A 41,612-nucleotide genomic window follows, 5' to 3' on the forward strand; every position below is an offset into this window, starting at 1 on the left:
TGTTCTGTCGAAAGACGAAGGCGGCCGTCATACGCCATTCTTCAACAACTATCGTCCACAGTTCTACTTCCGCACAACGGACGTGACTGGTTCGATCGAGTTGCCAGCAGACAAAGAAATGGTTATGCCAGGCGATAACGTGTCGATCACCGTCAAGCTGATCAACCCGATCGCGATGGAAGAAGGCCTGCGCTTCGCTATCCGTGAAGGCGGTCGTACCGTCGGCGCTGGTGTTGTTGCAAAAATCCTGGCTTAATTCTTAAGCCTGCATAAAAGAAGACGCGTCGTCGCCCGGCGCCCTTCTTTTTATTCAACTGCCGGGGTTGGCAAGCATTTTGGTGCTATCATGTCGACCCTGACGGTTGTTGCGTCAGAAATTCCAGTATGACCTCATTGCCGTGCAGACCGCGCGGTTCGTTCTTTTAAGGAAATATCATGTCGGCACCAAACCAAAAAATCCGTATCCGCCTGAAGGCTTTCGATTACAAACTGATCGACCAGTCCGCTCTGGAAATCGTTGAAACCGCGAAGCGCACCGGCGCTGTCGTCAAAGGCCCAGTACCACTGCCTACCCGTATTCAACGTTTCGATGTGCTGCGTTCCCCGCACGTCAACAAAACTTCGCGCGATCAGTTCGAGATCCGTACGCACCAACGCCTGATGGACATCGTTGACCCAACGGACAAAACCGTTGACGCGCTGATGAAGCTGGACCTGCCAGCTGGTGTTGATGTTGAAATCAAACTGCAATAAGAGTTTCAAGGGCGGCTGACAATACCGTAGCACCAGGTGTTGACAGCTGTTCCAGGCCGGCGGGGTGTCCCGCTGCCTGATGATGGGGCCGGGCCTGCTCACAATCGTGAGTGCGCCTGGCCCCATTGCTATTGGCCCGCAGTATTAGGTTGGCGCCCTACATCTTTCACTCTCCCTTTCTCTTTCTCCGCTTTACTTTCTTTTTCTATCGCTATCCAAACTGGCGGACCAGGCCGGCACAGGCCAAATTGATCCCGGAAAACAACAAGTTGGCGGATAAAGTTGGAATAAAACAACAATTGTTAATTTTCCCCTTCCTTGCGTGGCCACAATGTGAGAAATTTGTAATATACGGCGAGAATGTATGACTTTTTTACAAAAACGGTCAACGAGACGTATCGATTTACAAAACGAAAATAATATTTGAGGAGTAGTCTTGAAAAGTACGGTAAACAACAATACACCACGGTTAAAGAAAAGTACGCTTGCAATTGCATTGACATTAGCCTTCTCTCAATACGCCACAGCACAAACAGCTGCCGAGCCTGTAGAAAAACTGCAGCGCGTCGAAGTCACCGGTAGTAGTATCAAGCGTACCGAAGCTGAAACAGCTGGCGCGCTGCAGGTTCTGACCCGCGACGACATCGAGCGCACCGGCCAGACCACGGCGCTGGGCATCCTGAATTCCTCCGCCGCCATCAGCACGTCCCTCGACTCGACAAGCACCAGTTCCGGTGGCTTTGCCACGGGTTCCTCGGGCGTGGGCATGCGTGGCCTGGGCAAGGTCGCCACCCTGGTGCTGGTCAATGGCCGCCGCATTGCACAATACGGCCTGGCCGACAATGCACAACAAAACTTCACCAACCTGGATGCGATTCCGGCTGCCGCCATCGAGCGCATCGAGATCCTGAAAGACGGCGCGTCGGCGATCTACGGTTCCGACGCCATCGCCGGCGTGATCAACATCATTCTGCTGAAGAACTTTGAAGGCGCCAAGATCACCGGCAACTACAAGGAAACCGACGGTTTCAAAGACCAGCGCAACCGCAGCGTTTCCGGCATCATCGGTTACGGCGATGTCGACAAGGATGGTTTCAATACCTACCTGACGTACGAAGGCTACAAGAGCGATGGCTACACCGTCGACAGCCTGCGCAGCCACTATCCTGACTGGCACCGCCAGACCCCGTTGCGTTCGACCTGGGACGCGATGAACTCGTACTCGCCAACTGGCAACTACTTCCTGGGGAGCACGAACATCGTTGCCGCGCCAGGCTGCCCGGCTGACAAGCTCGACCCGAAAGACAAGCTGTGCAAGATGGACCTGTTGCCGTACACCGGCCTGGCAACCAATGCCAAGCGTTATGCGCTGGCCAGCAACACGCATTTTAAAATTGGCAAGTCTATCGACGCCAATTTCGAGATCACCAATGCCGGCGCCAGCAACGATTACATCGTCGCGCCATTCGCCCTGAGCGGCACTTCGACGCCGAGCACCTGGTATAACGCGATGGACGGCAAGATGGTCGGTCCGTTCTACTATCCAAAATTGCTGGTCGGCCACGCCAACAACCCTTACGGCGTACCGGTGGAATACCGTGCCCGTCTGATGGACACCGGCGACGGTTTCAACTTCAACCGCACCGAATCCGACCAGACGCGCGTCATGCTGAGCCTGAACGGTGATGTGAGTGGCTTCGACTGGAAATCCGCGGCTGGCTACATGACCTCGAATGCCACCAAGGCCACCCGTGCAGCCAGCGCCGCTGGCTACACCAATGCCATCGTCAATGGCACGTACAAGTTCGGCCAGCAAAACGATGCCGCGCTGCTGGACTCGATGTTCCCGATACGTACCACCAAGGGCAAGTCGAAGATCGCTTTCTTCGATGCGACCGTGTCCGGTGAAGTGGCGCAATTGCCAGCCGGTCCTTTGAATGTGGCATTCGGTACCGATATCCGCCGCGAAAAGTATGAGATGGCCAGCTCGGACAACGTGCTGCGTGGTGACCTGGTCGGCATCGCCGGCCTGCAGGTCAAGGACACCATGGACCACTACGCACTGTTCGCCGAAGCGACCGTTCCGGTGGTCAAGCGTGTTGAACTGAGCGCTGCAGTGCGTGCCGACAAGTCCACCAACAGCGACGTGCACTTTTCGCCGAAACTGGGCCTGCGCGTCAACGCGACCGACACCCTGTTGCTGCGTGCCACCGCTGCGGGCGGCTTCCGCGCGCCTAACATCGTTGAAACTGGTAACGGCCTCGGTCGTAGCTCGTTTGCCACTAAAGTCAGTGATCCTCGCCGCTGCGCAACCGCCAGTGCCTTGAACAAGCTGGTGCAGAGCAATCCAGCCGTCACCAGCGCCGACAAGGCGCAGGGCAACACCTTCCAGTCCAGCGATTGCTCGGGCGGCGTACCGACCTTCGTGTCGGCGAACAAGGACCTGAAACCGGAAACCTCGCGTTCGATCACCGCCGGTTTCGTCTTCGAGCCGGTCAAGAACTGGACCGTGGCACTGGACTACTACCATATCGAACGCAAGGACGAGATCGGTACCCGTGCCGTGGCTGACATTCTGCGCGGCGAAGATAGCTTGCCTGCCGGTCAATTGATCCGTGTTGATAACTCGGCTTCGGATGCGCAATTCCTGGCACTGGTGAAGAAGTATGCACCGGGCAATACCACCAACTTCGGTGGCGTTGGTTCGATCGGCCTGTTGTACAACCCATACGTCAACAGCGGCAAGACCCGTGCTTCGGGCTTCGACTTTGATGCGGGTGGCCGTTTCAACACCAGTATCGGCCAGGTTCGCCTGAAACTGGAAGGTAGCTACCTGTGGAAATACCAGGAGTTCAGCGTGACCGACAATGCTTATGCTCAGAACATGGCCGGCAACTGGGCCCTGGGTTCGCGTCTGAAAACCAAGCTGCGCGCCAGCCTGAAGGCCGGCTCGTTCGACCACGGCATGACCCTCAACTATGCCAGCGGCTATAGTAACAACGACGATACGTCGCCGACCTACTGCGCCACGAATACCGTCTCGGCAGAGAACATGGCAGCATGCTCGCGCGTCGGCAGCAACACGACGGTCGACTACAACCTGTCGTACAGCGGCATCAAGAACACGCGTCTGAGCCTGTACGTGGATAACATGTTCGACAAGGCGGCGCCAATTCAATGGCGTTCCGGCTATGCTGATACGTTCCAGATGCGTCGTATCGGTGTGACCGCCAGCTACACTTTCTTCTGATCGTCGTCAGCTGACAAGCTTTCGCCCGGCATCATTGCCGGGCGTAGCAAAAACCAGGCCTCGTGCCTGGTTTTTTTTTGCCCTGCCATCGATGCATGGGGGGATATCGCTTTACAGTGCTGCGGCTGGACGATAAAGTTGCCGCATGCTTAATGCCCTCGATACCCACCTGTTAAATGCGACTCCACGTCTGCGCTTGCGCGGCTGGCCGCGCTTCCTGACCGAATTCCTGTATTTCGGCATCAAGGAGGCGAGGTCGTGCCTGTTTGTGGGGCTGTTTTTTGCCGCCGTGTTCCTGGTGCCGCGCGCCGGCCTGTTCGGCCTGCCGCGCTATGACGTGCTGCTGCTGGTAGCGCTGGCGATCCAGGGTGCAATGGTGTGGAGCGGGTTGGAAACGTGGGACGAGTTGAAAGCCATCTGCCTGTTTCATGCGGTCGGCTTCGCGCTGGAAGTGTTCAAGGTATCGGGGACGATCCAGTCGTGGAGCTATCCCGACTTCGCCTACACCAAGGTGTTCGGCGTGCCCCTGTTTTCCGGCTTCATGTATGCGGCTGTCGGCAGCTACATCATCCAGACCTGGCGCCTGCTCGACATGCGGATACGCCACCATCCGCCGTACTGGATGGCGGTGCTGATCGCGCTGCTCATCTACGCCAACTTCTTCACCCATCACTACATCGGCGACTACCGCTGGTATCTTGCCGCCTGCGCGCTGGGCTTGTACGCGCGCACCACCGTGGTGTTCCGTCCGCTCGACCGCGACCGCGGCATGCCCTTGCTGCTCGGTTTCGTGCTGGTCGGCTTCTTTATCTGGCTGGCCGAAAACATCAGCACCTTCTGGGGCGTGTGGCGTTATCCGAACCAGCTTGGCGCCTGGTCGGTGGTGCATGTCAGCAAATGGAGTTCATGGTCGCTGCTGGTGGTGATGACGTTCACCATCGTGGCCCACCTCAAGCACATCAAGGCCAGCATTCACGTCGCCCAGCCTTAGGTCGGGCGGCTTTTTGGCCCGCGCACGGCAAGGCGCGCGATTGACGCCGCTTGCCCGCTTCAGGGATACTCCGGACTTGTCCATTAATGTGTGCCGCCGCCATGTCCAAGACTGTCCTGATCGTGGAAGATGAACAGGCGATCGCCGACAGCATCGCCTATGCCTTGCGCACGGACGGCTTTACGCCGCGCCATGTGACCTTGGGTGAGCAGGCGCTTGCCGTGCTGCGCAGTGAGGCCGCACCGCAACTGGTGGTGCTCGATATCGGCTTGCCCGACATGAGCGGGCTGGAAGTGTGTCGCCGGCTGCGCCAGTTTTCCGAGGTGCCGGTGATCTTCCTGACGGCCCGCAGCGATGAAATCGACCGTATCGTCGGCCTGGAAATCGGCGCCGATGATTACGTCACCAAGCCGTTCTCGCCGCGCGAACTGGTGGCGCGCATCCGCGTCATCCTGCGCCGCGCCTGCGCCGCGCCAGCGGCGGCGCGCTTCGAGTTGCGCGCGCTGGAGGCGAAAGTGCTATTTCACGGCCAGCCGCTGGACCTGACCCGTTACGAGTACCTGCTGCTGAAAACCTTGCTGGAACACCCGGGCCACGTGCTGTCGCGCGCGCAGCTGATGGCGCGCGTGTGGAGCGCGGCGCCCGACACGCTCGACCGTACCGTCGATGCGCACGTCAAATCACTGCGTGCCAAGCTGCGCGCCATCGATGCGCAGGCCGACCCCATTCACACCCACCGTGGCCTCGGCTACAGCCTGGCCGGCGCATGAAGATCGGCCTGCGCATCCTGCTCGGCTACTTCCTGATCGTGGGCCTGGCCGCGTGGTTCTTGCTGAACGTCTTCATGGAGCAGGTCAAGCCGGGTGTGCGCTCGACCCTGGAAGACACCTTGGTCGATACCTCGCAACTGCTGGCCAGCCTGGTGGCGCCCGACTTGAAGGCGGGCACGCTGGCGCAGTCGCCCGTGGCCGAGCGCATGCAGGACTATGCGCGCCATGGCGTGGACGTCAATATCAATGGCGTGCGCAAGCAAACCCTCGATTACCGTATCACCATCACGGACCGGCACGGCATCGTGCTGTTCGATTCCAGCGGCCGCGACGTGGGGCGCGACTATTCGCGCTGGAATGACGTGTATCTCACCTTGCAGGGCAAATATGGCGCGCGCAGCACGCGCAGCCGGCCCGACGACGAGATGTCGACGGTGATGCACGTGGCCGCGCCGATTCGCGACGGCAATGCAGTGATCGGCGTGCTGACGGTGGCCAAGCCGAATGCCAGCGTGCAAGCCTTTGTCGAACGCAGCCAGCGCAAGATATTGCAGCGCGGCGCCATCCTGTTGCTGCTGTCGTTGCTGATCGGCCTGGCATTCGCCTGGTGGCTGCACCATGCGCTGGGCAAGCTGATGCATTACATCGGCGACGTGGAAGCAGGGCGCAAGGTGGCGCTGCCAGCGCTGGGCAGGGACGAGATCGGCACCCTGGGGCGGGCGCTGGAGGCGATGCGCACGCGCCTGGAAGGCAAGGAATACGTGGAGCAGCTGATGCACACCCTGGCGCATGAATTGAAAAGCCCGATCGCCGCCATCCAGGCATCGGCCGAGCTGCTGCAGGAAGACATGCCGCCGGCCGAGCGGCGCCAGTTCCTGACCAGTATCCTGGAACAGAATGCGCGCCAGCGGCAACTGATCGACAAGTTGCTGGCCCTGGTGCGCGTGGAAAAACAGCAGCGCCTGGATAACCCCGAGCGCATCGCGCTGGGGCCGCTGCTGACGCTAGTGGCGCAGGACGCGGCCGCCACCCTGGCGGCGCGCGGCGTGCGCCTGCAGGTGCACGCCGACGAGGGGAGCGTGGCGGGCGATGCTCTGCTGCTGCGCCAGGCGCTGGGCAACTTGCTCGACAACGCGGCCGGCTTCGCGCCACCGGGTAGCGGCATCGACCTGACGGCGCAGCGCCACGGCAGCCAGGTGGAAATTGCCGTGCGCGACCGCGGTGAGGGCATCCCCGCGTATGCGCTGGAGCGCGTCTTCGAGCGCTTTTACTCGCTGCCGCGCCCGAGTGCCGGCAAGAGCACGGGCCTGGGCCTGCCCTTCGTGCGCGAGGTCGCTTCCCTGCATGGCGGCACGGCCGAAGTGCTCAATCATCCCGATGGCGGCGCCTGCGCGCGCCTGTGCCTGCCGCTGGCTTAGCTCGCATTTATTTCCAGACTTCACACGCAGCGCATCATCAGCGCATATGATTTTTCTACACTGGCCTCCTTACTTCAAGGATGCGCCATGCAAAAAACTCTCTTCGTCAAAGCGTTGATCGTGTTCGGCCTGATGTTGCTGATCGGCCTGCCTCTGCTGATGATTCAGGAAACGATCAAGGAGCGGATGGAATTCCGCCAGGAAGCCGTCAACAGCATCGCCGCCGATTCGGTGCGCGAACAAACCATCATCGGTCCCATCCTGGTGATCCCCTATACGGAGCAATATGAAGAGCGCGTGGAAGTGGCCAAGGGCGATGACAGGGAAGCGAAGTCGCCCGTGCGCACGGAGTTGCTGCGCCGCACGGTGCAGCGCCGCTTGCTGGTGTACCCGAACTTTTTGCTGCAGGAAGGCACCATCGAGACCGACCGCCGCTACCGTGGTATCCACCAGGTGCTGGTCTACAGCGGCCAGCATGCGTTCAAGGGCGACTTCACGGTGCCGGCCGGCAGCCAGCTGCCGCGCAAGTCGCCGGACTCGCGCGTGACCCTGGGTGCGCCGTTCGTGGCCCTGTCCATCGAGGACGTGCGCGGTATCCGCAACATTCCGAAAATCGACTGGGGCGGCCAGAAGATCGAGTTCGAGCAGGGCACCGACCTGTTTGCCTTCCGCAGCGGCCTGCACGCGCCGCTGGGCGCCATGCCACTGGCGGCGCCGCAACAGGTGAAATTCAGCTTTGACCTGGGGCTGGACGGTATCGAACGCCAGCATTTCGTGCCGGTGGCGAAAAACAGCCAGGTCAGCATCAAGTCGAACTGGCCCCATCCGCAGTTTGGCGGGCGCTTCCTGCCGTCGCCGAAATTTCGCCAAATCAACGCCGATGGCTTTCAGGTCGAGTGGAGCATCTCCTCGCTGGCCACGAATGCGCAAACGCAGCTGAGCACGATCGAGGGGGAATTCAAGGTGCCCGACAGCGCGCCGCTGGGCCAGATCGACCGCTTCAGCGTGGGCTTCATCGAGCCGGTGAATGTGTATTCGCAATCGGACCGGGCCACCAAGTATGGCTTGCTGTTCGTGGCGCTGACCTTTGCCGCCTTCTTCATCTTTGAAATCCTGAAGAGCTTGCCGATTCACCCGGTGCAGTACCTGCTGGTGGGCCTGTCGCTGGTGATCTTCTTCCTGCTGCTGGTGGGCCTGGCCGAGCACATCGCCTTCCTGGCCGCCTACCTGATCGCCAGTGCCGCCTGTATCGTGCTGACCAGCTTTTATCTGGTGCACGTGCTGCACAACGCTTGGCGCGGCATCGGCTTCGGCGTGGGGCTGACCATGCTGTATGGCGCCCTGTATGGCTTGCTGAGCTCGGAAAACAATGCGCTGGTGATGGGCAGCATCCTGTTGTTCGCCGTGCTGGCCGCCATCATGGTGGCGACGCGCAAGGTGGACTGGTATCAGATTGGCAAGGGCGCCCAATAAACTGGCGCGATCGCGTGGCGTATAAAAAACATTGCTGATTTGGTAAATAAGTGGTTCTAAGTTGGTATTGTTTACGGTACTCTTTGGTATTGATTTCCGCAAAACACGGAATTGCGTGCAGTGGCGTACCTGAGTGGTAGGGTGGCGGCAGGAAGGATGGCTTGCCGCTACCGGGCAGTTCCTTTCATCCCAACATAAAATCTGGAGACAGCACCATGATCAAGAAACTGGCTTTTTTTCTCTTCGCTTGCGGACTAAGTGCCGGCTACGCGTATGCTGCAACGAGCGAGGATGTCTCGCAATGCCGTTCGCGCTGCGACAGCAGTTATGTCGGCTGCACCAATTCGCTCGGCGGCAGCCCGATTTGCCGTGATTTGATGCAGCATTGCCTGGAAGGCTGCAACCGCTAGACCAGCAGCTGGCGTGGCGCATGGGCGCGGACAGGGCGACAAGCCCGGTTCGCGCCTTTCTTTTTGTGGCGCCAAGGCGCATGAATGGCCGCTTTGCGTTGGGGAGTGGGTAGTTTTAGGCAACGCTGAACAACTCCCGCAGGGGCGTCGCGCAACACTTTGACATACCTCGTGTTAACTTGTTGCGTCAAGGGTTTTTGTGCTATATACTAGCCGGCTTCGGTATGGATTCGTCTTTTTTGGATCCTACGTTACTTTGTAGTTAAACAAGCCCCGCCCAATCGCAGGTGGGAATGGAGAAAAAATGAGCCTAGGCCTTCTCGGTCGCAAGGTTGGTATGATGCGCATTTTCACGGATGAAGGGGATTCGATCCCGGTCACCGTGTTGGACGTATCGAACAACCGTGTTGCGCAAATCAAAACCCCTGAAACAGATGGCTACTCCGCTGTTCAGGTCGCATTCGGTCAACGTCGCGCTTCCCGCGTGACCAAAGCTGTTGCTGGTCATCACGCTAAAGCTGGCGTTGAAGCCGGTACTCTGTTGAAAGAGTTCCGTGTCGATGCTGCTAAAGCCGCTGAACTGAAAGCTGGCGATGTTGTCGCTGCTTCCCTGTTCGAAGTCGGTCAAAAGATCGACGTGCAAGGCGTTACCATTGGTAAAGGCTATGCAGGCGTTATCAAACGTTATCACTTCTCTTCTGGCCGTGCAACGCACGGTAACTCGCGTTCGCACAACGTTCCAGGTTCCATCGGTATGGCACAAGATCCAGGTCGCGTTTTCCCTGGTAAGCGCATGACCGGTCATCTGGGTGACGTTAACCGTACGATCCAGAACCTCGTGATCGCCCGTATCGATGCCGACCGTCAGCTGTTGCTGGTCAAAGGCGCGATTCCAGGTGCGAAAAATGGCCAGGTAGTTGTCTCGCCAGCCATCAAAACCAAAGCCAAGAAGGGAGCTTAAACGATGGAACTCAAGCTTCTGAATGCGCAAGGTCAAGCCGCCTCGAACGTTGCTGCAGCCGATACGATTTTCGGCCGTGACTACAATGAAGCGCTGATCCACCAAGTCGTCATCGCGTATCAAGCGAATGCACGTAGTGGTAACCGCAAGCAAAAAGACCGTGAAGAAGTTCACCACACGACGAAAAAGCCATGGCGCCAAAAAGGTACCGGCCGCGCTCGTGCTGGTATGTCGTCGTCGCCACTGTGGCGCGGCGGTGGTCGGATTTTCCCGAACTCGCCTGACGAAAACTTCACCCACAAAGTGAACAAAAAGATGTATCGCGCAGGTATCTGCTCGATCTTGTCGCAGCTGGCTCGCGAAGAGCGCCTGATCGTCATCGACGATCTGACGATCGACGCGCCAAAGACCAAGCTGTTGTCGCAAAAATTGAACGGCCTGGGCTTTGATTCGGTTCTGATCATCACCGACGTTCTGAACGAAAACCTGGAACTGGCATCGCGCAACCTGCCTAACGTACTCGTCGTTGAGCCACGTCACGCAGACCCGATGTCCCTGGTGTTCTACAAGAAGATCCTGGTCACCAAAGCTGCATTGGCCAAGATTGAGGAGATGCTGGCATGAGCGCGATTTTGAAACATAGCGAAGAACGCTTGATGAAGGTGCTGTTGGCGCCCGTGATTTCCGAGAAGGCCACCATGGTCGCGGAAAAGAACGAGCAAATTGTATTCCGCGTACTGCCGGATGCAACCAAGCCTGAAATCAAGGCAGCGGTCGAACTGCTGTTCAAGGTTGAAGTTCTGTCCGTGCAAACTGCAAACCGCGAAGGTAAGCAGAAACGCACCGGCAAGTTCAACGGTCGTCGTAACCATACCAAGCGTGCTTTCGTGTGCCTGAAGCCTGGCCAGGAAATCAACTTCTCCGAGGAGGCTGCATAATGGCACTCGTTAAGATGAAACCAACCTCGCCAGGCCGTCGCGGCATGGTAAAGGTGGTGAACCCAGACCTGTACAAAGGTCGTCCGTTCGCTGCCCTGGTTGAAAAGAAATCCAAGACCGCTGGTCGTAACAACAACGGTCACATCACCACCCGTCATATCGGTGGTGGTCATAAGCAACACTATCGCTTGATCGACTTCAAGCGCACCAAAGATGGTATTCCAGCGAAAGTGGAACGTATCGAATACGATCCAAACCGCACCGCGAATATCGCTCTGTTGTGCTACGCCGACGGCGAACGTCACTACATCATCGCAACCAAAGGCATGGCCGTTGGCGACAGCGTGATGAACGGTTCGGAAGCACCGATCAAATCGGGTAACTGCTTGCCAATCCGTAACATCCCAGTCGGTACCGTGATGCATTGCGTCGAAATGCTGCCAGGTAAAGGTGCCCAAATGGCACGTACCGCTGGCGCTGGCGTTGTGCTGATGGCACGTGAAGGTACCTATGCTCAAGTGCGTCTGCGCTCGGGTGAAGTACGTCGCGTGCACATCGAGTGCCGTGCAACGGTTGGTGAAGTCGGCAATGCCGAGCACAGCCTGCGTAAAATCGGTAAAGCTGGCGCGATGCGCTGGCGCGGTGTTCGTCCTACCGTTCGCGGTGTGGTCATGAACCCGGTCGATCACCCGCACGGTGGTGGTGAAGGTAAAACAGCAGCTGGTCGTCATCCAGTTTCGCCATGGGGCCAACAGACCAAGGGTAAGAAAACACGCAGCAACAAGCGTACGACTTCCATGATCGTCTCGCGCCGCGGCAAGAAATAAGGGGTAGCACATGACACGTTCATTGAAAAAAGGGCCGTTCTGTGACGCCCACCTGGTGAAAAAAGTTGAAGCCGCGCAAGCAGCCAAAGACAAAAAGCCAATCAAAACCTGGTCGCGTCGTTCGACAATCATGCCTGACTTTATCGGCCTGACGATCGCGGTTCATAACGGCAAGCTGCACGTGCCGGTTTATGTTTCCGAAAACATGGTTGGTCACAAGCTCGGCGAATTCGCACTGACCCGTACGTTCAAGGGCCATGCAGCTGACAAAAAGGCTAAGAAATAATGGAAACTAAAGCTATCCTCAAAGGTGTGCGCCTGTCGGACCAAAAGGGCCGCCTGGTTGCTGACCTGATCCGTGGCAAGAAAGTTGACGCTGCACTCAACATCTTGCAATTCAGCCCGAAAAAAGGTGCTGCGATCATCAAACGCGTTCTGGAATCCGCTATTGCGAATGCCGAGCACAATGATGGCGCGGACATCGACGAATTGTTCGTGAAAACGATCTACGTCGAAAAGGGCCCGGTCCTGAAGCGCTTCACCGCGCGTGCAAAAGGCCGTGGCGACCGTATTTCGAAACAATCCTGTCACGTTTACGTGACTGTCGGTAACTAAGGAGCCACGATGGGTCAGAAAATTCATCCAACCGGTTTCCGTCTGGCGGTCACCCGTAACTGGGCTTCGCGCTGGTATGCAGGCAACGGTAATTTCGCTGCCATGCTGAACGAAGACTTGAAAGCACGTGCTTACCTGAAAAAGAAACTGAAGAACGCATCCGTTGGTCGCATCGTTATCGAGCGCCCGGCCAAGAACGCGCGCTTCACGATCTACAGCTCGCGTCCAGGCGTGGTCATTGGTAAAAAAGGCGAAGACATCGAAGTACTGAAGTCGGCGCTGACCAAGATCATGGGCGTACCTGTTCACGTGAACATCGAAGAAATTCGCAAGCCAGAAATCGACTCGCAACTGATCGCCGATTCGATCGCTCAGCAGCTGGAAAAACGGATCATGTTCCGCCGCGCCATGAAGCGTGCAATGCAAAATGCAATGCGCCTGGGTGCTCTCGGTATCAAGATCATGTCGTCCGGCCGTCTGAACGGTATCGAAATCGCGCGTAAAGAGTGGTACCGCGAAGGCCGCGTGCCTCTGCATACCCTGCGCGCCGATATCGACTACGGTACCAGCGAAGCGTCGACCACCTACGGCATCATCGGTGTCAAGGTGTGGGTATACAAAGGTGACCGCGCGCCTAACGGCGATGCACCAGTCATCGATACCCCAGCTGACGAGAAGAAAAGCCGCGGCCCACGCCGTGACGATGGCAAGCCAGCTGGCCGTCCACGTCCAGCCGGTGCCGGTGCGAAACCATCCACAGCACCAGGTGCACGTGTGCGTACCGCCGCTAAACCGGCCGCCGCAGCAGCACCAGCTGAGAAAGCAGGAGAATAATCATGCTGCAACCAGCACGCAGAAAGTATCGTAAAGAGCAGAAAGGCCGTAATACCGGTATTTCGCACAGCCGCGGCACCGCCGTGTCGTTTGGCGAATTCGGTCTGAAGGCAGTTGCGCGCGGTCGTATCACTGCGCGTCAAATTGAAGCGGCGCGTCGTGCAATGACGCGTCACATCAAGCGCGGTGGCCGTATCTGGATCCGTATTTTCCCGGACAAACCGATTTCGAACAAACCGGCTGAAGTCCGTATGGGTAACGGTAAAGGTAATCCTGAGTACTACGTCGCTGAAATTCAGCCAGGCAAAGTACTGTACGAAATGGATGGCGTTGATGAAGCGCTGGCACGGGAAGCTTTCCGTCTTGCCGCCTCTAAACTGCCACTGGCGACGACGTTTGTCATCCGCCAAGTCGGCCAATAATTGGAGTTGTATATGAAAGCATCTGAACTCCGCGGCAAAGACCAGCCAGCTCTGCAAAAAGAGCTGAATGACTTGTTGAAGGCACAGTTCGGCCTGCGTATGCAAATCGCTACGCAGCAGCTGAGCAACACTTCGCAGCTCAAGAAGGTACGCCGCGATATCGCGCGTGTGAAGACGGTAATGAATCTGAAGGAAGCCAAATGAACGAACCAGTGAAACAGTCGCTCAAGCGCACGCTGATCGGTAAAGTGGTTTCGGACAAGATGGACAAGACCGTTACCGTTCTGATCGAGCGCCACGTAAAACATCCTTTGTATGGCAAGATCATCATGCGCTCGAACAAGTATCACGCGCATGACGAGACCAACCAAGTCAAGGCCGGTGATACGGTCGAGATCCAGGAAGGTCGCCCGATCTCCAAAACGAAGGCATGGACGGTAACACGTGTGGTTCAAGCCGCACCAACCGTTTAAATAAAATCCACCGTTTCGGCGGTGGCTTTTAATTAGTACTTGCAGGCCCGCAAATTGTATGTAATACTTGCGGGCTTCGTTCATGTAACGCCGCAAAGTGTCTGGCCACAGACAGTAGCATTCGCGGTCAGTTGATGTATGAAGGTCATGCACCCAAACAGTGAAGCCCAGCAGGGCGGCTCTGGCGGGACCAAGACTGACCGTGGGTCTACATTGTGTGGATTCTTCGGCTTAAGTTGGGAAAGAGAATACTATGATTCAAACTGAAAGCCGGCTCGAAGTGGCTGACAATACCGGTGCCAAAGAAGTAATGTGCATCAAGGTATTGGGCGGCTCCAAGCGCCGTTATGCTGGCATTGGCGATGTGATCAAGGTAACCGTTAAGGTTGCTGCGCCACGTGGCCGTGTCAAAAAAGGTGAAATTTATAACGCCGTGGTTGTGCGCACCGCTAAAGGTGTTCGCCGCCAAGACGGTTCCCTGGTGAAGTTCGACGGCAATGCCGCCGTTCTGTTGAACGCCAAGCTGGAACCGATCGGTACCCGTATTTTTGGACCTGTCACACGCGAACTGCGTACTGAGAAGTTCATGAAAATCGTGTCCCTGGCACCGGAAGTCCTGTAAGGAGTCGTAATGGATAAGATTCGTAAAAACGACGAAGTCATCGTTCTGACCGGGAAAGACAAGGGCAAACGTGGTGTGGTACAGCAGCGTATCGATGCTGAACATATCGTGGTTGACGGCATTAACATCGCTAAAAAAGCGACTAAGCCAAACCCGATGACTGGCGTAACTGGTGGTATCGTCGATAAGACCATGCCAATTCACGTGTCCAACGTTGCATTGTTTAATGCAGCGACTGGCAAGGCAGATCGCGTGGGTTTCAAAGAAGTGGACGGCAAGAAAGTTCGCATCTTTAAATCCTCCGGCGAAGTAGTGAAGGCTTAAGAAATCATGGCACGTCTCCAAGAATTCTATAAAGAAAAAGTCGTTGCCGACCTGACCAGCAAGTTTGGTTACAAGTCGGTAATGGAAGTTCCACGCCTGACCAAAATCACCCTGAACATGGGTGTTGGTGAGGCAATCGCGGATAAAAAAGTTCTCGAGCACGCAGTTGCTGACTTGACCAAGATCGCCGGCCAGAAGCCAGTGACCACCAAGTCCCGCAAAGCGATCGCAGGCTTCAAAATCCGTGAAGGTTATCCGATCGGTACGATGGTCACCCTGCGCGGCGCTCGCATGTACGAGTTCCTGGATCGCTTCATTACCGTGGCTCTGCCGCGCGTACGCGATTTCCGTGGTGTGAACGGCCGTGCATTTGATGGTCGTGGTAACTACAACATCGGTGTCAAGGAACAGATCATTTTCCCTGAAATCGAATACGACAAGATTGACGCGTTGCGCGGTATGAATATCAGCATCACGACAACCGCTAAGACCGATGACGAAGCCAAAGCTTTGCTCGCCGCCTTTAAATTCCCTTTCAGGAACTGATCATGGCCAAACTGTCACTGATTAATCGTGAGATCAAGCGTGCTGACCTGGTGGCGAAATTCGCCCCTAAGCGCGAAGCTCTCAAGGCCATCGTCGATGATCAATCGAAATCGGAAGAAGAGCGCTACGAAGCTCGCCTGAAATTGCAGGCGCTGCCACGTAACTCGAACCCGACGCGTCAACGTAATCGTTGCGCCATCACTGGTCGTCCGCGCGGCACATTCCGTAAATTCGGTCTGGGTCGTATCAAGCTCCGTGAATTCGCCATGCGTGGTGAAATTCCGGGTATGACAAAAGCAAGCTGGTAATAGGAGAATATGCAATGAGTATGAGCGATCCTATCGCCGATATGCTGACCCGCATTCGCAATGCACAAGGCGTGCAAAAGACGACCGTGGCCATGCCATCGTCGAAAGTCAAAATTGCGATTGCCAGCGTCCTGAAGGACGAGGGTTACATTGAAGATTTCGCTGTTGCCGAAGCTGGTGGCAAAGCGGAACTGAAAATCGGTTTGAAGTATTATGTTGGCCGTCCCGTCATTGAGCGCTTGGAGCGCGTGTCCCGTCCGGGTCTGCGCGTCTACAAGGGTAAAGACGAGATCCCTGTTGTGATGAATGGCTTGGGTGTGGCGATCGTGTCGACTCCGCAAGGCGTCATGACTGACCGCAAAGCACGCGCTACCGGTGTCGGCGGCGAAGTTATTTGCTACGTGGCTTAAGGAGTTACACATGTCTCGAGTAGCTAAAATGCCTATCGTAGTGCCAGCTGGCGCCGAAGTCGCCATCTCCGCACAAGCGATCACCGTAAAAGGCCCGCTGGGCGTACTTTCCCAGGCCCTCACCGGCCAGGTCAAAGTGGAAAACAATGCAGGAACCCTGAGTTTCGACGTGGCGGACGACAGCCGCGAAGCCAATGCCATGTCCGGCACGCTGCGCGCACTGGTCAACAACATGGTTGTTGGCGTCACCAAGGGTTTCGAGAAAAAGCTGAACCTGGTAGGCGTGGGTTACAAGGCGCAAGCTCAAGGCGACAAGTTGAATCTGTCCCTGGGTTTCTCGCACCCTGTAGTGCATGACATGCCAGCTGGCGTTACCTGCGCAACACCAACCCCGACCGAGATCCTGATTAAAGGTATCGACCGTCAACAGGTTGGCCAGGTAGCCGCTGAAGTTCGTGCTTACCGCGCTCCTGAGCCTTATAAAGGCAAGGGCGTTCGCTATGCGGACGAAGTGGTTAAGCTTAAAGAAACCAAGAAGAAGTAATTAGGGGCTGACGATGGATAAGAAAGAATCACGGCTTCGCCGCGGACGCCAAACCCGCATCAAGATTGCGGAATTGAAAGTAAATCGCTTGTCGGTGCATCGCACCAACCTGCACATTTACGCCAACCTGATCAGCCCGGATGCAAAAATCCTGGTTTCGGCCTCGACGGCTGAAGCGGAAGTTCGCGCTGAACTGGCAGGCCAATCCGGCAAAGGCGGCAATGCCGCTGCTGCAGCCTTGATCGGCAAGCGCGTCGCTGAAAAAGCGTTGAAAGCAGGAATTACCGAAGTTGCGTTCGACCGCTCCGGTTTCCGTTACCACGGCCGTGTGAAAGCGTTGGCAGAAGCCGCACGCGAAGCCGGTCTGAAGTTCTAAGGATCAATCATGGCAAAAATGCAAGCAAAAATGCAAAGCGACAAGCCGGATGATGGCATGCGCGAAAAAATGATCGCGATCAACCGCGTGACCAAAGTGGTCAAGGGTGGTCGTATCATGGGTTTCGCCGCGCTGACCGTAGTTGGTGATGGCGATGGCCGCGTCGGCATGGGCAAGGGCAAATCGAAAGAAGTGCCAGTTGGCGTGCAGAAGGCAATGGAAGAAGCCCGTCGCAACCTGATCAAAGTACCGCTCAAAAACGGTACCTTGCATCACACGGTTGTTGGTCGTCACGGCGCCTCCAAGGTCCTGATGAACCCAGCTAAGCCTGGTACTGGCGTGATCGCTGGTGGCGCCATGCGCGCTATCTTCGAAGTGATGGGCGTGACGGACGTGGTGGCGAAATCCACCGGTTCGAACAACCCATACAACCTGGTACGCGCTACGCTGGACGGCCTGTCGAAAATGAGCACTGCTTCCGATATCGCTGCCAAACGCGGCAAGTCGGTTGAAGACATTCTGGCTTAAGGTGGACAAAATGACAAACACAGTCAAAGTGCAATTGGTCAAGGGCTTGATCGGTACGCGCGAATCGCATCGCGCTACCGTGCGCGGTCTGGGTCTGCGTCGTGTAAATTCGGTTTCCGAATTGCAAGACACCCCATCCGTACGCGGCATGATCAATAAAGTATCGTATCTCGTTAAAGTTGTCGGGTAAGCCTTCGGGCTTACACGAACGGAGCAAATCATGGAATTGAATACTATTGCACCAGCCGAAGGCGCTAAGCACTACAAGCGTCGCGTCGGTCGCGGTATCGGCTCCGGCCTGGGTAAAACCTCGGGTCGTGGTCACAAAGGTCAGAAATCGCGTTCGGGCGGCTTTCATAAAGTCGGTTTCGAAGGCGGTCAGATGCCTCTGCAACGCCGTCTGCCTAAGCGCGGTTTCAAATCGATGCACGCAACCTTCAAAGCTGAAGTGCGCCTGTCCGATCTGAACAACCTGGCTGTTGGCGATGTCGACATTCTGGTCTTGAAGCAAGCTGGCGTTCTGGGCGTGTTGGCCCGTGACGTGCGCGTGATCTTGTCCGGCGAAATCACCAAAGCGGTGAATTTGAAGGGCTTGAAAGTGTCCGCTGGCGCGAAAGCCGCCATCGAAGCAGCCGGCGGCTCGGTAGCCTGAGTTGACCGCTAACAGCTTGATCGGAGCGAAAATTGGCGACTAATCCACAACTTGCTAAAAGTGCAGCGGCCGGTTTCCCTTGGGGACGGCTCTGGTTTTTGCTTGGCGCATTGGTGGTTTATCGTATCGGTGCTCACGTCCCGGTTCCCGGGATTGACCCGACACAATTAGCCTCGCTGTTCAAGGAGCACGAAGGCGGCGTCCTGGGCATGTTCAACATGTTCTCGGGCGGTGCCTTGTCTCGTTTTACAGTGTTTGCGCTGGGTATCATGCCTTATATCTCGGCCTCGATCATCATGCAATTGCTGTCGATCGTGTCACCGCAGATGGAAGCGTTGAAAAAAGAAGGCGAAGCAGGTCGTCGCAAGATCACCCAGTACACCCGGTATTTCACGGTTGCCCTGGCACTGTTCCAAGCGTTAGGCATTGCAGTCGCACTGGAGTCGCAAGCTGGTCTGGTGTTGGAACCTGGTCTTGCATTCCGCTTCGTGACGGTCGTCACTTTGTTGACCGGAACAATGTTTTTGATGTGGTTGGGTGAGCAAATTACCGAGCGTGGCTTGGGGAATGGCATCTCGATCATCATTTTTGCCGGGATTGCAGCAGGTCTGCCGTCGGCGTTGGGTGGCTTGTTCACTCAGGTGTCGAATGGTTCGATCGGCAGCTTCAGCGCGATTTTCATCGTGATCCTGGTAGCACTGGTAACGTACTTCGTCGTATTCGTCGAACGTGGTCAGCGCAAAATATTGGTCAATTACGCGAAGCGCCAGGTAGGCAACAAGATTTATGGCGGTCAAACCAGCCATTTGCCGTTGAAGCTGAACATGGCCGGCGTGATCCCGCCGATCTTTGCTTCTTCGATCATCTTGTTTCCGGCCACTATCGTGGACTGGTTTTCAAAGGGCGCCGACAACGCTAACCCTGCGGTGCGGTTCTTGAAAGATTTGGCAGCATCGATGGGGCCTGGTGAGCCTATCCATGCGCTGTTGTACGCAGTGGCGATCGTGTTTTTCTGTTTCTTCTATACAGCGCTGGTGTTTAACAGCAAGGAAACAGCGGATAACTTGAAGAAAAGCGGTGCGTTCATTCCCGGGATCCGTCCAGGCGAGCAGACAGCCCGTTACATCGACAAGATCCTGACACGCTTGACACTTGCCGGCGCAGTCTACATCACCCTGGTGTGTTTATTGCCGGAATTTATGCAAGCCCAGTGGAAAGTACCATTCTATTTCGGCGGTACTTCTTTATTGATTATTGTAGTTGTCACCATGGATTTCATGGCGCAAGTACAGAACTACGTGATGTCGCAGCAATATGATTCGCTGCTGCGCAAAGCAAATTTCAAGGGCGGAATTCCGACGCGTTAAGCGCGGTAAACATACCGAATGGCAAAAGACGACGTCATACAGATGCAGGGCGAGATTCTTGAGAATCTCCCAAATGCAACATTTCGAGTGAAGCTGGAGAACGGACACGTGGTGCTCGGGCATATTTCAGGTAAAATGCGGATGAACTATATTCGCATTCTCCCTGGAGACAAGGTGACGGTGGAGTTAACGCCGTACGACTTGAGCCGAGCCCGCATTGTGTTCCGTACCAAGTAACACACTGAATCAAACCAAAGAAGCGAAAGAAAGAGCCCAAAAATGAAAGTTCTCGCATCAGTCAAGCGGATCTGCCGCAACTGCAAGATCATCAAGCGCAAAGGCGTAGTCCGCGTAATCTGCGTGGAACCACGTCACAAGCAGCGTCAAGGTTAATCGAGGAATAACAAATGGCACGTATTGCAGGGGTTAATATCCCAAATCATCAGCATACCGTTATCGGCCTGACAGCCATCTACGGTGTGGGCCGTCCACGCGCAGAGAAAATCTGTGCATCGACCGGTGTAGCAACCAACAAAAAGATCAAAGATCTGGATGACAGCGAACTGGAAAAACTGCGCGATGAAGTAGGTAAATTCATCGTCGAAGGCGATCTGCGTCGTGAACTGTCCATGAACATCAAGCGTTTGATGGATCTGGGTTGCTACCGCGGCATGCGTCATCGTAAGGGTCTGCCTTGCCGTGGCCAGCGTACGCGTACGAACGCACGTACCCGCAAGGGACCGCGTAAAGCCGCTCAATCGCTGAAAAAATAATCCGCTAGGGAATAATTATGGCTAAGTCGCAAAATAACGCCGCATCAGCACGCGTGCGTAAAAAGGTTAAAAAGAACGTCGCTGAAGGCATTGCACATGTCCACGCTTCGTTCAATAACACCATCATTACCATCACCGATCGTCAAGGCAATGCCTTGTCGTGGGCTACCTCCGGCGGTGCAGGCTTCAAGGGTTCGCGTAAATCGACCCCGTTCGCAGCGCAGGTCGCCGCGGAAGCCGCTGGTAAAGTGGCTGTTGAGTGTGGCGTCAAGAACCTGGAAGTACGTATCAAGGGCCCAGGTCCTGGTCGTGAATCCGCTGTTCGCGCGCTGAACAACCTGGGCATCAAGATCACCGAGATCCAGGACGTGACGCCGGTACCGCACAACGGTTGCCGTCCACCGAAACGCCGTCGTATCTAAGATAGTGTTGCAGAGGGCGCTTCGGCGCCAGCTGCTTTTCTATCTGTTGTATTAGTACAGTTATGTGAAATTGCTGGAGCAGGGAGCCGGAAACGGTTATACTGCCCGGCTGTTCTTGCCTGTCAAATTCCATTTGGCGGGTTTTTCGTTTTCAGCCACCGTCTGATTGAAGCTGAGTCAGACTAGCGCCTAACCGCAGCAGCGTGTTTGATCATGCATGTGGCTGGGGCGTTATCATTAATAAAAGGAAGCATCGTGGCACGTTATATCGGACCTAAAGCAAAACTCTCCCGCCGTGAAGGTACTGACCTGTTCCTGAAGAGCGCACGTCGCTCGCTCGACAGCAAGTGCAAACTGGACGTCAAACCAGGCCAGCACGGTGTCAAATCCGGCGCCCGCACCTCGGACTACGGTAACCAACTGCGCGAAAAGCAAAAAGTAAAACGCATGTACGGCGTGCTGGAACGTCAATTCCGCCGCTACTTCGCTGAAGCAGACCGTCGTAAAGGCAACACCGGCGAAACGCTGTTGAAGTTGCTGGAAACGCGTCTGGACAACGTTTGCTACCGCATGGGCTTTGGTTCGACCCGCGCTGAAGCGCGTCAATTGGTCAGCCACAAAGCGTTCACCGTGAACGGTATCGTTGTGAACATCGCTTCGTACGCAGTCAAAGTTGGCGACATCGTTGCTGTTCGTGAAAAGTCGAAAAAGCAAGTGCGTATCGTTGAAGCACTGTCGCTGGCTGAACAAGTTGGCATGCCTAGCTGGGTTTCGGTTGATGCCAAGAAAATGGAAGGTACCTTCAAGTCCCTGCCAGAGCGTAACGAAATCGCTAACGACGTCAACGAATCGCTGATCGTCGAGCTGTACTCGCGTTAATAGTAGTCAGTAGCAAGATCTCCGCCCACTTTGCTTTTGTAAAGTGGGCGTTTCACTAATGCCATCAGCCTTATCGGTGTAATGAGCCGAGGGTATTGAAAAGGACATTTCATGCAAAACAGTTTGTTGAAGCCACGTATTATCGATGTTGAAGCTCTCGGTGCAGGTCACGCCAAAGTCGTGATGGAACCGTTCGAGCGCGGCTATGGCCACACATTGGGTAACGCGTTGCGCCGCGTTCTGCTGTCGTCGATGGTGGGCTATGCGCCGACCGAAGTGACGATCGCTGGCGTCGTCCACGAATATTCCTCCCTCGATGGCGTGCAAGAAGACGTCGTCGATCTGTTGCTGAACTTGAAGGGTGTGGTTTTCAAAGTCCACAACCGCGATTCGGTAACCCTGACCCTGAAAAAAGAAGGCGAAGGCGCGATCCTGGCCTCCGACATCGACCTGCCGCATGACGTCGAACTGATCAACCCTGACCACGTGATCGCCCACCTGACCGCTGGTGGCAAGCTGGACATGCAGATCAAGGTTGAAAAAGGCCGCGGCTACGTTCCTGGTAACGTGCGTCGCCTGTCGGAAGACACGAACAAGACCATCGGCCGCATCATCCTGGACGCGTCGTTCTCGCCAGTGCGCCGTGTATCGTACTTCGTTGAATCGGCCCGCGTCGAACAGCGTACCGACCTGGACAAGCTGATCATCAACATCGAAACCAACGGCGTGATCTCGCCGGAAGAAGCGATCCGCCAGTCGGCCCGCGTCCTGGTGGACCAGTTGAATGTGTTCGCTGCCCTGGAAGGCACGGAAGCTGCCGCCGAAGCGCCATCGCGCGCTCCGCTGGTCGATCCTATCCTGTTGCGTCCAGTCGACGACCTGGAGTTGACCGTGCGTTCGGCGAACTGCCTGAAAGCGGAAAACATCTACTACATCGGCGACCTGATCCAACGTTCGGAAAACGAACTGCTGAAAACGCCAAATCTGGGCCGCAAGTCCCTGAACGAAATCAAGGAAGTGCTGGCATCGCGCGGCTTGACCTTGGGCATGAAGCTGGAAAACTGGCCGCCTGCAGGCCTGGAAAAGTAATTCGTAGTTGTAGCAAACTGCCTGGGACAGGTGTCCCAGGCTTTTATTTTGAAGCACCAAACCGGCCCGCGATGTTGCACTAGCTTCATCGATCGAAGAGCTGGAATTTAAACACTCACCGAAAGGATTTATCATGCGTCACGGTCACGGCCTCCGTAAACTGAATCGTACCTCGTCCCACCGTCTGGCAATGCTGCGCAACATGACAGTATCGCTGCTGCGTCACGAAGCGATCAAAACCACCCTGCCAAAAGCAAAAGAACTGCGCCGCGTTGTCGAGCCAATTCTGACCTTGGGCAAAACTGACTGCCTGGCAAACAAGCGTCTGGCCTTCAACCGCCTGCGCGATCGTGAAATGGTCTTGAAGCTGTTCGCTGAACTGGGCCCACGTTACGCTAACCGTAACGGCGGCTACGTGCGCATCCTGAAAATGGGTTTCCGCGTAGGCGATAACGCTCCTATGGCGTTCGTCGAACTGATGGATCGTCCAGACACGACCGAAGCAGTTGAAATCGCTGGCGAGTAATCCCGCCAGTTGTATCTGAGAAAGCCAGGCCTAGCCTGGCTTTTTTGTTTTCTGCTGCAGTCATTCTTACCGCAGTGTACTATTCTCCTTTCGCGCCGGCCCGGCACATGCGCTGCCTGCTCCGCGCGTCCTCTGTCGAATGGTCGAAAAGGTAGTTCATGTCCCGTTTCCTCTCCAGCGCCACCGCGCGCGCCGCGCCACGCCATCCTTTGCTCACCTGGTTTGCTGCCTGTTGCTTCCTGTTGATCGCCGTTTTTGGCGCCGGCCATGCCCGTGCCGACGATGAGTTCCTCGATCCCGAGCTGGCCTTCAAATTTTCCGCCCGCATGCAGGACCCGTCCACCATCGCCGTCACCTATGTGATTGCCGATGGTTACTATATGTACCATGAGCGCTTCAAGTTCGACGCCGTGGGCGCCAAGCTGGGCACGCCCGTGTATCCGGCTGGCAAGGTCAAGTTTGACGATACTTTCCAGAAGAACGTGGAAACGTTCCGCAAGACGCTCACCATCACCATTCCCGTGCAGGCCGCTGGCGCCTTCACCCTGAAGGCGACGGGGCAGGGCTGTTCCGACAAGGGCCTGTGCTATGCGCCGCAGGATGCCACGGCCCAGCTGGTGGGCGGTGGCGGTGGCCAGAGCGTGGCTCCCGGCACTGGCCTGCCGTCGAAATTCACCTTGCCGGCCGCGCCGGCAGTCGACATCGCGGCCGTCAACGGCCCGCAGGCGCAAGCATCGCCTGGCGTATCCGTGCTGAGCATCGCCAATCCCGATATCACGGCCACGCCCGACCCTGTGGCGGCGGTTCCTGTGGCGGCAAGCCCGGCGCCCGCGCAAAACGAGCTGGGCAAGATCGAATCGGCGCTGAAGGGCGGCAAGCTGCTGGTCATCGTGCCCCTGTTCATGCTGCTGGGCCTGGGGCTGGCGTTCACCCCGTGCGTGCTGCCGATGGTGCCGATCTTGTCGTCGATCATCATCGGCGATGGCGCCAAGGTCAGCCGCTCGCGCGGCTTGCTGCTGTCGCTGACCTACGCGCTGGGCATGGCCATCGTCTACACGGCGCTGGGCGTGGCAGCGGGCCTGGCGGGCGAAGGCCTGGCGGCCCAGCTGCAAAACCCGTGGGTGCTGGGCTTTTTCGCCTTGCTGATGGCGGGCCTGGCGCTGTCGATGTTCGGTTTTTATGAGCTGCAAGTGCCGGCTTTCCTGCAAGGCAAGCTGACGTCCGTATCGAATCAGCAATCGTCGGGCCGCCTGGCGGGCGTGTTCGTCATGGGCGCCATTTCCGCCCTGATCGTGGGGCCATGCGTGGCCGCGCCGCTGGCCGGTGCCTTGCTGTATATCAGCCAGACGCGCGACGTCGTCATCGGCGGCAGCGCCCTGTTTGCCATGGCGGTGGGCATGAGCGTGCCTTTGCTGTTGGTCGGCGTCTCGGCCGGCACCTTGCTGCCGCGCGCCGGCGCCTGGATGGATGCCGTCAAGCGCTTCTTTGGCGTACTGCAGCTGGGCGTGGCCTGGTGGCTGGTCTCGCCCGTGCTGCCGGGCGCCGTGCAGATGCTGGGCTGGACGGTGCTGTTCGTCGGCTATGGCATGTATTTGCTGGTGGGCAAGAGCGGCGCGCGGAACGCCTGGATCGCCAAGGCCTTCGGCCTGGTGTTTGCCGTGCTGGGTGCGATGCAACTGGTGGGCGTGGCCAGCGGTGGCCGCGACCCGCTGGCGCCGCTGGCACACCTGGGCGGTGGCCAGGTGCATGCGCAACCTTTTACACGCGTGAAGACCGTGGCGCAGCTCGACGCGGCGCTGGCACAGCTGGGTGGCAAGCCGGCCTTGCTGGACTTTTATGCCGACTGGTGCGTGTCCTGCATCGAGATGGAAAAGCTGACCTTCGTCGATCCCGCCGTGCGCGAGAAGATGGGGCAAGCCGTGCTGCTGCAAGTGGACGTGACGGCCAACGATGCGGACGACAAGGCCATGCTGAAGCGTTTCCAGCTGTTCGGCCCGCCTGGCATCATCATGTTCAACCCGCAAGGGCAGGAAATCGCCCAGTCGCGCGTGATCGGCTTCCAGAATGCATCGACGTTCCTGACTTCCTTGCGCAAGCTCGATGGACAGTAAGCGGCCACTTGTCTGACCAACAAGAAAAAGCCTGCATCGCAGGCTTTTTCTGTTTTTGCACCCGCGAAAACTTAACCGGCTTTGGGATGCTGCTGCATGCCGTCCTGACCGCCATGGTGGCCACCGCGATGGCCGCCGTGCTTGCCGCCAGGCACGCTGTCATCAAACACTTTCTTTTGTTCCGGCGTCAGCACGGCATAAAAGGTTTTCAGCGAGGCCAGACGGCTTTCCTGGCTGGCGATGCGTTCTTTCGACATGGCGATCCATTGTTCCATGCGTTCTGGCGCCGACAGTTTGGCCATCGCTTCGTGCCTGGCCTTCCAGTCGCCCATCGGTTTTTTCGGTGCATTGGCGGCCGTGAATGTGGCCCAGGCAGGTTCCTGCGCGGCTGTCAGCTTCAGCTTGTCGTGCAGACGGGCCTGGTACTTGGCCATGCGTTCGGCCGGGTTGCCACCGCGGTGCTGGCCGCGCTGGCCATCATGTTGCATCTTGGTGCTGGCGGCAGGCGCGCTGGCGGCCGCTTCCTGGGCGTGGACGGTCAGCGATGCCGCACCCATGCCGAGTACGCTCATGGCGATGATCAAATTCTTGCGCAAGGTTGTCATTGAGGCGTTCATCTGGATTCCTTTGTAAAAGATGAGGGATGTACATGTTGCTGCACATGAATCCATGGTGGACGCTCCATGTTTCCCCGAAGTGTCCGCTGTCAGACAGTTTGTATCTATATGTTTCTTCGGGTCTCCTATATACAAGACGATACAAATGCGCTGTGCAAGGGTGGGGGAAGTGGGGATAATTCGTACCATGGAACCCACTTCTACAATTCTCATCGTCGACGATGACCGCGACATCCGCAGCTTGCTGGCGGACTACCTGGAAACGAACGCCTACCGCACCCTGGGCGCGGCGGATGGCACGGCCATGTGGAAAATTCTCGACGAAACGCGGCCCGACCTGATCGTGCTCGATTTGAACCTGCCTGGCGACGATGGCCTGACCTTGTGCCGCAAGCTGCGTGCCCAATCGACGGTGCCGGTGATCATGTTGACGGCGCGTAATGAGCCGCTGGACCGCATCCTGGGCCTGGAAATGGGGGCCGATGATTATTTGCCGAAGCCGTTCGAGCCCCGCGAATTGCTGGCGCGCATACGCAGCGTGTTGCGCCGCAGCCATGCCATGCCGTCGAACGTGCCTTCTGACAAGGCGCAGCAAATCCGCTTTTCCGGCTGGACGCTGGATCTCACGGCGCGCCACCTGCTCAATCCCAGCGGCCTGGTGATCATGCTGTCGGGCGCGGAATTCCGCTTGCTGCGCGTGTTCCTGGAACACCCGAACCGCGTGCTCAACCGCGACCAGTTGCTGAACCTGACGCAGGGGCGCGACGCCGACCCGTTCGACCGCTCGATCGATATCCAGATCAGCCGCTTGCGGCAAAAACTCGGTGAAGATGCCCGTTTGCCGCAAATCATCAAGACCGTGCGCAATGGCGGCTACGTGCTGGCCGGGCAAGTCAACGTGGAGCCGCACGCGTGAAGGCCTTCCTGGGGTCGATGACGGGCAGAGTCTTCATGTTTTTGCTGATCGGCATCGTCGCTTCGGCCGCGCTGACGCAGTGGCTGGCCGTGGGCGAACGCCAGCGTGCCATCGAGCAATACCGCGACTACCATGCCGTCGAGCGGGCCGAGCAGCTGGTGATGGCGGCCGACGTGGTACCGCTGGCCTCGCGCGCCGCCTACCTGAAGGTGGCCAACAAGGGCAGCGTGCGCCTGGAATTGCGTCCCGACACGGAACATGTGCCCGGCGCGCCGACGGAATTTTCCAGCGCCCTGCAAGCCAAGCTGGGCGAGGGTTTCAAGGTCAGCGCGCTGGCCGAACGCCCGGAAGCCTGCGTCAAGCCGCGCCAGTCGCCTGGCATGTTCGGCGCCAAACCATGGGGCGGTACCTGCGAAAATCTCGACGTGCGCATGCAGGACGGTCATGTGCTGCGCCTGATGGTCTTGCCGCCGCGCCAGCAGCCACCGTTCAATGAACATAACGACTGGATGACCCTGCTGCCTTTCCTGATCAGCATCGCCATCCTCGCTTACCTGGTCACGCGCATGACCATGCGTCCGCTGAAGCAGCTGGCGCAGGCGGCGAAAGACCTGGGCAACGACATCAACCATCCGCCGCTGACCCTGTCGGGCGCCAGCGAGATCCGCCAGGCCAGCGCCGCCTTCAATGCCATGCAGGCGCGCATCCGCCAGCATATTTCCCAACGTACACAAATGCTGGCCGCCATCACGCACGACTTGCAGACGCCGCTGACGCGCTTGCGCTTGCGCCTGGAAAAGGTGGCCGATACGGAATTATATGAGCGCCTGGTGGGCGACCTGTCGGCCATGCAGAGCATGGTCAAGGAGGGGCTGGACCTGGCCCGCTCGATGGACAGCACGGAAGCGATGCAGGCGCTCGATCTCGATTCCCTGTTAGATAGCGTCTGCTCGGATGCGGCCGATGCTGGCCAGAACGTGACCCTGGCCGGGCAGGCCAGCATGGCCTTGATGGGCCGGCCCATCGCCATGCGGCGCTGCCTGGTGAACTTGATCGACAATGCCGTCAAATATGGCCAGTACGCGCAGGTGACGGTCGAGCGCATCGCCGGCGCGGCGCGCATCCGCATCCGCGACGGCGGTCCCGGCATTGCGCCAGATCAGCTGGCCAAAGTGTTCGAACCGTTTTATCGTATCGAGACCTCGCGTTCGCGCGAATCGGGCGGCACGGGCCTGGGCCTGACCATCGCGCGCAACATCGCCGAGCAGCATGGCGCCACGGTTTCACTGCTGAATCATGTCGACGGTGGACTGGAAGTCACCCTGATCGTGCCAGAGTATTACGCGGGAAAGTGAGCATTTCCGTGCGACAATATTGTGCTTTACGCCCCCTGGCAACTACATTCAACCTGCAGCCCTGCGCTGCAACAGCGTGACAGAACAATGAAAAAGACTAGCCTGGCAATCCTCGTGGGTGCCGCCCTGTGTATCGGTGGCGGCATCTGGTATTTCAATCATCAGTCGGGCAAAGCGGCCGGTGGGCAGGATGGCAAAGGGGGCAAGGGCGGACAGGGACCGACCACGGTAAGTGTGGTCGCGCCGCTGCGACAGGATGTGCCGATGCTGCTGCAAGCCAATGGCAGCGTGACGCCCATCAGCAGCGTCGACCTGCATCCGCAGACGACCAGTACGATCACCAAGGTGCACATCCGCGAAGGCCAGTTCGTCAAACAGGGCGAACTGATGTTTACGCTGGACGCCCGCAGCGAGCACGCGAATGTCGACAAGGCGCAGGCGCAAGTCTTGCGCGACCGCGCCTCGGTGCTGGACCTCGAACGCCAGCTCAAGCGCAGCCAGGATTTGCTGAGCAAGAACTTCATCGCCCAGGGCGCCGTGGATACCCTGCAAAGCCAGCTCGACGCGGCACGCGCCTTGCTGGCCGCCGACCAGGCCGCCTTACGCGCCGCGCAGGTCGATTCCAGCTACACCGTCCTGCGCGCGCCGCAGGGGGGCAGGGTAGGCGCCATCAATGTGTACGCGGGCAGCCTGGTGCAGCCGGCTACTTCGCTCACCAGCATCACCCAGCTCGACCCGATCGATGTGGTCTTCACCTTGCCGGAAAGCAGTCTGTCGGGCTTGCTGGCGGCGCAGAAGGCGGGCGAGGTGGCGGTCAAGGCGCTGCTGGCCGATGCGGGCGGCAAGCAACTGGAAGGCAAGCTGAGTTTCATCGACAATGCCGTCGATCCCGCCACGGGCGTGATCAAGGTCAAGGCCCGTTTCAACAATGGCGCTACCGACCTGTGGCCTGGCCAGTATGTGAATACGCAGCTGACGGTGCGCACGCTCAAGGATGCGCTGGTCATCCCGCAAAACGCCATCATTACCAATACCACGGGCATCTTCGTGTATTCGATGGAAGCCGATAATACGGCCAAGGTGCGCAAGATTGCCCGCGTGTATGCGTTCGGCCCGAATGCCGTCGTCACCGGATTGACCGGCGACGAAAAAGTCATCGTCGACGGCAAGCAGAACCTGCGTCCTGGTGGCAAGGTGCGCCTGGCGGAAAAACACAAGGCCGCCGATGGCGCTGCCGCACCGCAGGGCAAGCCAGCATGAACCTGTCCGAACTGAGCATCCGCCGCCCCGTCATGGTGGTGCTGCTGTCCCTCTCCATCATCCTGGCCGGCGTGCTGGCGTATGGCCACATTCCCGTGGCAGCCTTGCCGAGCTATAACACGCCCGTCATCAACGTCAGCGCCGACCTGGCCGGCGCCAGCCCCGAGACCATGGCGTCTTCCGTGGCCTTGCCGCTGGAAAAGCAGTTTTCCACGATTGCCGGCCTGAGCCTGATCACCTCCACGAGTACCCTGGGCAATACGTCGCTGACCCTGGAGTTTGACGCCAGCATCAATGTCAACGAGGCCGCCGTCGACGTGCAGGCGGCCCTGCTGCGCGCGCAGCGCCAGTTGCCGACGGAAATGACGGACTTGCCGTCCTACCGCAAAGTCAATCCGGCCGATGCGCCCGTGCTGTTCATCCAGATGACGTCGCCATCGCTGAACTTGTCGGATCTGAATGATTATGCGGAAAACCTGATTGCGCCCAGCCTGTCGACCTTGCCTGGCGTGGCCCAGGTCAGCGTGAACGGCCAGAAACGCTTCGCCGTGCGCGTGCGCGCCCGTGCCGACCTGATGAACGCGCGCAACCTGACGATGGATGAACTGGCCACCGCACTGCGCGCCTCGAACACGAATTCACCGCTGGGCATCCTCGATGGCCCCAGCCAGACGCTGACCATCCAGGGCAACCCGCAGATGATGAAGGCGGCCGATTTTGCCGAACTCATCGTCGCCACGCGCAATGGCCAGCCCGTGCGCCTGAAGGAAGTAGCCGAGGTGGAAGACAGTTTCCAGTCAACCAAGACGGCCGGCAGTTTCAACGGCGAGCGCTCGATCACCTTGCTGGTGCAGCGCCAACCGGATGCGAACACGGTGCAAGTGGTCGATGCCGTGCGCAAACTCTTGCCGGGTTTCAAGGCGCAATTGCCTGCCTCTATCCAGATCAGTCTGGTCAACGACCGTTCCGTCTCGATCCGCGAAGCGATTCACGACGTCAACCTGACCCTGGCCTTGACGGTGATCCTGGTGGTGCTGGTGATCTTTTTGTTCCTGCACCGTGCGGCGGCCACCTTCATTCCGGCTGTCACCATGCCGATTTCCCTGCTCGGTGCGCTGGCCCTGCTGTACTGGCTCGGCTACAGCCTCGACAATATCTCCCTGCTGGGCATCACCCTGGCCGTGGGCCTGGTGGTCGACGATGCCATCGTGGTGCTGGAAAACATCGTGCGCCATATCGAGATGGGCAAGAAACCGATCCAGGCGGCCCTCGTGGGCGCCAAGGAAATGGGTTTCACCATTATTTCGATTTCTGTCTCGCTGGTGGCCGTGTTCATCCCCATCTTCTTCATGCCGGGCGTGATCGGCTTGCTGTTCCATGAGTTTGCCGTCGTCGTCTCGCTGTCCATCCTCGTCTCGGCCATCGTGTCGCTGACCCTGGTGCCGATGCTGGCCAGCCGCTTCCTGCCGGCCGACTCGCGCGAACACAATGACGGCGACCCCACGCATGGCGAAAAGTCCTTCATCGGCCGCCACTTCGAGGCGGGGTTCACGAAGTTGCGCAACGGATATGTGCATCTGCTCGACAAGGCCCTGGCGCACCGCAACGTGGTGCTGTTCATCGCCGTGTGCACGTTCGGCCTGACGGTGCTGCTGTACGCGACCATTCCGAAGGGTTTCTTCCCTGAGGAAGACCTGGGCCAGATCCAGGTGAATACGGAAGCGTCGGAGGATATTTCCTCGGCGGCATTGCAGGACTTGCAAGCGCGCGTGGCGGCCGTGCTCAAGGCCGACCCCAGCGTGCAGGATGTGACCTCGTTCGTCGGTGGCGGCAACACGGGCCGCATGTTCATGGTGCTGAAACCGCGCAGCGAACGGCCGAAAATGCCCGTGGTGCTGGAAAACCTGCGCCGCGCGACGAGTACCGTGCCCGGCATGGCCGTGTATTTCCGTCCCGTGCAAAACTTGCAACTGGGCGGACGCCAGAGCAAGAGCCGCTACCAGTACACCCTGCAAAGCGTCAGCCCCGATGCCTTGAATGACTGGGCGGAAAAGTTTATTGCTGGCATGCGCGCCGATCCCGCGTTCCGCGACGTCACCAGCGATTCGCAGATCAAGGGCTTGCAGGCGTCCCTGCGGATCGACCGCGACAAGGCCAATCTGCTGGGCGTGCAAATGTCCGATATCCGCACGGCCCTGTACAGCACGTTTGGCGAACGGCAAGTGTCGACCATCTATTCGTCGGCAGCGAGCTATTACGTGATCCTGGAAGCGGCCACGGCGGATCGCCAGTATGACGATGCGCTCACGCGCGTGTCCGTGCGCAGCAAGTCGGGCGAACTGGTGAAACTGTCAAGTATTGCCTACGTGGAACGCACGATTGGCCCCACGTCCGTGAATCACCAGGGGCAGTTGCAGGCCGTGACGATCTCCTTCAACCTGGCACCGGACGTGCCGCTGGGTGTCGCCACGGGCAAGATCGACGTGATGGGCAAGGACATGAGCTTGCCGGCCTCCATCATCACGCGCTACGGCGGCGATGCGGCCGTGTTCCAGGATTCGCAGTCCAGCCAGATCATCCTCATCATCGCCGCGCTGGCCGTGATCTATGTGCTGCTCGGCGTGCTGTATGAAAGCTATATCCACCCGCTGACCATTCTGGCCGGCTTGCCGTCGGCGGCCGTGGGGGCGCTGTTGACCTTGCGCCTGTTCGGCATGGACCTGACGATGATCGCCATCATCGGCATTTTGATGCTGATCGGTATCGTCAAGAAAAACGCCATCATGATGATCGACTTTGCCCTGCATGCGCAGCGCAATGAGGGCATGAGCCCGCCTGAAGCCATCCGCCAGGCGTGCATCCTGCGTTTCCGCCCCATCATGATGACATCGGCGGCGGCCTTGATGGGTGCCTTGCCCATCGCCTTGGGCCTGGGCGCTGGCGCCGAGCTGCGCCAGCCGCTGGGCCTGGCAGTGGTCGGTGGATTGCTGTTTTCACAAGTGATTACCCTGTTCATCACTCCCGTCATCTATTTGTTCCTGGACAAGTACAGCGGCACGGGGCCGGTGACGGACGAGCAACTGGTGGCACTCGACAGCAAGGCTTGAGCGCTTGCGTTACCCGTTGACCCGTGACCGGCGCCCCATTCCTGCGTGAATGGAGCGCCGGTTTTGTATGGGCAGTGATACATACGGTAACAACCGTCAAGAGACGGCTCGGGTACTCTGGTCAGCGCTGCAAGGAATGTCGCTATCCTGTACGCTTCGGGTTGGAAAGGCCGAGGAAGTGTTCCCAAAAGCAAGGGACTCTGGCACTATGGCTGCCCTGTAATGTTATTTCTTCGCTACACAGAAAGCACGATTCATTTTGCATGACACGACCCATTTGTTGGCTGCCGATTCCGCTGTTTGCCCCACCTGCGGGCAAGTGATCCAGCCACCGCCGGCCTACGGGTCCAGGACCAGCACCACGCGCAAGGTTGCGCTCGGCGTGTCCGTCTTGCTGCACGTGCTGCTGGCGGCGTATGTCCTATTGCGCAGCGACAAGATCGAAAAGATCCCGCCGCCGAAGAAGGAAAGCGCGATGGTCTACATCGCGCCCCTGAAGGACAAGCCGCAACCGAAGCCGCAACCGAAACCCACGCCCAAGCCGAAGGACACGAAAGTGGCCAAGGTGAAACCGCCGCCGGCGCCGAGCAAGCGCGTGGTGACCAAGGACGTGCCGCGCGACAAGCCAAAACTGGAAACCTTCACGCCGCCGCTGGTATCGAAAGTGCCGTTGCCGCCGCCGCCGGCCGAAGACATGAGTTCGATGATCGAGCAGCGCCGCAAGCAGCGTGAGGCGCAGAACCCCACGCCGCCTGCCGAGGAAAGCGAGAACGACCGCGCCATGCGCGTGGCCAAGGCGAATATCGCCGGTGCCCAGGGCCGCAATTCCGGCAGCGACCGCGAGGATTCGGGTGGCGTGTTTTCCATCGTCAACCAGACCTCCTTCAGTGCCGAAGTCAAGTTCAAGGGCTGGAATGGCAACTTCAAGCGCAATTGGCTGAAGCAGGAAAAAGTGGAACTGGGCAATGAACCCGATATCGAAACGGCCATCATCAAGAAGATGATCCAGCTGATCCGTGCCGAAAAACCGGGCGACTTCGTGTGGGAATCGCGGCGCCTGGGGCGCAACGTCAACCTCAGCGCCCGCGTGGAAGACACGGCCGAACTGAGCGCCTTCCTGCGCCAGGAATTCTTTTCGGAGAAGCGGCCAGGGCCGGGACGGCGTTAAACGCTCAGCGCAATAAGAAAAGGCTGCACCGTGTGAACGGGCAGCCTTTTTACGTAGTGTTGATCTCGATCAAGCCGGTTTGTCGGTTCCCGCTTCCGGTTCGACGTCGTCTTCCATCTCGATCAGTTCGACCATCTGGGCCGCGCCATCTTCGCTGATGCCGGCCAGTTCCATGATCTTGTCATTGGCTTCGTCGATGCCGACTCTTTTCAAGGCCGAGAACAGTTGCACGGTGAACGGGAAGCCGACGCCGTCTTCATCCACATAGCTGTCGAGCTTGGCTTTCGCCTGGCGCAAGGCATTCACGGATTCATTGCGGTTCAGCTTATCGACCTTCGTCAGGATGCAGTGGATCGGTTTACCCGTCGGGGCGAACCATTCCAGCATCTGGACGTCCAGGTCGGTGAACGGACGGCGCGAATCCATGATCAGGACCAGGCCTGCCAATTGCTCGCGACGCTGCACGTAGTCGCCCAGCAGGCGCTGCCAGTGCAGTTTGGCCGAGCCCGAGACTTCCGCGTAGCCATAGCCCGGCAAGTCGACCAGCAGGCATTCGATCTCTTCGACGATGGTGGCATCCTTGCGGTGCTGCGCCACGTGGGCGCCGCCGATGGAGAAGTAGTTGATGTGCTGGGTACGGCCAGGTGTCTTGGAGGCGAACGCCAAGCCTTTCTGATTACACAAGATGTTGATGGCGGTCGATTTACCGGCATTGGAGCGGCCGGCAAAAGCGATTTCCGGCACCGTGGTATCGGGCAGGTCACGCAATTGGTTGACGGTCGTAAAGAAGCGGGCTTGCCAGAGTTTTGACATGGGAGTAGTAAAGCAACAAAATGGAGCGATAAGGGAGCGATAACGCCAAGAAGCTATTGTACAATAAGGGATTGTTAATTGTTGCCGGCGTAGCAGCGATGCGGCTTGCGGCCCTGAAAATAAATCAAAAATCTCAGGAGCGCGGCAATGTCCACCACTAATTTCTCACTGTCTCAGGGTGCCTGAATGAATCGTGCGTTTTCACCGTTGTTCAAATCCATGCTGCTCGCTTTGCTGGCTGTATCGGCAACTGCTTCCGCGGTCGAAGCACCGAAACCGGCTGTCAAGGCCGATGCCGCCAAGGGCGCTACCCTGTACGCCGATGGCGATGCGGCGCGCGGCTTGCCTGCCTGCGTATCTTGCCATGGTGCGGCCGGCAACTCGACCATCACGGTCAACCCGAAGCTGGCCGGCCAGCACGAAAGCTATATTTACAAGCAACTGGTCGATTTCACCACGCCGGAGCGCAGCCAGCCCGTCATGACGACGTACGCGAAGATGCTCAGCGACGCTGACAAGAAGAATATCGCCGCCTACCTGGGCGCGCAGCTGTCCAAGCCGGGCGCCGCGAAAAACAAGGATACGATTGACCTGGGCAAGAAAATTTACCGTGGTGGTATTGCTTCCAAGCAAGTTGCTGCCTGCGCCAGCTGTCATGGCGCGACGGGCAATGGTCTTCCCGTCCAGTATCCGCGCATCGCCGGCCAGCACCAGGACTACACGGTGGCCCAGCTGACCATGTTCCGCAGTACCAAGGCTGATGCCCGCAAGAACAGCGCGCAAATGCATACCATCGCCGCCCGCATGTCGGATGACGAGATTGCCGCCGTGGCCGATTACATCGCCGGTCTGAAGTAAGTTTTCATAGTGGCAAGAGATTGCCAGGCGCAGCAGCGCGCATGAACCAGGGCGGCCGTCTCAACAGGCTGCCCTTTTTTATGGCAAGGGCCAAAACTGGAGTATGCTGCCGCCTTGCGCGGAGAAACTATTTGCTCCATGCCTAAATTTTCTTGAAGATTGCATATCCCGTATGAGTATCCACGTATGAGCACAGGCACGACCGGAATCGAGTTAAAGACCCAACGCCGCAGCCTGGCTGAATTTGTCGAGCTGGTCTCGTCGATGCGCTTTGCCATCAGCCTGCTGACCCTGATCGCCGTCGCGTCCATCATCGGCACCGTGCTCAAGCAGAACGAGCCCATGCCCAATTATGTGAACCAGTTCGGTCCGTTCTGGTTCGCCGTCTTCGACAAGCTGAGCCTGTATTCCGTGTATTCGGCCTGGTGGTTCCTGGTGATCATGGGTTTCCTGGTCGCCTCGACTTCGCTGTGCATCGTGCGCAATGCGCCGAAGATGCTCAAGGATATGCGCAGCTGGCGCGACAATGTGCGCGAGCAATCGTTGCGCAATTTCCATCACAAGATGGAATGGCAGGTGCCGCTGCCGCGCGCCGTGCTGGCGCAGCAGATGGTGATGCGCCTGAAAGACAGCGGTTATGCGGCCAAGGTGGTCGAGAAGGACAACGCTACCCTGGTGGCGGCCAAGCGCGGCGCGGCCAATAAATGGGGCTATATCTTTGCCCACGGCGCCATCGTCATCATCTGCGTGGGCGGCTTGCTCGACTCGGAAATGCCTATCCGCGTACAGCAATGGTTCTTTGGCAAGACGCCGTTTTCCGGCAGCGGCGTGATCGCCGACATTCCCGCCCAGCACCGTTTGAGCCTGTCGAACCCCACTTTCCGCGGCAACACCATGATCCCGGAAGGCTCGTCGAGCAACACGGCCATCATTCCCCAGGCCGATGGCGTGCTGATCCAGGATCTGCCGATCACGATTTTGCTGAAAAAATTCCATATCGATTTCTACAGCACGGGCATGCCGAAGCTGTTTGCCAGCGATGTCGTCATCACCGACCATGTCACGGGTGAAAGTTTCCCAGCCACCATCAAAGTCAACCAGCCGCTGCTGTACAAGGGCCTGGCCCTGTACCAGTCCAGCTTTGAGGATGGCGGCAGCAAGCTCAAGTTGACGGGTTTTCCCATGACGGGCAAGACGACGAAACGCTTCGATATCGGCGGCGAAGTGGGCGGCAGCACGCCGCTCGAGCGCAGCGATGGCAATTCCTACACGGTGGAATGGTCGGGTTTCCGTCCATTCAACGTGGAAAACCTCAGCGCCGGCCAGGATGTGCGCGCCGTCAGCAAGGCGGAAAGTTTCAACGATAAATTTGCCGTCGGCCTGGACAAGCGCCTCGGTTCGGCCGCGAAGAATGCGAATAACAAGGATCTCAAGAACGTGGGCCCCTCGGTGCAATACAAATTGCGCGACAAGACGGGCCAGGCGCGCGAGTACCAGAACTACATGCAGCCTGTCACCGTGGATGGCACGACGGTGTTTCTGGCCGGCATGCGCGTCAACCCCAGCGACCCGTTCAGCTATCTGCGCATTCCCGTCGATGACAATTACAGCGTGACGGAATGGATGCGCTTGCGTGCCGCGCTGCAAGATCCCGCGCTGCGCCAGCAAGCTGCCACGCGCTATGCGGCGCGCGCCATGCCGCAGGCGAACGCGGAAGCCTTGCGCGGCCAGCTGCAGGAATCGGCGGCGAAAAGCCTGGGCATCTTTGCCGGCAATGGGCAAGAGGGCGGTTTCCTGGCCATTTCGCGTTTCCTGGAGAAAATTCCTGCCGCCGAGCAAGAAAAAGCGGCCGATATCTTCATGAAGATCTTGAACGGCAGCCTGTGGGATTTGTGGCAGGCGGCGCGCGCCCAGGATGGCTTGAAAGCCATCGAGGCCGATGACAAGCACGGCCGCTTCCTGCAGCTGGCCACGAATGCGCTGTCCGACAGCTTCTTCTATGGCGCGCCCGTGTATCTGCAGCTCGACGAGTTCACGGAAATCAAGGCGTCCGTGCTGCAAGTGACGCGTTCGCCAGGCAAGAGCGTGGTGTACCTCGGTTGTTTGTTCCTCGTGATCGGCGTGTTTTCCATGTTTTATATCCGCGAGCGCCGCCTGTGGGTGTGGATCAAGGATGGCGAAGGCGGCAGCGAAGCGCTGATGGCCATGAGCACGCAACGCAAGACGCTGGATTTTGAAAAAGAATTTGAGACTTTGAAGGCAAAGCTGCCGCAATCGGCGTAAGCTGCGCTGAGTTGGATTGGCTGAGTTTCGGGACGCTTGCGCGTCGCCGGGAATGGAGAAAATGATGGAATTGGCAAACAAGCAAATATATACGCAGGAACCAGGATTTTTCAAGCGCCTGAGCCTGATCGATTGGCTGTATGGCGCCGGCTTGCTGGCGGCCTCCCTGTTCGGCCTGATGCGCTTTGGCGCCTTCATGGATATCTATGAAAAAGCCATCCTGCTGGCTGCGGCGCCCACGTTCGCGTGGCTGGGCTGGTACTGGAAGCCCGTGCGCTGGCTGATCCCCGTGGCGGCCGTGCTGTCGCTGTTCGCCATCGAGCTGTACGCCGGCCATCTGGAGATGGCGAACCAGAAATTTTTCCTCAAATACATCTTGTCGAGCCAGTCCGCCATCTTGTGGATGGGCACTCTGTTCGTGCTGTCGACCCTGTTCTACTGGATCGGCCTGGTGGCGCGCTCGGAATTCGGCTCGTCCGTCGGCTCCCTGCTGTGCTGGGCCGGCGTGGTGCTGGGCCTGACGGGCATGCTGGTGCGCTGGTACGAGTCTTACCTGATCGGCGCCGACGTGGGCCATATTCCCGTCTCGAACCTGTATGAAGTGTTCATCCTGTTTTCCCTGATCACGGCCATGTTCTACCTGTACTACGAGCAACACTATGCGACGCGCCAGCTGGGCGCCTTCGTCATGCTGGTCATTTCGGCGGCCGTGGTGTTCCTGATGTGGTACACGGTCACGCGCGACGCGGCCGAAATCCAGCCGCTGGTGCCGGCCCTGCAAAGCTGGTGGATGAAGATCCACGTGCCGGCCAACTTCATCGGCTACGGCACCTTCGCCCTGTCGGCCATGGTGGCCGCGGCGTACCTGCTCAAGTCGAGCGGCTACCTGGTCGACCGCCTGCCGTCGCTGGAAGTGCTCGACGACGTCATGTACAAGGCCATTTCCGTCGGCTTCGCCTTCTTCACGGTAGCGACCATCCTGGGTGCCCTGTGGGCGGCCGAAGCGTGGGGTGGCTACTGGTCGTGGGACCCGAAAGAAACCTGGGCGCTGATCGTCTGGCTCAACTATGCAGCCTGGCTGCACATGCGATTGATGACGGGCTTGCGCGGCCGTGTTGCCGCCTGGTGGGCGCTGGTGGGCTTGCTGGTGACGACGTTTGCCTTCCTGGGCGTGAATATGTTCCTTTCCGGCCTGCATTCTTACGGCAAACTGTAATTGATTTTTGCATGACAGAAGCGTCATGAACGGCCCGGAAAAACTGGTGTAAGGTGTATCCAATCACCTTTTTCCGGAGCCGCCATGTTGATTAAGCGCAGTCCCAACGGCATCGAATTGCCGTATTCTTCCGAAATCACGCCGCGCGCCGTGTTTGAATCGCGCCGCAGCTTCATCAAACAAATCGCCCTGGGCTCGATGTCCAGCGCGGCCTTGCTGGAAATGGCCAGTCGCGAAGCGTTTGCGCAAGGCACCAATCCCAAGCTGGCTGCCAAGCTCAATCCCGCCTATTCGGCGCTGGAAAAGCAGACGGCCTATAAAGACGCCACCAGCTACAACAATTTCTACGAATTCGGTACGGACAAGAGCGACCCTGCGCAAAACGCGGGCACCTTGCGCACGCGGCCGTGGACGGTCAGCATCGAAGGCGAGGTCAAGAAACCCATGACCCTCGATCTCGATGCCTTGCTGAAGCTGGCGCCGCTGGAAGAGCGCGTCTACCGGCTGCGCTGCGTGGAAGGCTGGTCGATGGTCATCCCGTGGGTCGGTTATTCCTTCTCGGAAATCATCAAGAAGGTCGAGCCGACGGGCAATGCCAAGTACGTGGAATTCATCACCCTGGCCGACAAGAAGCAGATGCCGGGCGTGGGTAGCCGCGTGCTGCAGTGGCCCTATACGGAAGGCTTGCGCATCGATGAGGCGAACCACCCGCTGGCGCTGCTGACCCTGGGCATGTATGGCGAAACCTTGCCGAACCAGAACGGCGCGCCCGTGCGCATGGTCTTGCCGTGGAAATATGGTTTCAAGTCGGCCAAATCCATCGTCAAGATCCGTTTCGTCAAGGAACAGCCGCGCACGTCCTGGAACCTGTCGGCGCCGTCCGAATACGGTTTTTACTCGAATGTGAACCCGAACGTCGATCATCCGCGCTGGTCGCAGGCGTCCGAGCGGCGCATCGGCGAAGACGGATTTCTCACGCGCAAGCGCAAGACCCTGATGTTCAACGGCTACAACGATGTCGCTTCCTTGTACGCGGGCATGGATCTGAAGAAGTTCTTTTAAGGAAAGACTATGGCCCTCAACCCCACGCCGAGACAATTGTCGGTATTCAAAAGCCTGGTTTTTCTTCTGGCGCTGCTGCCGTTCGCGCGCATGGTCTGGCTGACGTACACGGGGCAACTGGTGGAGCCGCTGGAATTCATCACGCGTGGCACGGGCGACTGGACCCTGTATTTCCTGTGCATCAGCCTGGCTATCACGCCCTTGCGGCGCTTCACGCAATGGAATTGGCTGATCAAGCTGCGCCGCATGCTGGGCCTGTTCGCGTTTTTCTACGCGGCGCTGCACTTCACCACGTTTTTATGGTTCGATCACTTTTTTGATGTGCAGGAAATGTGGAAGGATGTACTCAAGCGGCCGTTCATCACGGTGGGTTTCATCGCCTTCGTCTTGCTCATTCCGCTGGCCGTGACGAGCACGAATGGCATGGTCAAGCGCCTTGGTGGCAAGCGCTGGCAGTGGCTCCACCGGCTGATCTATGTCATTGCACCGCTGGGCATCCTGCACTTCTGGTGGATGAAAGCGGGCAAGCATAATTTCGCGCAACCGATCCTGTTCGGCAGTATCGTCGCGCTACTGCTGCTAATACGCGTTGTTTTCGCCTGGAACAAGCGAGAGAAGAGCGCCAGGGCGGCGAAGACAGCCACCCCGCTGCGTTCCGTTTAGGTGGCTGGCACGATGACCGGTGGCGGTGGCACGGGGGCCGGTTCGACCGGGCCCTTGGCTGGCGCGCCTTTGGCCGCTGGCGGCTTGGGCAGGTACAGGGGGCCGGGCTGGCCGCAGCCGGCCAGGACGCTGGAAACCACAATGGCGGTGCCGATATAAAACGCTGAGGATGACTTCACGATTAGAATCACGGTTTGATTAAGATCTTTGGAGTGTAGCATGAGCGAATCGGAATTCCTGGCCCTGGCCGAAGCCACCCTGACCCAGATCGCCACGGCGCTGGATCGGCTGAACGATGAAGACGTGCTCGACGTCGAATGCAGCCGCAGCGGCAATGTGCTGGAAATCGAATTCATCGACAACGGCACGAAAATCATCGTCAACAGCCAGGCCCCCATGCGCGAAATGTGGGTGGCCGCCCGTTCCGGCGGTTTTCATTACAAGCGCGTGGGCGATGCATGGATCAACACGCGCGACGGCTCGGAACTGTTTGCGGCCTTGTCCAGCATGGCCAGCGAGCAGGCGGGCGCGCCTGTGGTCCTGAAGTAATTTTAGCCGCGCGTGTCCAGTCCTAAAATAGGTTGACAGTATTTATTGCTGCGCAAACGCCCGATGCACCGCATCGGGCGTTTTGTACTTCAAGGCCATATGTGGTCGTTCCTGGTTGTATATCCGCACCGAT

50 protein-coding genes and 1 pseudogene are annotated in these 41,612 nt (G+C 58.2%); 48 read left to right on the forward strand and 3 right to left on the reverse strand.

What is annotated here, in order from left to right; genetic code table 11:
- From O0882_RS28250 to dsbD, 37 genes and pseudogenes are all read left to right on the forward strand, one after another.
- Nucleotides 1-256, forward strand: a pseudogene (locus tag O0882_RS28250) (elongation factor Tu); the annotation flags it as partial.
- A gap of 179 nt (nucleotides 257-435) precedes the next feature.
- Nucleotides 436-753, forward strand: a complete 318-nt coding sequence (rpsJ, locus tag O0882_RS28255) for a 30S ribosomal protein S10 (protein ID WP_010394389.1) — start codon at nucleotides 436-438, stop codon at nucleotides 751-753.
- A gap of 496 nt (nucleotides 754-1,249) precedes the next feature.
- Nucleotides 1,250-4,003, forward strand: a complete 2,754-nt coding sequence (locus O0882_RS28260) for a TonB-dependent receptor (RefSeq protein WP_289953356.1) — start codon at nucleotides 1,250-1,252, stop codon at nucleotides 4,001-4,003.
- A gap of 145 nt (nucleotides 4,004-4,148) precedes the next feature.
- A complete protein-coding gene (locus O0882_RS28265; RefSeq protein ID WP_289953357.1) occupies nucleotides 4,149-4,994 on the forward strand; it encodes a DUF817 domain-containing protein in 846 nt (281 codons plus the stop codon).
- Between the two features lie 101 nt (nucleotides 4,995-5,095).
- The gene (gene creB / locus O0882_RS28270; protein WP_289953358.1) at nucleotides 5,096-5,764 is read left to right on the forward strand and encodes a two-component system response regulator CreB; all 669 of its coding nucleotides are present in this window, start codon (nucleotides 5,096-5,098) and stop codon (nucleotides 5,762-5,764) included.
- The gene (creC, locus tag O0882_RS28275) at nucleotides 5,761-7,182 is read left to right on the forward strand and encodes a two-component system sensor histidine kinase CreC (RefSeq protein WP_289953359.1); all 1,422 of its coding nucleotides are present in this window, start codon (nucleotides 5,761-5,763) and stop codon (nucleotides 7,180-7,182) included. Before creB ends, creC begins: the two co-directional genes overlap by 4 nt.
- An 87-nt stretch (nucleotides 7,183-7,269) precedes the next feature.
- Nucleotides 7,270-8,655 carry a cell envelope integrity protein CreD gene (gene creD, locus O0882_RS28280; RefSeq protein WP_289953360.1) on the forward strand — a complete coding sequence of 462 codons (1,386 nt, stop codon included), beginning with the start codon at nucleotides 7,270-7,272 and terminating at the stop codon, nucleotides 8,653-8,655.
- Between the two features lie 215 nt (nucleotides 8,656-8,870).
- Nucleotides 8,871-9,065, forward strand: coding sequence for a hypothetical protein (locus O0882_RS28285; RefSeq protein ID WP_289953361.1), 195 nt, complete (start codon nucleotides 8,871-8,873; stop codon nucleotides 9,063-9,065).
- Between the two features lie 304 nt (nucleotides 9,066-9,369).
- Entirely contained in the window at nucleotides 9,370-10,026 is a 657-nt protein-coding gene (gene rplC, locus O0882_RS28290; RefSeq protein WP_071079769.1) for a 50S ribosomal protein L3, read from the forward strand.
- Between the two features lie 3 nt (nucleotides 10,027-10,029).
- Nucleotides 10,030-10,650: a 50S ribosomal protein L4 gene (gene rplD, locus O0882_RS28295; protein WP_034753197.1), complete on the forward strand. Its 621-nt coding sequence runs from the start codon at nucleotides 10,030-10,032 to the stop codon at nucleotides 10,648-10,650.
- Nucleotides 10,647-10,964: a 50S ribosomal protein L23 gene (rplW, locus tag O0882_RS28300; RefSeq protein ID WP_010394398.1), complete on the forward strand. Its 318-nt coding sequence runs from the start codon at nucleotides 10,647-10,649 to the stop codon at nucleotides 10,962-10,964. Before rplD ends, rplW begins: the two co-directional genes overlap by 4 nt.
- A complete protein-coding gene (gene rplB / locus O0882_RS28305; RefSeq protein WP_010394400.1) occupies nucleotides 10,964-11,791 on the forward strand; it encodes a 50S ribosomal protein L2 in 828 nt (275 codons plus the stop codon). Before rplW ends, rplB begins: the two co-directional genes overlap by 1 nt.
- Before the next feature lie 10 nt (nucleotides 11,792-11,801).
- Nucleotides 11,802-12,077 carry a 30S ribosomal protein S19 gene (gene rpsS / locus O0882_RS28310; RefSeq protein WP_008444295.1) on the forward strand — a complete coding sequence of 92 codons (276 nt, stop codon included), beginning with the start codon at nucleotides 11,802-11,804 and terminating at the stop codon, nucleotides 12,075-12,077.
- Complete coding sequence (gene rplV, locus O0882_RS28315; protein ID WP_170840583.1) at nucleotides 12,074-12,406, forward strand: 50S ribosomal protein L22; 333 nt, start codon at nucleotides 12,074-12,076, stop codon at nucleotides 12,404-12,406. Before rpsS ends, rplV begins: the two co-directional genes overlap by 4 nt.
- 9 nt (nucleotides 12,407-12,415) lie before the next feature.
- Nucleotides 12,416-13,240: a 30S ribosomal protein S3 gene (gene rpsC, locus O0882_RS28320; RefSeq protein WP_034753199.1), complete on the forward strand. Its 825-nt coding sequence runs from the start codon at nucleotides 12,416-12,418 to the stop codon at nucleotides 13,238-13,240.
- A gap of 2 nt (nucleotides 13,241-13,242) precedes the next feature.
- Nucleotides 13,243-13,662, forward strand: a complete 420-nt coding sequence (rplP, locus tag O0882_RS28325; protein WP_010394411.1) for a 50S ribosomal protein L16 — start codon at nucleotides 13,243-13,245, stop codon at nucleotides 13,660-13,662.
- A 12-nt stretch (nucleotides 13,663-13,674) separates the two neighbouring features.
- Nucleotides 13,675-13,866 carry a 50S ribosomal protein L29 gene (gene rpmC / locus O0882_RS28330; protein WP_010394412.1) on the forward strand — a complete coding sequence of 64 codons (192 nt, stop codon included), beginning with the start codon at nucleotides 13,675-13,677 and terminating at the stop codon, nucleotides 13,864-13,866.
- On the forward strand, nucleotides 13,863-14,135 hold the full coding sequence (gene rpsQ / locus O0882_RS28335) for a 30S ribosomal protein S17 (protein ID WP_010394415.1): 273 nt from the start codon (nucleotides 13,863-13,865) through the stop codon (nucleotides 14,133-14,135). The genes rpmC and rpsQ overlap by 4 nt, the downstream gene beginning before the upstream one ends.
- 253 nt (nucleotides 14,136-14,388) lie before the next feature.
- On the forward strand, nucleotides 14,389-14,757 hold the full coding sequence (rplN, locus tag O0882_RS28340; RefSeq protein WP_008444317.1) for a 50S ribosomal protein L14: 369 nt from the start codon (nucleotides 14,389-14,391) through the stop codon (nucleotides 14,755-14,757).
- A gap of 9 nt (nucleotides 14,758-14,766) precedes the next feature.
- On the forward strand, nucleotides 14,767-15,081 hold the full coding sequence (rplX, locus tag O0882_RS28345) for a 50S ribosomal protein L24 (protein WP_034753204.1): 315 nt from the start codon (nucleotides 14,767-14,769) through the stop codon (nucleotides 15,079-15,081).
- A 6-nt stretch (nucleotides 15,082-15,087) separates the two neighbouring features.
- Complete coding sequence (rplE, locus tag O0882_RS28350; RefSeq protein WP_010394421.1) at nucleotides 15,088-15,627, forward strand: 50S ribosomal protein L5; 540 nt, start codon at nucleotides 15,088-15,090, stop codon at nucleotides 15,625-15,627.
- Nucleotides 15,628-15,629: 2 nt separating this feature from the next.
- Nucleotides 15,630-15,935, forward strand: a complete 306-nt coding sequence (gene rpsN / locus O0882_RS28355; RefSeq protein WP_010394423.1) for a 30S ribosomal protein S14 — start codon at nucleotides 15,630-15,632, stop codon at nucleotides 15,933-15,935.
- A gap of 14 nt (nucleotides 15,936-15,949) precedes the next feature.
- Nucleotides 15,950-16,345 carry a 30S ribosomal protein S8 gene (gene rpsH, locus O0882_RS28360; protein WP_034753208.1) on the forward strand — a complete coding sequence of 132 codons (396 nt, stop codon included), beginning with the start codon at nucleotides 15,950-15,952 and terminating at the stop codon, nucleotides 16,343-16,345.
- 10 nt (nucleotides 16,346-16,355) lie between these two features.
- Nucleotides 16,356-16,889, forward strand: a complete 534-nt coding sequence (gene rplF / locus O0882_RS28365; RefSeq protein ID WP_010394427.1) for a 50S ribosomal protein L6 — start codon at nucleotides 16,356-16,358, stop codon at nucleotides 16,887-16,889.
- 13 nt (nucleotides 16,890-16,902) lie between these two features.
- Entirely contained in the window at nucleotides 16,903-17,265 is a 363-nt protein-coding gene (gene rplR / locus O0882_RS28370) for a 50S ribosomal protein L18 (RefSeq protein ID WP_071079767.1), read from the forward strand.
- 9 nt (nucleotides 17,266-17,274) lie between these two features.
- Nucleotides 17,275-17,793: a 30S ribosomal protein S5 gene (gene rpsE, locus O0882_RS28375; protein WP_010394433.1), complete on the forward strand. Its 519-nt coding sequence runs from the start codon at nucleotides 17,275-17,277 to the stop codon at nucleotides 17,791-17,793.
- Nucleotides 17,794-17,803: 10 nt separating this feature from the next.
- The gene (rpmD, locus tag O0882_RS28380; RefSeq protein WP_010394435.1) at nucleotides 17,804-17,983 is read left to right on the forward strand and encodes a 50S ribosomal protein L30; all 180 of its coding nucleotides are present in this window, start codon (nucleotides 17,804-17,806) and stop codon (nucleotides 17,981-17,983) included.
- 30 nt (nucleotides 17,984-18,013) lie between these two features.
- The gene (rplO, locus tag O0882_RS28385) at nucleotides 18,014-18,445 is read left to right on the forward strand and encodes a 50S ribosomal protein L15 (RefSeq protein WP_034753211.1); all 432 of its coding nucleotides are present in this window, start codon (nucleotides 18,014-18,016) and stop codon (nucleotides 18,443-18,445) included.
- A gap of 32 nt (nucleotides 18,446-18,477) precedes the next feature.
- Nucleotides 18,478-19,812: a preprotein translocase subunit SecY gene (secY, locus tag O0882_RS28390; RefSeq protein WP_010394438.1), complete on the forward strand. Its 1,335-nt coding sequence runs from the start codon at nucleotides 18,478-18,480 to the stop codon at nucleotides 19,810-19,812.
- 18 nt (nucleotides 19,813-19,830) lie between these two features.
- Nucleotides 19,831-20,049 carry a translation initiation factor IF-1 gene (infA, locus tag O0882_RS28395; protein ID WP_005663428.1) on the forward strand — a complete coding sequence of 73 codons (219 nt, stop codon included), beginning with the start codon at nucleotides 19,831-19,833 and terminating at the stop codon, nucleotides 20,047-20,049.
- A gap of 42 nt (nucleotides 20,050-20,091) precedes the next feature.
- Complete coding sequence (gene rpmJ / locus O0882_RS28400; RefSeq protein ID WP_010394471.1) at nucleotides 20,092-20,205, forward strand: 50S ribosomal protein L36; 114 nt, start codon at nucleotides 20,092-20,094, stop codon at nucleotides 20,203-20,205.
- Between the two features lie 14 nt (nucleotides 20,206-20,219).
- Nucleotides 20,220-20,585, forward strand: a complete 366-nt coding sequence (rpsM, locus tag O0882_RS28405) for a 30S ribosomal protein S13 (RefSeq protein ID WP_046681666.1) — start codon at nucleotides 20,220-20,222, stop codon at nucleotides 20,583-20,585.
- A 17-nt stretch (nucleotides 20,586-20,602) separates the two neighbouring features.
- Complete coding sequence (rpsK, locus tag O0882_RS28410) at nucleotides 20,603-21,007, forward strand: 30S ribosomal protein S11 (RefSeq protein WP_010394475.1); 405 nt, start codon at nucleotides 20,603-20,605, stop codon at nucleotides 21,005-21,007.
- 255 nt (nucleotides 21,008-21,262) lie between these two features.
- Nucleotides 21,263-21,886, forward strand: a complete 624-nt coding sequence (gene rpsD, locus O0882_RS28415; RefSeq protein WP_010394478.1) for a 30S ribosomal protein S4 — start codon at nucleotides 21,263-21,265, stop codon at nucleotides 21,884-21,886.
- 111 nt (nucleotides 21,887-21,997) lie between these two features.
- On the forward strand, nucleotides 21,998-22,975 hold the full coding sequence (gene rpoA, locus O0882_RS28420; RefSeq protein WP_008444343.1) for a DNA-directed RNA polymerase subunit alpha: 978 nt from the start codon (nucleotides 21,998-22,000) through the stop codon (nucleotides 22,973-22,975).
- Between the two features lie 133 nt (nucleotides 22,976-23,108).
- Nucleotides 23,109-23,501, forward strand: coding sequence for a 50S ribosomal protein L17 (gene rplQ, locus O0882_RS28425; RefSeq protein WP_010394482.1), 393 nt, complete (start codon nucleotides 23,109-23,111; stop codon nucleotides 23,499-23,501).
- A 158-nt stretch (nucleotides 23,502-23,659) separates the two neighbouring features.
- Nucleotides 23,660-25,612: a protein-disulfide reductase DsbD gene (gene dsbD / locus O0882_RS28430; protein WP_289953362.1), complete on the forward strand. Its 1,953-nt coding sequence runs from the start codon at nucleotides 23,660-23,662 to the stop codon at nucleotides 25,610-25,612.
- A gap of 71 nt (nucleotides 25,613-25,683) precedes the next feature.
- On the opposite strand, the gene O0882_RS28435 is transcribed toward dsbD, so the two are convergent.
- On the reverse strand, nucleotides 25,684-26,229 hold the full coding sequence (locus O0882_RS28435) for a Spy/CpxP family protein refolding chaperone (protein ID WP_289953363.1): 546 nt from the start codon (nucleotides 26,227-26,229) through the stop codon (nucleotides 25,684-25,686).
- A 187-nt stretch (nucleotides 26,230-26,416) separates the two neighbouring features.
- Here O0882_RS28435 and O0882_RS28440 point away from each other — a divergent pair, with 187 nt between their 5' ends.
- From O0882_RS28440 to O0882_RS28460, 5 genes are all read left to right on the forward strand, one after another.
- Nucleotides 26,417-27,145, forward strand: a complete 729-nt coding sequence (locus tag O0882_RS28440) for a response regulator (RefSeq protein ID WP_034753223.1) — start codon at nucleotides 26,417-26,419, stop codon at nucleotides 27,143-27,145.
- A complete protein-coding gene (locus tag O0882_RS28445; RefSeq protein WP_289953364.1) occupies nucleotides 27,142-28,500 on the forward strand; it encodes an ATP-binding protein in 1,359 nt (452 codons plus the stop codon). Before O0882_RS28440 ends, O0882_RS28445 begins: the two co-directional genes overlap by 4 nt.
- Before the next feature lie 87 nt (nucleotides 28,501-28,587).
- Nucleotides 28,588-29,760, forward strand: a complete 1,173-nt coding sequence (locus O0882_RS28450; RefSeq protein WP_289953365.1) for an efflux RND transporter periplasmic adaptor subunit — start codon at nucleotides 28,588-28,590, stop codon at nucleotides 29,758-29,760.
- A complete protein-coding gene (locus tag O0882_RS28455; protein WP_289953366.1) occupies nucleotides 29,757-32,867 on the forward strand; it encodes an efflux RND transporter permease subunit in 3,111 nt (1,036 codons plus the stop codon). Before O0882_RS28450 ends, O0882_RS28455 begins: the two co-directional genes overlap by 4 nt.
- Nucleotides 32,868-33,126: 259 nt before the next feature.
- Nucleotides 33,127-34,035 carry a hypothetical protein gene (locus tag O0882_RS28460; RefSeq protein ID WP_289953367.1) on the forward strand — a complete coding sequence of 303 codons (909 nt, stop codon included), beginning with the start codon at nucleotides 33,127-33,129 and terminating at the stop codon, nucleotides 34,033-34,035.
- A 69-nt stretch (nucleotides 34,036-34,104) separates the two neighbouring features.
- Here O0882_RS28460 and yihA read toward each other — a convergent pair whose 3' ends face one another.
- Nucleotides 34,105-34,848 carry a ribosome biogenesis GTP-binding protein YihA/YsxC gene (gene yihA, locus O0882_RS28465; RefSeq protein ID WP_289953368.1) on the reverse strand — a complete coding sequence of 248 codons (744 nt, stop codon included), beginning with the start codon at nucleotides 34,846-34,848 and terminating at the stop codon, nucleotides 34,105-34,107.
- Nucleotides 34,849-35,034: 186 nt separating this feature from the next.
- On the opposite strand from yihA, the gene O0882_RS28470 reads away from it, so the two are divergent.
- The 5 genes from O0882_RS28470 (at nucleotide 35,035) to O0882_RS28490 (ending at nucleotide 40,930) form a co-directional block, all read left to right on the forward strand.
- Nucleotides 35,035-35,706, forward strand: a complete 672-nt coding sequence (locus O0882_RS28470) for a c-type cytochrome (RefSeq protein ID WP_289953369.1) — start codon at nucleotides 35,035-35,037, stop codon at nucleotides 35,704-35,706.
- A 186-nt stretch (nucleotides 35,707-35,892) separates the two neighbouring features.
- Nucleotides 35,893-37,989 carry a cytochrome c biogenesis protein ResB gene (locus O0882_RS28475; protein ID WP_289953370.1) on the forward strand — a complete coding sequence of 699 codons (2,097 nt, stop codon included), beginning with the start codon at nucleotides 35,893-35,895 and terminating at the stop codon, nucleotides 37,987-37,989.
- A 64-nt stretch (nucleotides 37,990-38,053) separates the two neighbouring features.
- On the forward strand, nucleotides 38,054-39,205 hold the full coding sequence (ccsB, locus tag O0882_RS28480) for a c-type cytochrome biogenesis protein CcsB (RefSeq protein WP_141172908.1): 1,152 nt from the start codon (nucleotides 38,054-38,056) through the stop codon (nucleotides 39,203-39,205).
- Nucleotides 39,206-39,289: 84 nt separating this feature from the next.
- The gene (msrP, locus tag O0882_RS28485; RefSeq protein WP_289953371.1) at nucleotides 39,290-40,267 is read left to right on the forward strand and encodes a protein-methionine-sulfoxide reductase catalytic subunit MsrP; all 978 of its coding nucleotides are present in this window, start codon (nucleotides 39,290-39,292) and stop codon (nucleotides 40,265-40,267) included.
- 9 nt (nucleotides 40,268-40,276) lie between these two features.
- The gene (locus O0882_RS28490; protein ID WP_289953372.1) at nucleotides 40,277-40,930 is read left to right on the forward strand and encodes a protein-methionine-sulfoxide reductase heme-binding subunit MsrQ; all 654 of its coding nucleotides are present in this window, start codon (nucleotides 40,277-40,279) and stop codon (nucleotides 40,928-40,930) included.
- On the opposite strand, the gene O0882_RS28495 is transcribed toward O0882_RS28490, so the two are convergent.
- Complete coding sequence (locus O0882_RS28495; protein ID WP_034778304.1) at nucleotides 40,927-41,109, reverse strand: lipoprotein; 183 nt, start codon at nucleotides 41,107-41,109, stop codon at nucleotides 40,927-40,929. The two genes, O0882_RS28490 and O0882_RS28495, sit on opposite strands and share 4 nt — an antisense overlap.
- A gap of 40 nt (nucleotides 41,110-41,149) precedes the next feature.
- On the opposite strand from O0882_RS28495, the gene cyaY reads away from it, so the two are divergent.
- Nucleotides 41,150-41,479 (forward strand): iron donor protein CyaY, encoded by a 330-nt coding sequence (gene cyaY, locus O0882_RS28500; protein ID WP_289953373.1) that lies wholly within the window; start codon nucleotides 41,150-41,152, stop codon nucleotides 41,477-41,479.
- Nucleotides 41,480-41,612: the final 133 nt, after the last annotated feature.

Source organism: Janthinobacterium sp. SUN073 (genome assembly GCF_030397665.1).
Taxonomy (GTDB): Bacteria; Pseudomonadota; Gammaproteobacteria; order Burkholderiales; family Burkholderiaceae_D; genus Janthinobacterium.

Excerpts from the sequence above, each read along its gene's own strand:
- rpsJ (WP_010394389.1), top strand. The coding sequence starts at position 436 with ATGTCGGCACCAAACCAAAAAATCCGTATCCGCCTGAAGGCTTTCGAT.
- O0882_RS28265 (WP_289953357.1), top strand. The coding sequence starts at position 4,149 with ATGCTTAATGCCCTCGATACCCACCTGTTAAATGCGACTCCACGTCTG.
- creB (WP_289953358.1), top strand. The coding sequence starts at position 5,096 with ATGTCCAAGACTGTCCTGATCGTGGAAGATGAACAGGCGATCGCCGAC.
- creC (WP_289953359.1), top strand. The coding sequence starts at position 5,761 with ATGAAGATCGGCCTGCGCATCCTGCTCGGCTACTTCCTGATCGTGGGC.
- creD (WP_289953360.1), top strand. The coding sequence starts at position 7,270 with ATGCAAAAAACTCTCTTCGTCAAAGCGTTGATCGTGTTCGGCCTGATG.
- O0882_RS28285 (WP_289953361.1), top strand. The coding sequence starts at position 8,871 with ATGATCAAGAAACTGGCTTTTTTTCTCTTCGCTTGCGGACTAAGTGCC.
- rplC (WP_071079769.1), top strand. The coding sequence starts at position 9,370 with ATGAGCCTAGGCCTTCTCGGTCGCAAGGTTGGTATGATGCGCATTTTC.
- rplD (WP_034753197.1), top strand. The coding sequence starts at position 10,030 with ATGGAACTCAAGCTTCTGAATGCGCAAGGTCAAGCCGCCTCGAACGTT.
- rplW (WP_010394398.1), top strand. The coding sequence starts at position 10,647 with ATGAGCGCGATTTTGAAACATAGCGAAGAACGCTTGATGAAGGTGCTG.
- rplB (WP_010394400.1), top strand. The coding sequence starts at position 10,964 with ATGGCACTCGTTAAGATGAAACCAACCTCGCCAGGCCGTCGCGGCATG.
- rpsS (WP_008444295.1), top strand. The coding sequence starts at position 11,802 with ATGACACGTTCATTGAAAAAAGGGCCGTTCTGTGACGCCCACCTGGTG.
- rpsC (WP_034753199.1), top strand. The coding sequence starts at position 12,416 with ATGGGTCAGAAAATTCATCCAACCGGTTTCCGTCTGGCGGTCACCCGT.
- rplP (WP_010394411.1), top strand. The coding sequence starts at position 13,243 with ATGCTGCAACCAGCACGCAGAAAGTATCGTAAAGAGCAGAAAGGCCGT.
- rpmC (WP_010394412.1), top strand. The coding sequence starts at position 13,675 with ATGAAAGCATCTGAACTCCGCGGCAAAGACCAGCCAGCTCTGCAAAAA.
- rpsQ (WP_010394415.1), top strand. The coding sequence starts at position 13,863 with ATGAACGAACCAGTGAAACAGTCGCTCAAGCGCACGCTGATCGGTAAA.
- rplN (WP_008444317.1), top strand. The coding sequence starts at position 14,389 with ATGATTCAAACTGAAAGCCGGCTCGAAGTGGCTGACAATACCGGTGCC.
- rplX (WP_034753204.1), top strand. The coding sequence starts at position 14,767 with ATGGATAAGATTCGTAAAAACGACGAAGTCATCGTTCTGACCGGGAAA.
- rplE (WP_010394421.1), top strand. The coding sequence starts at position 15,088 with ATGGCACGTCTCCAAGAATTCTATAAAGAAAAAGTCGTTGCCGACCTG.
- rpsN (WP_010394423.1), top strand. The coding sequence starts at position 15,630 with ATGGCCAAACTGTCACTGATTAATCGTGAGATCAAGCGTGCTGACCTG.
- rpsH (WP_034753208.1), top strand. The coding sequence starts at position 15,950 with ATGAGTATGAGCGATCCTATCGCCGATATGCTGACCCGCATTCGCAAT.
- rplF (WP_010394427.1), top strand. The coding sequence starts at position 16,356 with ATGTCTCGAGTAGCTAAAATGCCTATCGTAGTGCCAGCTGGCGCCGAA.
- rplR (WP_071079767.1), top strand. The coding sequence starts at position 16,903 with ATGGATAAGAAAGAATCACGGCTTCGCCGCGGACGCCAAACCCGCATC.
- rpsE (WP_010394433.1), top strand. The coding sequence starts at position 17,275 with ATGGCAAAAATGCAAGCAAAAATGCAAAGCGACAAGCCGGATGATGGC.
- rpmD (WP_010394435.1), top strand. The coding sequence starts at position 17,804 with ATGACAAACACAGTCAAAGTGCAATTGGTCAAGGGCTTGATCGGTACG.
- rplO (WP_034753211.1), top strand. The coding sequence starts at position 18,014 with ATGGAATTGAATACTATTGCACCAGCCGAAGGCGCTAAGCACTACAAG.
- infA (WP_005663428.1), top strand. The coding sequence starts at position 19,831 with ATGGCAAAAGACGACGTCATACAGATGCAGGGCGAGATTCTTGAGAAT.
- rpmJ (WP_010394471.1), top strand. The coding sequence starts at position 20,092 with ATGAAAGTTCTCGCATCAGTCAAGCGGATCTGCCGCAACTGCAAGATC.
- rpsM (WP_046681666.1), top strand. The coding sequence starts at position 20,220 with ATGGCACGTATTGCAGGGGTTAATATCCCAAATCATCAGCATACCGTT.
- rpsK (WP_010394475.1), top strand. The coding sequence starts at position 20,603 with ATGGCTAAGTCGCAAAATAACGCCGCATCAGCACGCGTGCGTAAAAAG.
- rpoA (WP_008444343.1), top strand. The coding sequence starts at position 21,998 with ATGCAAAACAGTTTGTTGAAGCCACGTATTATCGATGTTGAAGCTCTC.
- rplQ (WP_010394482.1), top strand. The coding sequence starts at position 23,109 with ATGCGTCACGGTCACGGCCTCCGTAAACTGAATCGTACCTCGTCCCAC.
- dsbD (WP_289953362.1), top strand. The coding sequence starts at position 23,660 with ATGTCCCGTTTCCTCTCCAGCGCCACCGCGCGCGCCGCGCCACGCCAT.
- O0882_RS28435 (WP_289953363.1), bottom strand. The coding sequence starts at position 26,229 with ATGAACGCCTCAATGACAACCTTGCGCAAGAATTTGATCATCGCCATG.
- O0882_RS28440 (WP_034753223.1), top strand. The coding sequence starts at position 26,417 with ATGGAACCCACTTCTACAATTCTCATCGTCGACGATGACCGCGACATC.
- O0882_RS28450 (WP_289953365.1), top strand. The coding sequence starts at position 28,588 with ATGAAAAAGACTAGCCTGGCAATCCTCGTGGGTGCCGCCCTGTGTATC.
- O0882_RS28455 (WP_289953366.1), top strand. The coding sequence starts at position 29,757 with ATGAACCTGTCCGAACTGAGCATCCGCCGCCCCGTCATGGTGGTGCTG.
- yihA (WP_289953368.1), bottom strand. The coding sequence starts at position 34,848 with ATGTCAAAACTCTGGCAAGCCCGCTTCTTTACGACCGTCAACCAATTG.
- O0882_RS28470 (WP_289953369.1), top strand. The coding sequence starts at position 35,035 with ATGAATCGTGCGTTTTCACCGTTGTTCAAATCCATGCTGCTCGCTTTG.
- O0882_RS28475 (WP_289953370.1), top strand. The coding sequence starts at position 35,893 with ATGAGCACAGGCACGACCGGAATCGAGTTAAAGACCCAACGCCGCAGC.
- ccsB (WP_141172908.1), top strand. The coding sequence starts at position 38,054 with ATGGAATTGGCAAACAAGCAAATATATACGCAGGAACCAGGATTTTTC.
- msrP (WP_289953371.1), top strand. The coding sequence starts at position 39,290 with ATGTTGATTAAGCGCAGTCCCAACGGCATCGAATTGCCGTATTCTTCC.
- O0882_RS28490 (WP_289953372.1), top strand. The coding sequence starts at position 40,277 with ATGGCCCTCAACCCCACGCCGAGACAATTGTCGGTATTCAAAAGCCTG.
- cyaY (WP_289953373.1), top strand. The coding sequence starts at position 41,150 with ATGAGCGAATCGGAATTCCTGGCCCTGGCCGAAGCCACCCTGACCCAG.